This window comes from Mycobacterium sp. 1245111.1 (assembly GCF_001673405.1).
Lineage (GTDB): Bacteria > Actinomycetota > Actinomycetes > Mycobacteriales > Mycobacteriaceae > Mycobacterium.
Genome location: NZ_LZLV01000067.1, coordinates 1 through 55,830 on the forward strand (window position 1 = coordinate 1; position 55,830 = coordinate 55,830).

The following is a 55,830-nucleotide window of genomic DNA, read 5'->3' on the forward strand; positions in this document are numbered from 1 at the left end:
CCGGTACCGGTGGGAGCATTGCCCGACGGCGCACGCTGGGCTTTGGACCTCGTCGAGGTGCCCGCGCGGCTGCGCGGTGCGATGGTCGCCATGCTGTCGCGCGTCGCGGTGGTCGGCGGGTTGACGGAGGCGATGAATCTTGTTGCCGCGCAGCCACAATTGCGCGCGGTCACCCGTGACGGCGACCTGGTCGGTGCCGGCTGGATCCACGGTGGCTCCGACCGCAAACCCTCCACGCTGGAGATCACCTCCGAAATCGCCAAGGCGCGAGCCGCACTCGCCGCAGCCGAGCAGCAGAGCAACGAACTGAGTGCGGCGTTGTCCGGGGCGATGAGCGAGCAGAGCAGCCGCCAGGATTCCGCCGAGCAGGCGTTGGCGGCGCTCAACGAGTCCGACGCCGCCATCTCCGCGATCTACGAGCAGCTCGGGCGGCTGGGCCAGGACGCCCGCGCCGCCGACGAGGAGTGGCACCGCCTGACGCGCCAACGCGAGGAGCTGGAAGCCGGGCGCGCCGACACCCTCGCCGAGCTCGGTGAGCTAGAGACGCGGTTGGGCAACGTCGAACAGCCCCAGAATGTGTCCAGCGAGCCGAGCCACGGCGAAGTGCGGCAGCAGATCGCCGCGGCGGCCGAGGCGGCCCGCGGCGTCGAGGTGGAGGCCAGGCTGGCGGTACGCACCGCTGAGGAGCGCGCCAATGCCGTTCGCGGGAAAGCGGATTCGCTGCGTCGCGCGGCTGCCGCGGAGCGCGAGGCACGGGTGCGCGCCCAGCAGGCCCGGGCCGCGCGTCGGCGGGCGGCCGAGGTGGCGGCCGCGGTCGCCGATGCCGGCCGCCTGCTGGCGGCTCGGCTGGCTCTGGTGGTCGCCGCCGCATCGCAGAACCGCGATGTGCTGGCCGCCGAGCGTCAGCAACGCTCCACCGCGATGGCGGCGGTCCGCGACGAGGTGAACACGTTGGGCACCCGGATCGGGGTTCTCACGGAATCGCTGCACCGCGACGAGGTCGCCAAAGCCCAAGCGGCGCTGCGCATCGAGCAACTCGAGCAGATGGTGCTCGAGCAATTCGGCATGGCGCCCGACGTGTTGGTCGCCGAGTACGGCCCGCAGGTTTCGCTGCCCCCGACCGAACTGGAGATGGCCGAGTACGAGCAGGCCCGCGAGCGCGGCGAGCAGGTCACGGCGCCGGCGCCGCTGCCGTTCGACCGACCCACCCAAGAGCGTCGCGCCAAACGCGCCGAGCGCGAGCTGGCCGAGCTGGGCCGGGTGAACCCGTTGGCGCTCGAGGAGTTCGCGGCACTGGAGGAGCGGTTCAACTTCCTGTCGACGCAGCTCGAAGATGTCAAGGCCGCGCGTAAGGATCTGCTCGACGTAGTCGCCGATGTCGACGCCCGGATCCTTCAGGTGTTCACCGAGGCCTACGTCGACGTAGAGCGGGAATTCCAAGGGGTTTTCGCCTCGCTGTTCCCCGGCGGCGAGGGCCGGCTGCTGCTGACGAATCCCGACGACATGCTCACCACTGGTATCGAGGTGGAGGCTCGCCCACCCGGCAAGAAGGTCAAGCGGCTGTCGCTGCTGTCCGGTGGCGAGAAATCACTGACCGCGGTGGCGATGTTGGTCGCTATTTTCCGGGCCCGCCCGTCGCCGTTCTACATCATGGACGAGGTCGAGGCGGCGCTCGACGACACCAATCTGCGCAGGCTGATCGGTCTGTTCGAGTTGCTGCGGGCCAAGTCACAGCTGATCGTGATCACCCACCAGAAGCCGACCATGGAGGTCGCCGACTCGCTCTACGGCGTGACGATGCGCGACGACGGCATCACCACGGTGATCTCGCAACGAATGCGCGGTCAGCAGGTCAACGAGCTGGTCACGACTACTTAAGCGAGGAAATACGTTGCCGCACGCTGTGTGGATTGCAATCGCGGTCGTGGCCGCGCTCGTCGTCATCGCCGTCCTGGTCCTGGGGCTGGTCCGATACCGGCGACGGCAGATCAGCCTGTCGGGGCCTGAGCAGACCCCTACCCTCGACCGTTCCGGCGGGTACACCGCGTCCTCGGGAATCACGTTCAGCCGCACCGAAACGGCGGACCGGATCGACACCACCGGGCTACCCGCCGTCGGTGACGACGCGACGATTCCGCGCGATGCCCCGCGGCGCACCGTCTCGGATATTCAACTGCCCGAACCCGATACGAGCACATCGCCGGTCGAGCAGGCACCACCGGTTGAACCCGCAACCCCCGCAGAGGCACCCGCCACCGAGGAGATCGTCCCGCCGGAAGGACGCCTGGAGCGGCTACGCGGCCGGCTGGCCAGGTCGCAGAATGCCTTGGGCCGCAGCCTCTTAGGGCTCATCGGTGGCGGAGACCTGGACGAGGATTCCTGGGAGCAGGTCGAGGACACCCTGCTGATCGCCGACCTGGGTCCGACCGTGACGAGTTCGGTGGTGGCCGAACTGCGCAACCAGCTCGCCAGCAGGGACGTCCACACCGAGGCCGACGCGCGCGCGGTGTTGCGAGACGTGCTGATCGCCGAGCTGCAACCGGGTCTGGACCGTTCGGTGCGCGCACTTCCGCATGACGATCACCCCTCGGTGCTGCTGGTTGTCGGCGTCAACGGGACCGGAAAGACCACCACCGTCGGCAAACTCGCGCGGGTGCTGGTCGCCGACGGTCGACGCGTGGTGCTGGGCGCGGCCGACACGTTCCGCGCGGCGGCGGCCGATCAGTTGCAGGCCTGGGCAGCTCGCGTAGGTGCCGATGTGGTGCGCGGTGCCGAGGGTGCCGACCCGGCTGCCGTCGCCTTCGACGCCGTCGACAAGGGGATCGAGGCGGGCGCCGATGTGGTGGTGATCGACACCGCTGGCCGGCTGCATACCAAGACCGGCCTGATGGACGAACTCGGCAAGGTCAAGCGCGTGGTCACCCGCCGCGCCGCCGTCGACGAGGTGCTGCTGGTGCTCGACGCGACCATCGGGCAGAACGGGCTGGCCCAGGCGCGCGTGTTCGCCGAGGTGGTCGACATCACCGGAGCGGTGCTCACGAAACTGGACGGCACCGCCAAGGGTGGCATCGTTTTTCGCGTTCAGCAGGAGCTCGGTGTCCCGGTCAAACTGGTCGGACTGGGTGAGGGACCCGACGACCTGGCCCCGTTCGAACCCGCGGCCTTCGTCGACGCGCTGCTGGGCTGACTGGCGGCGACCCGCTGCGGGCGGCTTGCCCGCGATTGGCTAATCAGCGGCCCGGCCGGCCGCGCAGATGTAACACCGACGAAACCTGTCAGCGCCGCGTTTTGTAACAACCGCTTTGCAAGGTTCTCGTGCAGGCCACAGGCATTTGTCTGACGGGCCGTTCATGCCTGACCGGAGGTGAAAACGAGTGAGTTTCCCGACAATGGGCCAGCCGGATACCGGCGATACCGCTTGGATGCTGGCAAGTTCCGCACTGGTGCTGTTGATGACCCCGGGACTGGCGTTCTTCTACGGCGGGATGGTCCGCGCCCGCAGCGTGCTCAACATGATCATGATGAGCATCAGCGCCATGGGCGTGGTGACCGTGCTGTGGGTGCTCTACGGCTACTCGATGGCCTTCGGCAACGACAAGGATGACCTCTTCGGCGACCCGATGGAGTACTTCGGCCTGAAGGGGCTCATCGGAGGCAACTCCGCCGCCGCGGCCGCGGGCAAAGCCGCCGTTGACATTCCGTTGGCCGGCACGCTGCCGATGAACGTGTTCGTCGCATTCCAGTTGATGTTCGCGATCATCACCGTTGCCCTGATTTCGGGCGCGGTCTCCGACCGGCTGAAGTTCAGCGCCTGGCTCGTGTTCGCCGGACTTTGGGCGACCTTCGTCTACTTCCCGGTCGCGCACTGGGTTTTCGCGTTCGACGGTGTCACGGCCGAGCACGGCGGCTGGATCGCCAACAAGCTGAAAGCGATCGACTTCGCCGGTGGAACCGCGGTGCATATCAACTCCGGTACGGCCGGTTTGGTGCTGGCCATCGTGCTGGGCAAGCGCAAAGGTTGGCCCACCACGCTGTTCCGTCCGCACAACATGCCGTTCGTGATGCTCGGCGCCGGCTTGCTGTGGTTCGGCTGGTACGGGTTCAACGCGGGTTCGGCCACCAGCTCCAACGGTGTGGCGGCATCGACCTTCGTCACGACCACCGTTGCCACCGCGGCAGCGATGCTGGCCTGGCTGGCCACCGAACGTATCCGCGACGGCCACGCCACCACCCTCGGTGCGGCCTCGGGGATCGTGGCCGGTCTGGTCGCCATCACGCCGTCCTGTTCGTCGGTGAACGTGCTGGGCGCCCTGGTGATCGGCGCGGTAGGCGGGTCCCTGTGCGCTCTGGCGGTCGGCCTGAAATTCAGGCTCGGCTTCGACGACTCACTCGACGTGGTCGGTGTGCACCTGGTCGGTGGTCTGGCGGGCACGTTGCTCGTCGGCCTGGTTGCCGCGCCCGAAGCTCCCGCCGCAGTCAAGGGCTTGTTCTACGGCGGGGGTTGGGATCAGCTGTGGCGGCAAGCGGTTGGCGCGTTCAGCGTTCTCGCCTACTCCGCTATCGTCACTCTTATCCTTGCGTTGATACTCAAATACACGATGGGCCTGCGACTGAGCCCTGAGGGCGAATCGGCGGGTATCGATGAGTCTCAGCACGCGGAGAGCGCTTACGACTTCGCGACGGCGGGTGGCTCTGGCTCTGTTCTCCCGCACGCGAGTTTGCCGGAGAGCACCTTTGGCCATAATCGAGTGGGCGACAAAGTAGAGGCGGAATAGGAATGAAGCTGATCACCGCGATCGTGAAGCCATTCACGCTCGAGGACATCAAAGCCAGCCTGGAGCAGGTCGGAATCCTGGGGATGACGGTCAGCGAAGTTCAGGGATACGGACGCCAGAAAGGGCACACCGAGGTCTACCGGGGTGCTGAATACTCCGTCGACTTCGTGCCCAAGGTCCGCGTCGAGGTGCTGATCGAGGACTATGACGCCGACAAGGCCCTGGACAGCATCGTGCGGGCCGCGCGCACCGGCAAGATCGGCGACGGCAAGGTCTGGGTCAGCCCGGTGGAAACCGTGGTGCGGGTCCGCACCGGCGAGCGGGGAGCCGACGCGATCTGATCGCCACATGAAAACGCCTACGGCGTGGTCGACCCGACCAGGATGGGAATGACGCAGCGCGAGCAAGACTCACCCGACCCGCCAGCAAAGGACGTTGTGGTGGGAAAAATATCCGGTGCGGCAACGGATCTCGCTGCCGCCCGGGAGAAGCTTCTCGCCCGCGGCCCGAATGAACTCGACTCGGCCGCCCTGCGCGAAGCGTGGGGCGAGCTGCATGAATTCTGGTTGACCACAAAGGCTTCCGAGATCGGAATCATGCCCGGCAGCGGCTTCGCGATCGTCGCGACGGGTTCGCTGGGGCGTCGCGAACTGGTGCCTTACTCCGACTTGGACTTATTGCTCCTGCATGACGGAATGAACACCGACGCCGTCCGGGACGTCGCCGATTCGCTCTGGTACCCGTTGTGGGACGCCAACATTCGCCTCGACCACAGTGTGCGGACCGTCGCGCAGACGCTGAAGGTCGCCGGCGCCGACGTCTCCGCCTGCCTGGCGATGCTCGACACCCGGCACATCGCCGGCGACGAAGAGCTGTCCGGCCGCCTCATCGAGGGCATCCGCCGGCAGTGGCGCTCGGGAATCCAGTCCATCTTCGGCGAAGTCGTCGACGAAACCCACGCCCGGTGGCGACGTTTCGGGGAGATCGCCCACCGCGCCGAGCCCGATCTCAAAGCCGGCCGCGGCGGCCTGCGCGACATTCAGCTGCTCGACGCGCTGGCAATCGCCCACTTGACCGACCGCCTGGCCGTCGGGGAAACGGATGACCCGCTTGGATCGCTGACCGGCGCCCACCTGACCCTGCTCAACGTCCGCACCGAACTGCACCGCGTATCCGGTCGCGGCCACGACCAGGTGCTGGCCCAGTTCGCCGACGAGATCAGCGCAGCGCTGCACGTCGGCGACCGCTTCGACCTGTCGCGGCTGTTGTCCGACGTCGGACGCACGATCAGCTACCGCGTCGACGCGGGGCTGCGCACCGCCTCCAATGCGTTACCACGGCGCGGGATGTCGGCGATCCGCCGGCGTCCGCGCCGACCCCTGGACGAGGGTGTGGTGGAGTACGCCGGCGAGATCGTGCTCGCCCGCGATGCCCGACCGCAAAGCGATCCCGCGCTGCTGCTGCGGGTTGCCGCGGCGTCGGCCGTCACGGGTTTGCCGATCGCGGTGTCCACGCTGACCCGGCTGGCCGATACGGCGCCAGAGCTGCCGAACCCATGGCCACGCGACGCGTTGGACAACCTGCTGATGATGTTGACCGCGGGCCCGGACACCATCGCGGTAATCGAGACGCTGGACCGCACCGGATTGTGGGGCCGGCTCTTCCCGGAGTGGGGGGCGGTCCGGGACCTTCCGCCGCGCGACGTGGTGCACATCTGGACCGTCGACCGCCATCTCGCCGAAACTGTCTCGCGGGCAAGGATTTTCACCACCAGGGTGGCTCGGTCGGACTTGCTGATCCTGGCCGCCCTATTGCACGATATCGGCAAAGGTCGCGACGCCGACCACTGCGTGCTGGGCGCACAGCTGGCCACCCAGATCGGTACCCGGCTCGGGATGTGGCCGTCGGACGTGGAGTTGCTGTCCAAGCTGGTGTTCCACCACCTGCTGTTGGCCAAGGTCGCCATCCGTCAGGACCTCAACGATCCGCAGACCATCGCCACGGTCTGCGAAGCGCTGGACGGCGATCCGGTGCTGCTGGACGTGTTGCATGCGCTGACCGAGGCCGACTCGCTTGCTACCGGGCCGGGGGTGTGGAGCGACTGGAAGGCCTCCCTGATCGGTGATCTGGTGCGGCGCAGCCGGATGGCGATGAACGGCGAGGCGTTGCCACAGGCCGATCCGCTCGACCCCGAATACCTGGCGTTGGCCGCCGACCGCAAGGTTCATGTCGAGCTGCGGCCGGGCGCCGATCGGCGTTTGCATCACGCGGTCGTGATCGCCCCGGACCAACGCGGGCTCTTGTCCAAGGCCGCCGGCGTGTTGACGCTGAACTCGCTGCGGGTGCACTCCGCGTCGATCAACGTGAAGGACGGCGTCGCGATCAGCGAATTCGTGGTGTCACCGCACTTCGGCAGCCCGCCCGCCTCGGGCCTGGTGCGCCAGCAGCTGATCCGGGCGCTGGGTGGGCAGACCGACGTGTTGGGCACTCTGGAACAGCGGTCGGCCGAAACCAAGCCGAAGCCGGTGGGTGATGCGCCGACCGCGGTCCCGGTGCATCAACCGGCGGCGCCACCGCGAATCCTGTGGTTCGAGGGCGCGCCGGGCCGGCTGATCATCGAGATCCGGGCCAACGACCGGCCGGGTCTGCTCGCGTTGCTCACCGGAGCGCTGGAGCGTGCCCAGGTCGACATCGATTGGGCCAAGGTCAGCACCCGCGGGTCGATGGTGGACGACGTGTTCTGCATCGCGCTGCCGGAGCGCAGCGCCGCATCGAGGGCGACCGGCGAGCCCGGCTCGAGCACCCGGGCGGCCATCGAACATCACCTGCTGGCGGTATTGGGCGAGTCGCCGGCCGCCGCCGCCGTCTAGTTCGGCTGCTGCAGCCACCGGTCGATGCGTTCGGCGACGCCGACCCAGCCGGGCTCCTGCATCATGTTGTGCCCCATGTCGGAAAAGAACTCTGCCTCGGTTCGGTAGGCCCGCGCCGTAGCGCGCACCTCCGCGTTGGTGACCATGCCGTCGTCCGCGGCGCCCAGAACCAACATCGGCGTGTTGACCCGCGTCGTCTTCACCCGTCGGGTCAGCGGATCGATGAGCGAGGCGCGCACCGCCTCGGATTGCACACTCGCAGAGGCTGATTCGACGATGTCGTCGGGCGTCTGGGCACTGAAGAGGTGCTCGCGAACCAGCGGCGCGGTGCCGATGAAACCGGTCAGGTTGCCGACCGGCAGCGAGCGCATCGAAATCCACGGGTGGCGGGTCCAGATCCGGGTCGCCAACCCCAGCACACCCGTCGGTGGCACCGATGCCACCAGCACCGCCGCCGGAGCGTCGCGATCCTCCAGGTAACGCTGCACGACGAAGCCGCCGAGCGAATGCGCGATGAGTATCGGGTGGGCGCCGAGACTGTCGGCGGTGACTTGGACGTCGTGGACGTAGTCGGCGATCGAGCAGGCGTGAAAGCGTTTGCCGGCCGGGCTGCCGCCGTGCCCGCGCAGGCTCACCGCCACCGCGCGGTAGCCGGCGTCGGCGAAGAAGTCGACGAAGTTGCTCCAGCACGAAGCCGAATGCCAGCCACCGTGCACAAACAGCAGTGGTATCGGATGCGCGTCGTCGCAGTATCCCTTGTCGATCACCTCGAGCATGCGCTGATCATCTGCCAAACTCCGCGCGAGTGTGCGGCTGGCCGCACATTTAGCGTCGAGCGTGCGGCTGGCCGCACACTCGCGCTGCTCTCCTCTCCGGCGACAGCCGGCGCCCCCCGCTAGGCTGGGCCTCGTGTTTGAATCGCTGTCCGATCGGCTCACCGGGGCCCTGCAAGGACTCCGCGGCAAGGGCCGGCTGACCGACGCCGACATCGACGCCACCACCCGCGAGATCCGGCTGGCGCTGCTCGAAGCCGACGTTTCGCTGCCCGTCGTCCGAGCCTTCGTCAGCCGCATCAAAGACCGCGCCAAGGGCGCCGAGGTGTCCGGCGCCCTCAACCCGGCCCAACAGGTCGTCAAGATCGTCAACGAGGAACTGATCGCGATCCTCGGCGGCCAGACCCGCCAGCTGACGTTCGCCAAGACGCCGCCGACCGTGGTGATGCTGGCCGGCCTGCAGGGTTCCGGTAAGACCACGCTGGCGGGCAAGCTGGCGCTCTGGCTGCGCAACCAGGGTCACACGCCGCTGCTGGTCGCCTGCGACTTGCAACGGCCGGGCGCGGTCAACCAGCTGCAGATCGTGGGGGAGCGGGCCGGTGTCGCGGTATTCGCGCCGCACCCAGGCACCTCGGCCGACACCGATCAAGCCGCCGGACCCGGCGATCCGGTCGCCGTCGCCGCGGCCGGTCTTGCCGAGGCGCGGGCCAAGCACTTCGACGTGGTGATCGTCGACACCGCCGGACGGCTGGGTATCGACGAGGAGATGATGGCTCAGGCCGGCGCGATCCGCGCCGCAGTCGATCCCGACGAAGTGATTTTCGTGCTCGACGCGATGGTCGGTCAGGACGCGGTAGCCACCGCGCAGGCATTCGGTGAGGGCGTCGGCTTCACCGGTGTGGTGCTGACCAAGCTGGACGGCGACGCGCGCGGTGGCGCCGCGCTGTCGGTCCGCGAAATCGCCGGTGTGCCAATTCTTTTCGCGTCGGCTGGTGAGAAGCTGGAGGACTTCGACGTCTTCCACCCCGACCGGATGGCCAGCCGCATTCTGGGCATGGGCGACGTGCTGAGCCTGATCGAGCAGGCCGAGCAGGTCTTCGACGCGCAGCAGGCCGAGGCCGCCGCGGTCAAGATCGGGTCCGGCGAACTCACGCTGGAGGACTTCCTCGAACAGATGCTGGCGATCCGCAAGATGGGCCCGATCGGCAACCTGCTGGGCATGCTGCCCGGTGCGGGCCAGATGAAGGAGGCCCTGGCCGCCGTCGACGACCGGCAGCTCGACCGGCTGCAGGCGATCATTCGCGGCATGACGCCCCAGGAGCGGGCCGACCCGAAGATCATCAACGCCTCCCGCCGGCTGCGCATCGCCAACGGATCGGGTGTGACAGTGTCCGAGGTCAACCAACTCGTCGACCGTTTCTTCGAGGCCCGCAAGATGATGTCCTCGATGGTGAGCGGCATGGGCATACCGGGGCTGGGGCGCAAGTCGTCAACCCGGAAGAACGCAAAAGGCAAGGGCAAGAAGGGCAAGAAGCAGCGCGGGCCGACGCCGCCCAAGGCCCGGGGTCCGCTCGGCGCCGGCATGCCGGCCGGGTTCCCCGACCTGTCCAACATGCCGCAGGGTCTGGACGAATTGCCGCCCGGCTTGGCCGATTTCGACTTGTCCAAGCTGAAATTCCCGGGCAACAACTAGTGCCGCAGCACGTTCGAGGGATCGGGCTTCCCGACGAAGAACCCATCGAACTGTGGATCGCCGAAGGCCGGATCAGCCGCGAACCGATCAGCGGCGCCGACACGATTTTCGACGGCGGCTGGATTCTGCCGGGCCTGGTCGACGCGCACTGTCATGTCGGGCTGGGACCGGGCGGCGCCGTCGAACTCGGCGAGGCGATAACGCAAGCCGAAGCCGAACGCGACGCCGGCGCCCTACTGTTGCGCGATTGCGGTTCGCCGATCGACACCCGCAGCCTCGACGACCGCGACGACCTACCCCGCATCATTCGGGCCGGCCGTCATCTGGCCCGCCCCAAGCGGTACATCCCGGGCCTGCCGATCGACATCGAAGACGAATCCCAGCTTCCCGATGCGGTGGCCTTGCAGGCCGCACGTGGTGACGGCTGGGTCAAGCTGGTCGGCGACTGGATCGACCGTGGCATAGGCGATTTGGCGCCGCTGTGGTCTGACGAGGTGATCAAGGCTGCGATCGATGCCGCCCACGCCCACGGCGCGCGAGTGACCGCACACGTCTTCGGCGAGGACGCGCTGCCAGGTCTGATCAAGGGCGGGATCGACTGCATCGAACACGGCACCGGTCTCACCGACGACACCATCGAGTTGATGGTCGAACACGGAACGGCGTTGGTGCCCACCCTGATCAACGTCGAAAACTTTCCCGGCATCGCCGACGCCGCGGGAAAGTACCCGACCTATGCCGCGCACATGCGCGACCTGTACGCCAACGCCTACCCGCGACTGGCTGCGGCCCACGAGGCCGGCATACCTATTTACGCTGGCACCGACGCGGGCGGCATGATCGCCCACGGACGCATCGGCGACGAGGTCGAGGCGCTGACCCGCATTGGAATGAGTCCCACCGAGGCGCTCGGTGCGGCGTGCTGGGACGCCCGCGGCTGGCTCGACCGCCCAGGATTGGACGACGGCGCTTCGGCAGACCTGTTGTGCTACTACGATGATCCGCGCTACGGCCCCGAGGTGCTGCACCGCGCCGATGTGGTCATCCTGCGGGGGCAGCTGTACTGAAGGGTCCGACCGGTCAGCCCTCGATGGAGGTGGGGTCGAGGCGATCGGTCGGAACCCCGTTGATATACGTAGCCACACCGTTGCCCATGGAAAAGTCTGGCGGGCCCACCGTCATGAGGTTGAAGAAAACATCTTCTCGCCGGACCTGCAGCTTCTCCTGCAACTGATCGACGACCGCCTGGTAGAACGCGGCTTTCTGTTCCGGACTCGCGACGTCGAGGAAGATCAGCTGAATAAAGATGCAATTCTCGGATCGGTAGAGACCGAGATAGTCGCGGTCGAAAAAGAAGTTCTCCGCCTTGTGCTCGGTGATGGTCTGAAATCGATCCTCAGGCACTCCAAGACATTCGATCATCTTGTCGTACACCACGTCTGCAATGGTGTGGCGATACTCCACCGACTTGCCTTCGATGAGGTCGATCCGAGCGAGCGGCATACGGCTGTTCCCTCCAGAGCTGATGAGGATGGGTGGTTCCTGAGGTGAAATCATAGTGATGAATGACGTGTGCGGGGGGTGCCCGGGCGTCTGCGCACCGAGGTCTCTGTTAGAAACGGGACTGTGCCGATCCCCGAATTCATCGTCGAGCTTCGACGCCACGTCGGCCATGCGCTGTTGTGGTTGCCAGCCATCACCGCGGTAGTCATACGCGACCGTCAGGTGCTGCTGATCAGACGAGCCGACAACCACGCCTGGACGCCCATCACCGGAATAATCGATCCCGGAGAGAACCCGGCGGATTGCGCTACCCGAGAAGTGTTGGAAGAGAGCGGCATTCAGGCGATCCCGCGCCGACTGGCCTGGGTGCACGTGACCCGGCCGATGGTCCACGTCAACGGCGACCACGCCCAATACCTCGATCTCGTGTTCCGGATGGACTGGGTGGGCGGCGAACCGTTTCCCGCCGACGACGAAAGCGTCGACGCCCGCTGGTTCGATCTGGCCGAGTTGCCGGACATGACCGACGACATGTATCGGAGGATCCAGTATGCGAAAGACGGCAATCTCACTGCGCCAACGGTTTTCGAGACCGCCGCGTCATGACATACGCCGTCGAGCAGCTCGCTGAGTTCGTGGTCGATGCCGGTCAATCCGACATCAGCGGGCCGGCGCGGGCGACGCTGAAGCGGAACGTGCTGGACAGCATCGCCTGTGCGGTCGGTGCCCTCGACGGTGAGCTGATCCCGTCGATCCGTGCGCACGCCGAACAGTTCAGCGGCCGTCCCACAGCGACATTCGTGGGTGGTGGCCGCGCATCAGTGGACCAGGCGGCTTTCTTCAACGCCGTGCTGGTGCGTTATCCCGATCTGCTCGATACCTATCTGACGCCCGGCGGCCTGTGTCACCCGGCCGACAACTTCGGCGCGGTGTTCGCCGTCGCCGAACACGTCGACGCCAGCGGGGCGGATTTCCTGCTCGCACTCGCGGTCGCCTACGAGATCCAATGCCGTTTCAGCGCAAAGGTTCCCGTGATGGGTCGCGGGCTCAACCACGCGCTGCAACTGGCGATGTCTGCGGCCGCCGGCTCGGCCAAGCTGCTCGGACTCGACGTCGCCCGAACCGCGGACGCTATCGCCGCGTCCACCGTGGACAACGTGTCGCTGGCCGCGGTGCACACCGAACCGGTGTCGACGTGGAAGGGCATCTCACCGGCGACCACCGGGATGCGCGCGGTGTACGCAACGATGCTTGCCGGCCGCGGAATCACCGGCCCGCGAGGCTTTTTCGAGGGCCCCAATGGCCTGGAGCAACTATTCGACCAGCCGATCGACCTGCGCCCATCGGACCGATCCCTGAATGCCGTCGAGCAGACGTACCTCAAGCAGTACTGCTCACTGATCCACGGCCAGGTGGTCATCGACGCGACCCTGGCCTTGCGCGACGGGCACGCCATCGACGCCAACGACGTCGAGTCGGTGAGCCTCGAGGTGTTCCAGGGCGCATTCGACATCGCCGGCGGTGGCCGCTACGGCGACAAGGACCACCCGTCGAACAAAGAGCAGGCTGACTACAACCTCAAGTACCTGGTGGCTGTCGCGCTGCTGGACGGGCAGGTCGGCCCGGAACAGCTTGAGACAGAACGGGTTCGCCGGTCCGACGTGCAGACGCTGCTGGCTCGCGTGGACGTACACCCGGCAGCGGACCTGACCGAGGCCTACCCGGAGCGCACCGAGGCTCGCGTGCATATCGCGCTCAGGGACGGTCGGGCGTTTCATCGTGAGCAATCGGACTTCGAGGGATCACCCACCCGGCCGATGTCTTGGGATCGGGTTGTCGAGAAATTCCACTGGTTGGCCGAACCGTTCGCGGATGACGCGCTGCGCGGCGAGATCGTCGACGCCGTGCACCGCCTGGACGAAATCACGGTGGCCGAATTGGCATCGCTGCTGGCGGCAGTCAGCCCGAGCGCGCGGCACGCCCGAAGCCGGGGAAGGCTGTAAGCCGAGCTAAAGAAAGATTGCGAGTACTTACTCTCTATGTTAGTTTCGCATCACCCCAACGATGCGGAGGACAGCAGTGAGCTTCGACGTGATCATTCGCGACGGATTGTGGTTCGACGGAACCGGCACGGCGCCACAGACCCGCACGCTGGGCATCCGTGACGGCGTCGTGGCCACGGTGTCGTCCAGCCCGCTAGATGAGGCCGGCTGCCCCGAGATCATCGACGCCAAGGGCAAATGGGTGGTGCCTGGATTCGTCGACGTGCACACCCACTACGACGCCGAGGTGCTGCTCGATCCCGGGCTGCGCGAATCGGTGCGTCACGGTGTCACGACGGTGCTACTGGGCATGTGCTCACTGTCGACGGTCTACGCCGAGGCCGAGGATGCTGCCGACCTGTTCAGCCGGGTCGAGGCCGTGCCGCGCAAGTTCGTCCTGGGTGCCTTGCAAGGCAAGACGTGGTCGACGCCCGCGGAGTACGTGAAGGCCATCGACGACCTGCCGCTCGGGCCGAATGTCAGTTCGCTGCTTGGCCATTCAGACCTGCGGACCGCGGTGCTGGGCTTGGAACGCGCCACCACCCGCGATGTCGAGCCCACCGATGCCGAGCTCGACAGGATGGCCGCGCTGCTCGACGACGCACTCAAGGCCGGCATGCTCGGTATGTCGGGCATGGACGCGGCAATCGACAAGCTCGACGGCGACCGCTTCCGCTCCCGTGCACTGCCGTCGACGTTCGCCACCTGGCGTGAACGCCGCAAGCTGATCAAGGTGCTGCGCAAGCGGGGCCGGATTCTGCAGAGCGCGCCCAACGTGGCCAAGGCCGAGTCGGGCCTGCTGTTCTTCCTCTCCAGCAGCCCAATGTTCGGGCTGCGCAAGGCGGTTCGGATGAGCCTGCTGGTATCCGCGGATGCCAAGTCGATGCCGTTGGCCGTCCACGTGTTCGGCCGGGGAACCCGGTTGATGAACTTCCTGCTGCGCTCCAAGGTGCGCTTTCAGCACCTGCCGGTGCCGTTCGAGCTGTACTCCGACGGCATCGACCTGCCGGTGTTCGAGGAGTTCGGCGCGGGAACCGCGGCGCTGCATCTGCGAGACCAGTTGGAGCGCAACGAATTACTGGCAGACGAGGAGTACCGCCGCCGCTTCCGTCGGCAGTTCGACCGCGTCAAGCTCGGTCCGTCTCTGTGGCACAGGGACTTTCACGAAGCGGTTATCGTCGAGTGCCCTGACACGTCGTTGATCGGCAAGAGCTTCGGCGCGATCGCCGACGAGCGCAAGCTCCATCCGCTGGACGCATTCCTCGATGTCCTGGTGGAAAACGGTGAGCGCAATGTCCGTTGGACCACGATCGTCGCCAACCATCGGCCCAAACAACTCGACAAGCTGGCCAATGAGCCGAGCATCCACCTCGGCTTCTCCGATGCCGGCGCGCATTTGCGCAACATGGCCTTCTACAACTTCCCGGTGAAATTCCTCAAACGCATCCTCGACGCCTACCGAGACGGTCGGCCGTTCATGACCATCGAGCGCGCCGTGCACCGCCTCACCGGCGAGGTTGCCGAATGGTTCGGCCTGGACGCGGGCACCCTGCGGGAAGGCGACCGTGCCGACTTCGTCGTGATCGACCCCGCCGGACTCGACGACTCGGTGAACGCCTACCACGAGGAGAAGGTGCCGTTCTACGGCGACCTGAGCCGCATGGTGAACCGGAACGACGCCGCGGTGGTCGCCACCGGTGTGGGCGGCGCAATCGTGTTCCGCGATGGGCAATTCCGCGAAGGCTACGGCACGACCGTGAAGTCGGGCCGCTACCTGCGCGCGGGCGCGGGGCACCGGCAACTCGCCGGCTCGAACGCGTAGGTCTCGACGATGGCACGGACCCAGCAGCAGCGGCGCGAAGAGACCGTGGCGCGTCTGCTCGAGGCCAGCATCGCGACGATCATCGAGATCGGCTACGCCCGGGCCTCGGCCGCGGTGATCACCAAGCGCGCCGGGGTTTCGGTGGGCGCCCTGTTCCGGCACTTCGACACCATGGGCGACTTCATGGCCGCCACCGCATACGAAGTGCTTCGGCGCCAACTGGATTCGTTCACCAAGCGGGTCGCGGCGATACCGTCCGACCGGCCCGCCTTGGAGGCCGGGCTGACCATCCTGCGTGACATCACCAGCAGCCCCACCAATGCGGTGCTCTACGAACTGATGATCGCCGCGCGCACCGACGAAAAGCTCAACGCGACCTTGCAGCACGTGCTCGAGCAGTACACCAGCAAGATCTGCGATGCCGCGCGTGCGCTACCCGGAGCCGAGGAACTCGGCGAGGACATCTTCCCGGTGATGGTTGCGCTGCTGACCAACACCTTCGACGGAGCGGCGATGCTGCGGGCGGTGTTGCCTCAGCCCGAGATCGAGGACCGCCGCATCGCTCTGCTGTCGTCCCTGCTGAGCGGAATCGGCCTGCCGGCCTGATCGTCAGCTGTCGGTGAGCTTGCTCACCGCGTCGTCGAGCCTGCGGCACAGGCTCATCAGCTCGTTGATCCCGAGCAGGGTGAGGGGGCGATGAGTTGCCGGCCCGTCGGCGACCACGCAGAACGGCGTGGCGTCGCCGAGGGTGTCTCGCGCCTTCATCAGCACGCTGATGCCGGCCGAGCCCAGGAACTCGACCTTGGACAAGTCGACGATCAAGCCCTTCGGCTTCTTGGCCAGCGCGCCGTCGATGGCCTCGGACAGTCCCGGGGCGGTCAACATGTCCACGCTTCCGCCGACCGACACCACTGCCAACCCGTCGACCTCGGACTCGCTGGCGTAGAACTCGTCCTTGTCGGTCTGAGGCGGCGAACCGGGTGCGTGTTGGTTTTCGGCCATCATCGATCTCTCATTCCTCACGGACACCTGCGTTGACGGTTCGCAACGCAGACATCGTTGGTAATGGCTGGCGACTCAACCCACGGACGATGTCGACGCGTATCGACGGCATGCCGCGAACCGCTATTGAACTCCTGCGCAACAGACTGCCACGGCACTCGAAGAGTAGCCGAAACGACTGACGCTGTCGCCGCAGCACTACAGCGTGCCGATTCCCGATTGCGGGTTGAGCGCAAAGCCCCAGTCGAGCAGGCTACCGGCTTGATCCCAGTAGGTCGGTCCGCCTTCGCGCACCAACCCATACATCATGGCTACCACCAGACGGCGTCCTCCGCGAGCGGCGGCACCGACGAACGTCTTGCGTGCGGCGTCGGTAAACCCGGTCTTGCCGCCGATCGCGCCCGGATACCGCGTCAGCAGCTCGTCACGGTTGGCGATCGGGTGGTCACCATTCTCGCCGGGAAAAACGGCCGACGGCTCGGCGGTGATCTGGGCGAACACCGGGTTGGCCATCGCCGCGCGGAAGATCACCGCCAGATCGTGGGCCGTCGACCAGCCCGAGCCACCGGGTCCGTCCAGCCCGGAGGGTGTCGAGGCATGGGTGTTGACCGCCCCCAGTGAGGCCGCCTTGGCGTCCATCTTGGCCACGGTGGCAGCCACGCCGCCCAGCATGTGCGCCAAGGTGTTGGCCGCGTCGTTGCCCGACACCAGCAGCAGACCGTCGAGAAGTTGACGCGCGGTGTAGGTGTTGCCCGCTTTCACGCCCACGCAGCTGCATTCGACCTGGCTGTCGGCCGCATCGGCCACCACGGTCGAGTCCAGGTTCAGCTCGTCGAGCGCCACCAGCGCGAGCAGCACCTTGATGGTGCTCGCGGGCGGGTGGCGGACATGCTCGTCACGCGCGGCCAGCACCTGACCCGAGTCGAGGTCGGCCAGCAACCACGTCTGCGCTGGGCCATCGGGGATCGGCACCGAACCGACCGGCTGCACGCCGGCGTCCGCCCACGCCGTTGGACTGGATCCGACGAAGAACACGGCCACGATTGCGGCCATCAGCATCCGCATGGGGCGACAGTACCGGCCTGCCGGCCGGCCGCCCTCGCCGCACTTGGCCCGCTGCTCCCCGGCTTGCGGGGCAAGCCGCATGGCCGCCGGGCGGCAGGTGTTCAATCAAGCCATGTTGAGCCATGCCGAAATCTCGGACCGCTTGGAAATCCAGCAGCTGATCACCGATTACTCCACCGCGATCGACACGCGTCGGTTCGACGATCTCGACGCCGTATTCACCCCGGACGCCTACATCGACTACACGGCTCTCGGCGGGATCGAGGGCAGCTATCCCGAGGTGAAGGCCTGGCTGGCCGAGGTGCTGCCGAACTTTCCGATGTACGCGCACATGCTGGGCAACTTCTCGGTCCGCATCGACGGCGACACCGCCTCGTCGCGGACGATCTGCTTCAACCCGATGGTAGTGCCGGCCGCGACGACACAAAAAGGCCCAGACCAGATCATGTTTTGCGGGCTGTGGTACGACGACGAGTTCGCCCGGACCGACGACGGCTGGCGGATGACCCGTCGCGTCGAGACGAAGTGCTTCCAGAAAATCATGTAGTCCGCGTGAATTTCTGACTTAAGCCCTGGTTCTGGCACAATGGGCGGCTGTCCGTCGCGCGACCCACCGCCACTGCGGTGCTTGTCCGGCGGTCACACACGCGAGGCAAAACCGGATCCGGGCACTCCCGCCCGAATCGCTGAATTGCAGCGTGACACCTTCTAGGAGAAGTCGCTTCACCATGGCTGTAAAGATCAAGCTCACCCGGCTCGGCAAGATCCGCAATCCCCAGTACCGCATCGCAGTCGCCGACTCGCGCACGCGCCGCGAAGGCCGCGCCATCGAGGTCATCGGCCGGTACCACCCGAAGGAAGACCCGAGCCTGATCGAGGTCGACTCCGAGCGCGCCCAGTACTGGCTGTCGGTCGGCGCTCAGCCCACCGAGCCCGTTCTCAAGCTGCTGAAAATCACCGGCGACTGGCAGAAGTTCAAGGGCCTGCCCGGCGCCGAGGGCCGACTCAAGGTCGCCGAGCCCAAGCCCACCAAGCTCGAGCTGTTCAACGCGGCGCTAGCCGCCGCCGACGGCGGACCCGACACCGAGGCCGCCAAGCCGAAGCAGAAGAAGGCGCCGGCGAAGAAGGCCGCCGAGAAGCCGGCCGACGAGGCCGAAAAGGCCCCTGCCGCCGAGAAGCCCGCTGAGGAAGCCGCGCCGGCCGCCGAGGCCGAAGCCGCCGAGCCGGCTACCGAGAGCTGACCGCGCCATGAGCACCGTCGTCGTTGACGCCGTCGAACACCTGGTCCGTGGGATCGTCGACAATCCCGACGATGTTCGCGTCGACATGGTCACCAGCCGTCGCGGCCGGACCGTCGAAGTGCACGTCCACCCGGAAGACCTCGGCAAGGTGATCGGTCGCGGGGGGCGCACCGCGACCGCGCTGCGCACGTTGGTCGCCGGCATCGGTGGCCGCGGCATTCGCGTCGACGTGGTGGACACCGACCAGTAGCGGAGAGCTCGGCGTGGAGTTAACTGTCGGGCGCGTCGTCAAAGCGCACGGCGTCACGGGTGAACTCGTCGTCGACATCCGCACCGACGATCCCGAGCAGCGGTTCGCTCCGGGATCGACGTTGCGCGCCAAGGGATCTGATCGCAGCGAGCGCAGCTACACCGTCGATACGGTCCGACCGCACGGCGGCCGCCTTCTGGTGCGACTGTCCGGCGTGGCCGACCGCGACACCGCCGATGCACTGCGCGGCAGTGTGTTCGTCATCGACTCGGCGGACTTGCCGCCCATCGACGAGGACGACACCTACTACGACCACCAACTCGAGGGTCTGCAGGTGCAGACGACGGCAGGCGTCGAATTAGGCACTGTCACCGAGGTTTTGCACACCGCGGCCGGTGAACTGCTCGCGGTCAAGCGCGAACATGCCCCCGAGTTACTGGTGCCGTTCGTCAGCGCCATCGTCACGTCGGTGTCGCTGGAGAACGGTGTCGTCGAGATCGACCCGCCGGATGGTCTCCTGGACCTGGAGAACTGAGGGCGCCGAGATGAGAATCGACGTCGTCACGATCTTCCCGTCGTATCTGGATCCGCTGCGGCAGTCGTTGCCGGGCAAGGCGATTCAGTCGGGTCTCGTCCAGTTCGACGTGCACGACCTGCGCCGGTGGACCCACGACGTGCACCACTCGGTCGACGACTCGCCGTACGGCGGTGGGCCGGGGATGGTGATGAAGGCGCCGGTCTGGGGTGAGGCGCTCGACGAGATCTGTTCACACGAAACGCTTCTCGTTGTCCCGACGCCAGCCGGCCGGTTGTTCACCCAGGCGACCGCACAGCGGTGGGTCAGGGAACCGCATCTGGTGTTCGCGTGCGGCCGCTACGAGGGAATCGACCAGCGGGTCGCCGAGGACGCCGCCACCCGGATGCGGGTCGAAGAGGTGTCCATCGGGGACTACGTGCTGCCGGGCGGCGAGTCTGCGGCGCTGGTCATGATCGAGGCCGTGCTACGGCTGCTGCCGAACGTGCTCGGCAATCCGCTCTCCCACCAAGATGATTCACACTCCGACGGGATGCTCGAGGGACCGTCGTACACCCGGCCGCCGACCTGGCGGGGCCTCGACGTCCCCGAGGTGCTGCTGTCCGGCGACCACGCCCGCGTCGACGCGTGGCGGCGCCAGGCCGGCGAGCAGCGGACCCGCGAGCGCCGACCCGACCTGTGGCGGGATCGGACCTAAGCTAGACCCCGATCCGCCCGGACGGGAACATCGTCTTGACGGCCTGGGTGATGGTGTCCCGCGCGGTGGCGTCGTCGGAGGCCTGCAGCGACTCGATCACCATGACGTAGCGCCGGTCGGCTCCGATGATGCCGGTGGACAAGTGCATCCAGCTGCCGCCGTCCATGCAGCACATCCAGCCCTGCTTGACGGCGACGGGTTCGCTGGAGAGCCCATCGGGAATGCCAAATCGCTGCGGATAGCCGTCGGCTCCGGTGGCCGTCGACCCGGTGAGGTCGTCGACGATGATCTGGGCGCGGTCGCCCGCCAGGCCGCCGGCCCCGTTGAGCAGCATGTCGTAGTAGTGCACTAGGTCGGTGGCCGAGCTCCTCGTGTTCCACCACTGTCCGTCGCTGGGCGGGGTGGTCGACGTCAACCCGTAGCGGGTTGCGACGGTATTGATGATCGTTTCGCCGCCGCGCGCACCCCAGAACGTCTCCGCGGCGCCGTCGTCCGAGGAGCGCAGCATGCTGTCCAGGGCTTGGCGATCGGTCGATGAGAGCGCGTCGCCGGACGCTTGTGACAGCAGGTCGTCGGCGATGAACAGTTTGGCCACCGAGGCGATCGCGACCAGCTGGTTGCTGCCGCCCGCCAGCTGCTGACCGGTCGCCCGGTCGAGGACGGCCACCGAGATCGTGGCGCCCTTGGTGGCCGCGTCATCGGTGGCCTGTGCGATGCGCGTTGCGAGCCCGTCGAAGGAGGCCGCCGGCGGCGACGCAGGGGCAGGCGCGGCGCCGTCCGGCGAGCCGTACACCCGTGCGCAACCGACGCCGGACAGCGTGAGGATTGCCGCAATGCCGATGACCAGCAGCGGACCGCGAGTTCGCATGCGCATGTGTACCATCCGCGCACGTCGGGGATGGGTAGGGGATAGCGGCGATTCGCCGTGATTTCGCTGCGTGGACCCGATCTGGCACAATTGACCAGTTGTCTCCAGCGGTTGTCGGCCGGCCGGCTCGCTTCCGCCCACTGTGAGACTCCCAGATGTCCGAATCCATCGGCCAAGTTGCCTGCTCACGCGCCTGCGGTGGTGAGCAGCAGCGCTGGTCGCGACCGCAAGGAAGTGTCTGTCGAAATGAACACGCTGGACTTCGTCGACAAGACGTCGCTGCGCGATGACCTCCCGGCCTTCAGCCCCGGCGACACGATCAACGTGCACGTAAAGGTCATCGAGGGCGCCAAAGAGCGCATCCAGGTGTTCAAGGGCGTGGTGCTGCGCCGCCAAGGCGGCGGGGTCCGCGAGACCTTCACCGTCCGCAAGGAGAGCTACGGCGTCGGCGTCGAGCGGACGTTCCCGGTGCACTCGCCCAACATCGACCACATCGACGTCGTGACCCGAGGTGACGTCCGTCGCGCCAAGCTCTACTACCTGCGCGAGCTGCGCGGCAAGAAAGCCAAGATCAAGGAAAAGCGCTGAACTTCGGCGCTGTCGGCGTTTCCGCGGCGGCCCTGCAGGACCGCGCAGTGACGCTGGCTACGCTGAAGCGGTGACTGACACGACCGACTCGCCTGAGGGTCAACCCGATTCCGGTCCGGCCGATCCAGAAGTCGCGAAAAGCTCTCCGTCCATTCCGCAGCCGGGTGTACCGCAGGAAGACGAGCACGTAGACAAAAAGCGTGCGGCGCTGCGTGAAACCGTCGTTCTCGCGGTGATCGCACTGGTGCTCTACTACGTCATGTTGACGTTCGTGGCCCGTCCCTACCTGATTCCGTCGGAATCGATGGAACCCACCCTGCACGGCTGCTCGGGGTGCGTCGGTGACCGGATCATGGTCGACAAGGTCACGTACAACTTCGGCGCGCCCCATCCCGGTGACGTCATCGTGTTCAAGGGACCGCCGCCGTGGAATGTCGGCTACAAGTCCATTCGTTCGCATAACGCGGTGATCCGCTCGCTGCAGAACGCGCTGTCGTTCATCGGTTTTGTGCCGCCGGACGAGAATGACTTGGTCAAGCGCGTCATCGCGACCGGTGGTCAGACAGTTCAGTGCCGCAACAACACCGGGTTGACCGTGGATGGCAAGCGATTGAGCGAGCCGTACCTGGACCCGGCCACGCTGAACGCCGACCCCGCCGTCTACCCGTGCCTGGGTCCGGAATTCGGGCCCGTCCACGTGCCGCAGGGACGGCTATGGGTGATGGGGGACAACCGCACTCACTCGGCCGACTCCCGGGCCCACTGCACCAGCACTCCCGGCGATGCGATGAACGGACTGCTGTGCACCGGCGACCCGATGGCCGGCACGGTGCCGGTCGACAATGTCATCGGCAAGGCGCGGTTCATTGTCTGGCCGCCCTCGCGTTGGGGTGCTGTGCGATCGGTGAATCCGCAGCAGAATCATTAGGGATGGCTACCACCTGGCCGCCTCGGACGGTGATCCGTAAATCGTCGGGTCTGCGCACCCTGGAGTCCGCGCTGTATCGCAGCGGTCTCGGGCCGGTGGCCGGCGTAGACGAGGTCGGGCGTGGGGCGTGTGCCGGGCCGCTGGTGGTCGCGGCGTGTGTGCTCGGGCCAAACCGACTGGAAAGCCTTGCTGCCCTTGATGATTCGAAGAAGCTGACGGAAACTTCGCGGGAGAAGCTGTTTCCGTTGATCCGCCGGTACGCGCTGGCCTATCACGTGGTGTTCATCCCGTCGACCGAGGTCGACCGGCGCGGAGTGCACGTGGCCAACATCGAGGGGATGCGTCGGGCGGTGGCAGGGCTGTCGGTGCGACCCGGCTATGTGCTCAGCGACGGTTTCCGGGTGCCGGGACTGGCCGTGCCCTCGTTGCCGGTGATCGGCGGCGACGCGGCGGCGGCGTGCATCGCGGCGGCCAGCGTGCTGGCCAAGGTCAGCCGGGATCGACTGATGGTGGCGATGGAGGCCGACCATCCGGGGTACGGGTTCGCGGTCCACAAGGGCTACAGCACGGTGGCGCACTCTGCGGCGCTCAACGAGCTCGGGCCCTGCCCGCAGCACCGGTACTCGTTCATCAACGTGCGACGCGTGGCGTCCGGATCTGGGACCCGCACGGTGGTGGAATGCCCGCCAGACGCCGAAGACCAGCCGGGTCAGCGGATCGACGACGAGTGGGGAAAGATGGATCCGGTCAATCAACCACGGGACGAAGAAGGACGGTTGAGCTGATGAGTGCCGAAGATCTCGAAAAGTATGAAACCGAGATGGAGCTCTCGCTGTACCGCGAATACAAGGACATCGTGGGCCAGTTCAGCTACGTGGTGGAAACCGAGCGCCGGTTCTATCTGGCAAACAGCGTCGAGATGGTTCCCCGCAACGCCGACGGCGAGGTCTACTTCGAGCTGAGGTTGTCCGACGCGTGGGTATGGGACATGTACCGGCCGGCCCGATTCGTCAAACAGGTCCGGGTCGTCACGTTCAAAGACGTCAACATCGAAGAGGTCGAAAAGCCCGAGCTGCGGCTGCCCGAATAAGGCGCCGCGCTAGGCCCGGTCGCCGTTGCCGAAAGCCGGCTTGCCCCGGGTTTCAATCACACTGCGCGCCACGTCGGCCAGTTTGATGTTCAAATCCTGCGAGTAGCGCCGCAGAACGTTGAACGCCTCCTGCTCGTCCACTCCGTGCAGCATCATCAGCATTCCCACGGCCTTGCCGATCTCGCGGTTGGACAGCAGCCCGCGCCGCAGGGTCGAGACATCCTCGCCCTGGGCGACCGCGTTGATCGCCACGCTGGCGAACGACGCCAGCGTGACGGCCTGGCCCGCCGACTCGGTGTCGAAGACGCCTGCCTTGTCGCTGAACAAGTTCAGTGCCCCGGTTTTGCGCTTGTCCACCAGGATGCGGAAACCCATCGCCCCGCGCACGGGCGTTTCGGCGACCATCCGGGCGGCCAGCTTGGGCCATTGTTTGGGCGTGGTGAGGTCGGTTTCGATCTGCGGCGTTTCTTCCTCGATCGCGTCGACGCACGGCCCATCCCCAGCCGCGCGTTCCATGTCATCGATGCGCTGCGCGATGCTGTCGCTGGCGCCGACGGTGACGTACCGGCCGTCTCGGCGCACCAGCAAGCTCGCGTGATCGCACCCGGTGACAACGAGCGTCGCGGCGACACAGATCGCCGCGTAAATCTGGCTAGCTTCCGAGCCCTGGTAGATGATCTCGGCCAGCGCGGAGAAAACTGTGGCAGGGTCCGCTGCCGTCGGCCCTACACCGGAATCGTTCTTCGCGTCGTCCGTCACGTCCACATCATTTCAAGGCAGTTGCGCTGCTTGTCAGCGTATCGATGTTTCTGTCGGTTTCGCCAACCGCCGCCTGCCGATACGCTGCCGTCAAGATGCCGTAAGGATAACGGCGGAGCCCCGTATTGAGTCCGGCGTCCAGGGCTGTCATCGGTTAGGAATAGCTGGTGACAGGTCCGGGCGCCGACAAGATTGCGCCGTCGTTCGTTGACGTGTGGAAGCGGGCTGTGCTCGGCAAGCCGATGATCAACGACGACCTGCGTCATGAAAAGCTGTCGAATCCTGTTGCGTTGGGCGCACTTTCGCCAGATGCGATCTCATCAACCGCCTATGGGCCCGAGCAGATCATGGTGGAGTTGCTGCCGGCCGCGGGAATGGCGGCGTTCGTCTTGCTGCTGCCGATCACCGGTGTGATCCTGCTGATCCTGGCCCTGGTAGCCGCGTCGTACCGCCAGGTCGTGATGGCCTACACGCGGGCCGGCGGCTCGTACGTGGTGGCGAGGGAGAACTTCGGACCACGGATCGCGCAAATCGCGGCGGCGGCGCTGCTGATCGACTACGTGGTCACGGTCGCCATCCAGTGTGCGGCCGGGACGGTCGCGGTTGCCTCCGCGATTCCGACGCTGGGTCCCTTCAGCCTCGAAATCACCGTGGGGTCGGTGCTCATCTTCTGTTTCGCCAACCTTCGTGGTCTGCGCGAGGCCGGCCGACTGTTCGCGGTGCCGACGTACTGGTTCATCGCGATGCTGACACTGATGGTCGTGGTCGGGGTCGTCCGCGAGCTTTTCGGGAGTCTGCCGACATACGATCCCGCCCACGTGGACGGGGCGGTGCCGGTGCATCAGGGCAACGGACTGGTGATGGGCGCGACGATCCTGGTCATCTTGCGCGCCTTCGCCAACGGTGGCTCGTCGCTGACCGGGGTGGAGGCAATCTCCAACACCGTCAACCTGTTTCGGAACCCGGAAGGTCGCAATGCGCGCCGGGTGCTGACGTGCATGGCCTGGATCCTCGGGTTGCTGCTCGCGGGTGTGGCGTGGCTGGCCTACGCGACTCACGCGACGCCGTACTCCGCGGGATACCCCTCGATGCTTTCCGAGATCGGCCGGGCGGTGTTCGGCAACGGGGTGGTCGGCCACCTCCTGTATTTCATGCTGCAGGCGGCCAGCGCGGCCATCCTCTACAACGGCGCCAACACCAGCTTCAACGGCTTTCCCGCGCTCGCGAACTTCGTCGCCGAGGACAGCTTCTTGCCACGCCCGCTGATGAAACGTGGTCACCGGTTGGTCTTCTCGAACGCCATTCTGCTGCTGACGGTCCTCGCGGTTGCCTTGCTGCTTGCCACCGGAGGTTCGGTCAACGCGCTCGTGCCGCTGTTCGCGATGGGCGTCTTCAGCGCGTTCTCGATGGCCGGCTACGGAATGACCAAACATCATCTGGCACAACGTGATAGGGGTTGGCGCTACAAGGCGGTGATCAACTTTTCGGCCGGGCTCTTGTCGACGATCGTGGTGTTGATCTTCGCGATCGCGAAGTTCACCGAGGGTGCCTGGCTGATCGTGGTGGTCTTTCCCACCCTGGTCTTCATTCTCATCCAACTCAACAAGCAGTACCGGGCGGAAGCGTCGGTGCTGGAGTTGACCCGCTTCGAGCGTCCCGACTTCTCCAGGCATCCGCGGCATCGGGTGCTGTTGTTCGTCGATTCCATCGACCCCGCCCAGGTCGAGGCCCTGCGCTACGCGAAGGGACTGCACTCCGACCTGCTGACCGCCGTGCATTTCGTGATGGACGACGCCAGGGCCGCCCGGTTGCAGGTTCGCTGGTCACGGTTCAGCCAGAACGTCGAGCTGCGGATGGTCGACTGCGCGGATCGAAACCTCAATCGTGCCGCACAGGAACTGGTCGAGCAGGCCAAGCGCGATTACCCGGACACTATGGTGACGGTCTTGCTGCCACGCCGAATGTATTCGCCGCTGGCCGACCGGCTGCTGCATGACCGCACCGCGGACAAGATGGCCCGGGTGATCAGCCGGATCCCCGGCGCGAGCGCTCAGATCGTGGCCTATGACATCGGTTCGCGGGTCGCACAGGTAATTCGCGCGGGCGACGTGAAAAACCCCGGCCATTCGCCCGACACCAGCGGAAAGTCCCAGGCCACCACCCCGGTGAACTGACGTTAAGGCTGTCAGTCCAGATGCGCTGACCTGGTAATTGGCTGAGAATAACCCCTGGTGGGGGCCCCTCGAGTCGGCCAAACCCTAGTAGAGCCGCTAACGTTCTGCAGCGTAAGTTTTGCGTAAGTATTGCGAACGTAGAGGGCGGGGAAGAGCATCACCGTGGTAGAGCTGGCTGACGAGCACAAGGCCCCGTCGACGTTCGTCGATGCGTGGAAGCGGTTTTTTCTGGGCAAGCCGCTGATCAACGAAGACCTCGAGCACGAAGCCCTCTCGAATCCTATTGCGCTGGGCGCACTTTCGCCGGACGCGGTCTCATCGACGGCTTACGGTCCTGAGCAGATCCTGATCGAGCTCCTGCCCGCCGCCGGGCTCGCGGCGTTCACGCTGATCCTGCCGCTTGGCGGCGTCATCCTGTTGATCCTGGCGCTGGTTACCGCGTCGTACCGCCAGGTCGTGATGGTCTACACCCAGCGCGGCGGGTCCTATGTGGTGGCACGCGCGAACTTCGGGCCGAAGATCGCGCAACTGTCCTCGGCCGCTCTGCTGATCGATTATGTGGTCACGGTGGCCATCCAGTGTTCGGCGGGCACGGTAGCGGTGGTCTCCGCTATTCCCAGTCTCGGGCCGTACCACCTGGAGATCACCGTCGGCGCGTTGCTGTTGCTCTCGTTCGGCAACCTGCGCGGCATGAAAGAGGCGGGCCGGCTCTTCGCGGTCCCGGTGTACGCCTTCGCCGCGATGATGACGACACTCATCGTCACCGGTGTGGTCCGCGAACTCCTCGGAACCCTGAAGACTTATGACCCAGAGCACATTGCCGGGTCCGTGGAGATTCACCACGGCAACGGCATCGTCATGGGCGCCACGATCTTGGTGCTGCTGCGCTCGTTCGCCAACGGTGGCACATCGCTCACCGGCGTCGAGGCAATCGCCGACGCGGTCAACGTCTTCCGCCAGCCGCAGGGCCCGAATGCCCGCAAGGCGCTGACCATGATGGCTTGTCTGCTCGGATTCCTGTTGTTCGGTGTCATCTGGTTGGCCCACGTCACGCATGCGGTTCCTTACGCCGCCGGATACCCGTCGATGTTGTCCGAGATCGCGCATGCGGTCTTCGGCAGCGGCGCAATCGGCAACGTCCTGTTCGTGCTGTTGCAGGCGGCCAGCGCACTGATCCTGTTCTTCGGCGCCAACACCAGCTTCAACGGCTTTCCGGCGTTGACGAGTTTCGTCGCGGAGGACAGCTTCCTGCCACGACCGATGATGAAGCGCGGGCACAAGTTGGTGTTCTCCAACGCCATCATCGTGCTCACCGTGGCCTCCACGACCTTGGTGCTCATCACCAACGGTTCGGTCGACGCCGTGGTCCCGCTGTACGCGATGGGCGTCTTCATGGGCTTCTCGATCTGCGGCTACGGCATGACGAAATACCACCTCGGCCATCGTGACCCCGGCTGGCGCCGCAAGTTGGCGATCAACCTGTCGGCGGCGATCTTGTCGACGATCATCGTGCTGATTTTCGCGATCGCGAAGTTCACCGAAGGCGCCTGGCTGGTGTGCGTCGTGTTCCCGATCCTGGTGATCGCGCTGATGCGGCTCAACCGCGAATACCGCAGTGAGAACGCGGTTCTGGAGATGCAGTTGACCGAACGTCAGGACGTGGTCAAGCATCCGCACCACACCGTCGTGGTCCTGGTCGACCACTTCGACTTCGCCACGATCGAGGCACTGCACTACGCCAGCGGCTTGAACCCCGACAAACTGAAGGCTGTGCACTTCATCATCGACGGCCGCCACGCGCAGCGACTGCAAGAACGCTGGCAGCATTTCGAGGATGACATTCCGTTGCAGATGCTCGAGTGCCCGGATCGCTACCTGAGCCGCGCGGCGCAGGAATTGGTGATGCGGGAGATCGAGGACGACCCCAGCACCAAAGTGACCGTGTTGCTGCCTCGGCGTACCTACGCGCCGCTGGTGGGCCGACTGCTGCACGACCGCACTGCGGACAAGATGGCCGGAGCCATCAGCCGGGTCAACGGTGCGACCGCTCAGATTGTTGCTTACGACGTGACTTCCCGGATCGCGCAGGCGACGGCCGCGGCGCGGTCGGAGAAAGAGGCCCTGCGCAAAACGGCGGAAGAGTTGCCGGCGTCGAAGTGACCGCCCAACCCCATTGCCTGGGGGAAAGCACGAACAAGTCGATGAGAGATCGTGTCTGCCCGAATCACGACCCGCTGATGCGGGCCTCCTCGAGGTCGAAATCGCGCTCGATGCTGCGCAGCAACGTCGCATTGATACGGCCGTCGCGCCTCATCTTCAGCAGCACTGACCGCTCGACGCCGATCAGCGTGAGCCGCAACGCGCGATACCGCTCCATTTCCTTCCCTTCATCGGATTCGCCGTCGCCGCTCGGCGGGCTGAGCTCCAGTCGCCGGACCTTGGCTTCGTAGAGCGAGCGCGCGGATTTCGTTGCCTCGTCGCCGCTTTGAGCGCCGCAATGGTCGTCGAGCCAGTCCAGCGCGGCATAGGCCGCCTTGAGCCGGGCGGTGTTCTCCGCGCTGCCGAAATCCTCAGCCTGCAGACCCAGCCACCGCAGCAGCCGCGGCAGGCTGGTGCCCTGAATGAGCAAGCTTGCAACGATCACGGACGCGGCTACCACGATCACCAAATCTCGGTCGGGAAACGGCCGCCCGTCTGCAAGGCGCAAGGGAATGGCCAAGGCGGCGGCCAGCGACAGACCGCCTCGCATCCCAGCCCACGCGACGACAACGCGCTCCCGCCATGCTGGATCGTCTGTCGTGCGGCGGAACACCCGGGAGGTAACCGGACCCGACAACATCCATACCAGCCGTGACGCCAGCACGACCACGATGACCGCTGCAATAACTGCGACCACCCGCGTCGCGGGTATGCCAGGCACCCAGTGCAGCGATCTAACGAGCTGCATGCCGACCAACGTGAACAGCACGGCATTGAGGAGGAACACCAGCGCGTCGAGAAATGCGAACGCCTGCAATCGCACGCCCGGGCTGTAGATCGCGCTCAGGTGCGATCCGATGTACACGCCTGCGGTCACAGTGGCCAAGACGCCCGACAGGTGGGCGCCTTCGGCCAGCACGTACGTGAGGTACGGCGTCACCAGCGAGACGGTGATCTCTAGCATCGAGTGGTCGATCCGTCGCCGCACCTGAACCGCGAGCCAGCCGACGGCCAGTCCCAGCGCAGCGCCGCCGGCCGGAGCCGCAAGTAGCGTCACCGCAAGGGGGCCCGGGTGGACAACGCCGAGCGTCGCGAAGCCGATCGCGCCCGTGTAGAGCACCAACGCGGTGCCGTCATTGGTCAGGCCCTCGCCCTCGACGATTGTCGCGAGCCGCTCCGGCACATCAAGCCGCTTGAAGACGGAGGTCGCGGCGACTGCGTCCGTTGGCGCCACCACCGCGCCTGCCACGAGGGCGACCGCGAGCGGGACACCTGCGATTCCCATCATGACGCCCGCGACGACGGCCGTCGTCACCAACACCAGCCCCACCGACAGCAGACCGATAGGTCGCGCACTGGCCCGAAGGTCGTCTGGCGCAATGAAATACGCCGCGTAATAGAGCAAAGGCGGCAAGAACACGTAGAAGACGATCTCCGGTGCAAGATGCGGCACTTCGATCCCCGGCAACCAGGCGAGGATTGCGCCGACCGCCACCAGCAGAACTGGATAGGGCACGCCGACACGATCGGCCAGCCACACCGCGGCGATGACGGCCAACGGACCACACACCAGCAGCACGCCGAAGCCCGCTGGATTCACAACCGCACCTCCCTGAAGTCACCCTAAAGGTGTCAGCCCAGGAAACGGCGCTTCTGCTCGGTCACCTCATCGGTGGTCATCAGACCCGCGTCGGCCAGCTTGGTCAGCAGCGACTGCGCCCGCGTCGCAAGTTCCTGTAATTCGGTCGCAATCGCCGCGACCGCCTCAGTGGGCGGCTGCGGTGACGGTTTGGGGTTGTCCCGGGATGGCATCCGCACCCGCTCGTTGCCGCGACCGACCGACGCGGTGCTGCCGACCGCTCCGCCCGCCGCGCCGGCCAGACCCATGCTGCTGAAGACATTGCCGGCCCCGGCGACCTCCGGCGCCGCCACAGGGGTGGTGATGGGCAGCGTGTAGGCGGCCGGACGCAGTTCGGGCGCGGCGACCGTCCACGACGACGGCACCGACAGCCGGCCGACTTTCTGCGCTTGGCCGAGTCTGGACGGCCCCTCCGAGTCCGGGACCGCATCCGACGGCGCGCCGATGCCGCCGACGCCGTTGATGATCCACTGCGGCAGCATCGTTGCGCCGTAGCCGTTGCCCGTGAATGGCCCCTTGCCGTTGTCGTAATCGCGGTCGGCGTTGATCAGCATGCCTCGTAGGGTGGTGCCGAACGACGTCAACGACGTCGAGATGCCGACCGTGCCCACGGCAACGGCGGCGGCAGTCAGCGGAACAGTAAACAGCGGCAGCAGCAATGTCGGATCCGCCGCTGCCGGGGCGGCCGCAGCCGAAAGGCCTTGCAGCGCCCCGGGTATCGCGGCGAGCAGCCGCGTGCCATTGGACACGACCGACTGCGCGACCTGCTGTACTTCGCCGCTCGGGTTGGTCGTTGGCGGAGGCTCGGCGAACGGCGTCAGTGTCGACGCCGCGGCCGCCGAAGCAGCGTAGCCGTACATCGCCGTCGCGTCCTGGGCCCACATCTCGGCGTAGTGGGCCTCGGTGGCCGCGATCGCCGCGCTGTTCTGCCCGAGCACGTTGGTGGCAATCAGCGTCGCCAGCAGGCTGCGGTTGGCTGCGATCACCGCGGGCGGCACCGTCATCGCAAACGCGGCCTCGTAGGCCGCTGCCGCCGACCGGGCCTGGGCGGCAGTCTGTTCTGCTTGCGCGGCCGAGGCCGTCATCCAGTCCACATACGGCGTGGTCGCCGCGGTCATCTCCGCCGACGAGGCGCCCAACCACGGCCCGCCGGTCAATTCGGCGATCGAGGCCCGGTAGGACGCCGCGGTGGACTGGAGTTCGGCGGCCAGCGCGTCCCAGGCCGATGCCGCCGCCACCATCGACCCCGCCCCGGGGCCGGCATACATCCGCGCGGAGTTGATCTCCGGCGGGAGCGTCGCGAAATCCATTGTGCTGTACTGTCTTAACGTGCGGCCGCAGCGTTGGCGGCCTCGGTGGTCGCATACGCCAGCGCATTGGCGGCGAGGGTGCTGACGAGTTGCCGATGAATCGATTCGGCCTGGGTGCTGACCGCCTGATACATCTCAGCGTGAATGGCGAATTGGGCGGCGACCAGCGCCGAAACCTCGTCGGCGGCGGGCGGGGTCACCCCGGTGGTCGGCGCGGCGGCGGCGGAGTTTTGTGCACCCATGGCGGCGCCGATGCCCGCCAGGTCGGCGGCGGTTGCGCTCAGGGCCTCGGGTTGCGTGGTGACGTATAGCATCGAACTTCCTCTCTAGGGGTACTGAGACCGAGTGAGGGCGTGCGAATAACACACGCCCACAGCTGAATTGGTTGAAGAGGCCGCAAAACAGTGAAAACTCAGGGTTACCACCCCGCCTTCTCACCCGGACGGGTAGAAGCCATCAGCCGTTGCGGCAGTTGAAGGCGGGCTTCATCGCCTGAACGGGATGTTAACGACGGTCGAACCGCAGATCAACGCGGCGCGCGAAGGTTGTGCATCGCGGTGCAACTGTGGATAACCGGCAGGTGTTCGGCGATGGTCGGAGATTCTCGACGGTCCGCTGCTTCAAGGTGGCGGCATGACGACGTTGACGCGAGCCGAAATAGGCGCGCTGGGTGAGCGATTGGCAGCCGACCACCTGATCGGGCTCGGCCTGCGGATCGTGGCCCGCAATTGGCGTTGCCGCTATGGCGAACTCGATCTGATCGCCGTTGACCCGGCGGCCGACACGGTGGTGTTCGTCGAGGTCAAGACCCGCACCGGCGATGGATTCGGCGGGCTCGCGCAGGCGGTGACCGCACAGAAAGCGCGCCGATTGCGACGCCTTGCCGGCATCTGGCTGGCCGCCCAGAACCAACGGTGGGCGGCCGTGCGCATCGACGTGATCGGGGTGCGGATCGGCCGGCGGCGCACCCCGGAACTCAGCCACCTGCGGGGCGTGGGCTGATGGCACTCGGACGCGCGTTCTCGGTCGCCGTGTTGGGCCTGGACGGCCGGATCGTGGAGATCGAAGCCGACATCACGTCCGGCTTGCCCGGTGTGCATCTGGTGGGCCTGCCCGACGCCGCGCTACAGGAGTCGCGTGATCGCGTCCGTGCCGCGATCACGAATTGCAACAACGACTGGCCGATGTCGCGCCTGACGCTGGCGCTGTCACCGGCGACGCTGCCGAAGATGGGATCGGTCTACGACCTCGCGCTGGCGGCCGCGGTCTTGTCGGCGCAGCGGAAAAAGCCGTGGCGCCAACTGGAATCGGTGATAGTGCTGGGTGAATTGGCGTTGGACGGCCGGGTGCGGCCGGTGCGTGGTGTGCTGCCGGCGGTGCTGGCGGCCAAGGGCGCGGGTTGGGGAGTCGCGGTGGTCCCGCTGGACAACCTTCCCGAGGCCAGCCTGGTCGACGGCATCGAGGTCTGGGGGGTCCGCACGCTCTCGCAGCTGCTGGGCTGGCTCGGTGGTTCGGCGCGCCTGGAGGAGCGCATCACCGGACCTGCGACGGAGCCGGAGCCGCCCGCGGACCTGGCCGACGTGGTCGGGCAGGCACAGGCGCGTTTCGCAGTCGAGGTCGCCGCTGCCGGATCCCATCACATGATGTTGACCGGCCCGCCGGGGGTGGGCAAAACCATGCTGGCGCAACGCCTTCCGGGGCTCCTTCCGCCGCTGTCGCACGGTGAGTCGTTGGAGGTCACCGCGATTCACTCGGTGGCCGGTCTGCTGTCGGACGCCACGCCACTGATCACCCGGCCGCCGTTCGTTGCGCCGCATCACAGTTCCAGTGTCGCCGCGCTCGTGGGCGGCGGGTCGGGCATGGCCCGGCCCGGTGCCGTGAGTCGTGCGCACCGCGGCGTGCTGTTCCTCGACGAGTGCGCCGAGATCGGCGTCAGCTCACTGGAGGCATTGCGAACCCCGTTGGAAGAGGGCGAGATTCGACTCGCCCGCCGCGACGGGGTGGCGTGCTACCCGGCCCGCTTTCAGCTCGTGCTGGCGGCCAACCCGTGTCCGTGCGCGCCGGCCGACCCCCAAGACTGCATCTGCGCGGCCGCGGTCAAACGCCGATATCTCGGGCGTTTGTCCGGCCCCCTGCTGGACCGTGTCGATCTGCGGGTTGAGATGCACCCGGTGCGGATGAGTGTGTTCGCCAGTTCCGAACCGGAGTCGACCGGAGAGGTCCGCCGCCGCGTGACGGTGGCCCGCGATGCGGCCGCGCAGCGCTGGCGAGCGCACGGGTTTCGGACGAACGCCGAGGTCAACGGCACGCTGCTGCGGCGCCGGTTCCGCCCGGGCAACGCCGCCATGGAGCCGCTGCGGACCGCGCTGGATCGCGGCGTGCTGAGTATCCGCGGGCTGGACCGGACGTTGAGGGTCGCCTGGACACTGAGCGACTTGGCCGGCCGTACGTCGCCCGGGCGCGACGAGGTGGCCACTGCGCTGAGCTTCCGGCAGCCGGGATCCTCGCGATGACCGACGTGACGCAGCGGGCGTGGGCATACCTGTCGCGGGTCGTCGAGCCGCCCTGCACCGAGCTCGCGGCGTTGGTTGCCCGCGTTGGTCCGGTCGAGGCGGCCGAGCGCGTACGGCGAGGCCAGGTTGATGAGAATGTGGCTCGCCGGACCGAAGCAAGGCGTGAAATAGACTGTGCGGTCCAGGATCTCGAACTTCTAAACCGACGTGGTGGCCGGCTGGTTACCTCCGACGACGATGAATGGCCCGCGCTGGTCTTCACCGCGTTCGGCGGTGCCGCGGCTGCGGCGAAACCGCAGGGTGCTGCGCCCCTGGTGCTGTGGGCGCTCGGCCCGGCCAGACTCGACGACGTCACGCAGCGGGCCGCGGCCATAGTCGGAACCCGTGCGGCAACGAGTTACGGCGAGCATGTGGCCGCGGACCTGGCGGTCGGGTTGGTCGAGCGCGATGTCGCGGTCATCTCCGGCGGCGCCTACGGAATCGACGGCGCGGCCCATCGCGCGGTGCTGTCCGTCGACGGCCTCACCGCGGCAGTGCTTGCGGGCGGGCTCGATATTCCCTATCCCGCAGGGCATTCCGCGTTGCTGCATCGAATCGCCACCGACGGACTGCTTGTCACGGAATATCCGCCGGGGGTGCGTCCGGCCAGGCACCGGTTCCTGACCCGCAACAGGTTGGTGGCCGCGTTCGCCGGGGCGGCGGTCGTGGTGGAGGCGGGTCTGCGCAGCGGAGCGGCCAACACCGCCGCGTGGGCGCGGGCCCTCGGTCGCGTCGTCGGTGCGGTGCCCGGCCCGGTGACCTCCTCGGCGTCGAGCGGCTGCCACGCACTGCTGCGGGCGGGCGCCGAAGTGATCACCCGCGCGGAGGACGTCGTTGAATTGGTCGGCCGGATCGGCGAGTTGGCCTCTGAACAAACCCATCCTGTGAGCCCGCTGGACGGGTTGAGCGACGAGGAGCGACGGGTGTACGAGGCGCTTCCGGGTCGGGGGAGCGCCACGGTCGACGAGATCGCGATTGCCGCGGCGGTGGACCCGGCTCGGATTCTGGCGTCGCTGGCGATGCTGGAACTCGCTGGTCTGGCCGAGCGTGTCGACGGTTGCTGGCGGATCGTCCGGAATCGTAGACAACCTGAGCAACGGGGTGCGCCTCTATAGTCGACAGGGTCAGACCCGAAGGAGGGGAACCAGGTGCCCGGACGACCAGTGCACACGTTCGAAGTGGTGCGCACCGAACAAGTGATGTCGCACATGATTCGAGTTGTGCTGGGCGGCAACGGCTTCGACACGTTTACGCCCAGCGAATTCACCGACTCCTACGTAAAGCTGGTGTTCGTCGCAGAAGACGTCGACGTGGCCGCGCTGCCACACCCGTTGACGCTGGACTCCTTCGCCGACCTCCCGGCCGCCAAGAAGCCGGTGGTGCGGACGATCACCGTCCGATGGGCCGACCCGGTCGCCCGCGAGATTGCCGTCGACATCGCGGTGCACGGCGAGCACGGCACCGCCGGGCCCTGGGCCGCAACGGCCCAACCCGGCCAGCCGATGTACGTGATGGGCCCCAGCGGCGCCTACGCCCCCGACCCGGCAGCGGACTGGCACCTGATGGCGGGCGACGAAACCGCACTGCCAGCGATCAGCGTCGCGTTAGAAGCATTGCCTACCAACGCAATTGGCCAGGTATTCATCGAAGTCGCCGACCCGGAGGACGAAGTACCGCTGACCGCCCCTGACGGCGTGCAGATCAATTGGATTCTCCGCGGGGGGCGCGCCGATCTGGTCGGGGAGGACCGGGCCGGCGACCATGCGCCGCTGGTCGAAGCCGTCAAGACCGCGTTCTGGATGCCCGGTCAGGTGCACGCCTTCGTCCACGGCGAGGCCCAGGCCGTCATGCATAACCTGCGGCCCTACATCCGCAAAGAGCGTGGCGTCGATGCGAAATGGGCGTCCATCTCCGGCTATTGGCGGCGTGGTCGCACCGAGGAGACGTTCCGGCAGTGGAAGAAGGAGCTCGCCGCAGCCGAGGCCGGCGCCGAGTAGGGCCTCGTCAGCCCGACCGCCGGCTGGCATGCTCGTCGCATGGCATTCGGCGACTATCAGAACGAGATCTACCTCCAGGGCTTGGGCGGGGTCGTTCCCAAGCTGCCGATGATCTTCGCGGAGTGGGAGGCGAAGGCGGAAAAGGCGCTGCCGCCGTCAATCTGGTCCTACGTCGCGGGCGGGGCGGGCGACGAGCGGACGCAGCGGGCCAACGCCGAGGTTTTTCGGCAGTGGGGCCTGATGCCGCGGATGTTCGTCGGCGCCGCAGAACGTGATCTTTCCGTGGACCTGTTCGGCCTGAAACTTCCGAGCCCGCTGTTCATGGCGCCGATCGGGGTAATCGCGCTGTGCGCCCAGGACGGCCACGGCGACCTGGCCACCGCGCGGGCCGCGGCCCGCACCGGCGTACCGATGGTGATGTCGACGCTCACCGAAGATCCACTCGAGGACGTCGCCGCCGAATTCGGCGATACGCCCGGGTTTTTCCAGCTCTACACCCCGACCGACCGCGACCTGGCCGCCAGCCTCGTGCACCGCGCCGAAGCCGCAGGCTTCAAAGGGATCGTCGTCACGCTGGATACCTGGGTCACCGGCTGGCGGCCACGTGACCTGAGCACATCGAACTTTCCGCAGCTCCGCGGCAAGTGCCTGGCCAACTACACCAGCGACCCGGTGTTCCGGGCGAGCCTGGCGCAGATCCCCGAAGAGAACCCGCAGGGCGCGGTGCTGCGCTGGATACAGGTCTTCGGCAATCCGCTGACGTGGGACGACCTGCCGTGGCTGCGTTCGCTGACGACGCTGCCCCTGATCGTCAAGGGCATCTGCCATCCCGAGGACGCGCGTCGCGCCAAAGACGGTGGCGTCGACGGCATCTACTGCTCCAACCACGGCGGCCGCCAGGCCAACGGGGGAATCCCGGCATTGGACTGCCTGCCGGGCGTGGTGGAGGCCGCCGACGGGTTGCCAGTGCTGTTCGACTCCGGTGTTCGCAGCGGCGCCGACGTCGTGAAAGCGCTGGCGCTGGGCGCGACCGCGGTCGGGATCGGTCGGCCCTACGCCTACGGCCTGGCGCTCGACGGGGTCGACGGCATCGTGCACGTGCTGCGGTCGCTGCTGGCCGAAGCCGACCTGACGATGGCCGTCGACGGCTACCCGACGCTGAAAGATCTCACTCCGGACACCCTGCGGCGCGTCATCTGACTCATGCCGCGCGCCTCTGCGACCGTGAGGTAGTGGAGGCGATCCTCGACGAGTTCGACAGCTACCTGGACCTGCAGTGTCTGCGTTCGGCGCACACCCGCCGCGCGTACCTCGGCGACCTGCGGTCGCTGTTCGCGTTTCTCGACGAGCAGGGCAGGGGACTGGCGGACTTGAGCCTGCCGATTCTGCGGGCGTGGCTGGCCGCGGGCGCAGGCGCCGGTGCGGCCCGCGCCACGCTGGCGCGCCGCACATCGGCGGTCAAGACCTTCACCGCGTGGGCGGTGCGCCGCGGACTGCTGGCCGGTGATCCCGCGACTCGGCTGCAGGTGCCCAAGGCGCGACGGGCCCTACCGGCGGTGTTGCGGCAGGACCAGGCGCTCGCCGCCATGTCGGCGGCCAAATCCGGTTCACAGCAAGGGGATCCGCTGGCCTTGCGCGACCGACTGATCGTCGAGTTGTTGTACGCCACCGGGATCCGGGTCAGTGAGCTGTGCGGCCTCGATGTCGACGACGTCGACCACTCGCATCGGATACTGCGGGTGCTCGGCAAGGGCAACAAGCAGCGCAGCGTCCCGTACGGGGAGCCGGCCGCCGGCGCACTGCGGGCATGGCTGGACGACGGGCGGCCGGAGCTGGCCAACGCGGAATCGGGCCCGGCGTTGCTGCTGGGGGCGCGGGGGCGGCGGCTCGACGTGCGGCAGGCGCGCACCGTCGTCCACCAGACCGTGGCCGCGGTCGACGGCGCACCCGACATGGGCCCGCACGGTCTACGGCACAGCGCCGCAACGCATCTCCTCGAAGGAGGCGCCGACCTGCGCGTCGTCCAGGAACTGCTGGGCCACTCCAGCCTGGCCACCACGCAGCTCTACACCCACGTGACCGTCGCCCGCCTGCGCGCGGTCCACGACCAGGCTCACCCGCGCGCCTGAGTCACACAGGCCTCAGCGGCCTCTCCGGGCGGCGGCATCCGACGTGCCCACCTCGCAGCGACAACGGCGGTGAACACTCAAGTTGTCGCTCGAAGGTGGGCACAAAGCCCGCCCCGACCTGGCGGGCTGCGGCTAGCCGTGCAGCGGCTTGAGCCGAATCGGCGTCGACGCCAACAAACCCAGCGGATCGACGTAGTCGGCGTGCGAGGCCGGCCCCCACATCGCGCCCCAGTGCAGGCATACGGCAACCGGGCAGCCCGAATGCCCGGTCAGCAGCTCGCCGACCACTGCACCGGTCGTCACGTGCTGCCCGACCCTGACCGCCGCGCGCACCGGCTCGTAGCTGGTGTGCAAACCTCCTGGGTGGGCCAGCGACACCAGCGGGCGTCCGGCCAGCGTCCCGGCGTACACCACGGTCGCGTCACCGGCGGCGTATACCGGCTGCCCGGCCGTGCCGGCCAGGTCGACGCCGCGGTGGCCGCGGTTCCAGTTCGGCGACGGGGCGTCGAAACCCCTCACCACGGCCGGCGGTGGGCGCAGCGGCCAGTGCAGCCGGACGTCGTCGGCGCGGGCCGGCAGCGCGCAGATCAGCGTCACGGCACACGCAAAAGCCCATCGCACCTGGTCAGTTCATCGCGGTGCCGGCGAACGGGCCAGCCAGCGCTGTGGACAAAGCACCTGGCCGGACCGTGTAAACTGCTCTGCGCAGCCCGTATTACGAGCTGACTTCGCGCGTCTGCATCGCGTCTCCCGTTCCACTAGGAGTTCGCACCGCGTGTCGGGCGGTCCCGTCTCACAGCTTTACCGGCGGGTTCGGCATCGCAGCAGGCGCCAGGGCCCGACTTCACCCGTCGTTGGGCACACAACCGACAAAAAGGACATGGGCCACTATGGCTGTCGTAACCATGAAGCAGCTGCTCGACAGCGGCACCCACTTCGGGCATCAGACCCGTCGCTGGAACCCCAAGATGAAGCGGTTCATCTTCACTGACCGCAACGGCATCTACATCATCGACCTGCAGCAGACGCTGACCTTCATCGACAAGGCGTACGAGTTCGTCAAAGAGACCGTCGCCCACGGTGGAACGGTCTTGTTCGTCGGCACCAAGAAGCAGGCCCAGGAATCCATCGCCGACGAGGCGACCCGCGTCGGCATGCCCTATGTCAACCAGCGCTGGCTGGGCGGCATGCTGACCAACTTCTCCACCGTGCACAAGCGTCTGCAGCGCCTCAAGGAGCTCGAGGCGATGGAGCAGACCGGCGGCTTCGAAGGCCGGACCAAGAAGGAAATCCTCGGTCTGACCCGCGAGAAGAACAAGCTGGAGCGCAGCCTCGGCGGTATTCGCGACATGGCGAAGGTTCCGTCGGCGGTCTGGGTTGTCGACACCAACAAGGAGCACATCGCCGTCGGCGAGGCCCGCAAGCTGGGCATCCCGGTCATCGCGATCCTCGACACCAACTGCGACCCGGACCTGGTCGACTACCCGATCCCGGGCAACGACGACGCGATCCGCTCGGCGGCGCTGCTGACCAAGGTGATCGCGGCGGCGGTCGCCGAGGGCCTGCAGGCTCGGGCCGGCGTGGGCCGCGGCGACGGCAAGCCCGATGCCGACGGTGCCGAGCCGCTGGCCGAATGGGAGCAGGAACTGCTCGCTTCGGCAACCGCTACCGCCGCGCCGGCCGAGCAGGCCGCCGCGTCAGAACCAATCACGGAAGGCTGAGATGCCCAACTTCACCGCTGCTGACGTCAAGCGTCTTCGGGAGCTGACCGGCGCCGGAATGCTCGACTGCAAGAATGCGCTGTCCGAGAGCGAAGGCGACTTCGACAAGGCTGTCGAGGCGCTGCGGATCAAGGGCGCCAAGGACGTCGGCAAGAGGGCCGAGCGGGCGACCGCCGAGGGCCTGGTGGCGGCCAAGGACGGCGCGCTGATCGAGCTGAACAGCGAGACCGACTTCGTCGCCAAGAACGCCGAGTTCCAGAAGGTCGCCGAGGAGATCGTGACGGCCGCCGCGGCGGCCAAGGCGACCGACGTCGACGCCCTCAAGGCGGCCAAGGTCGGCGACAGGACGGTCGAGCAGGTCATCGCCGAGCTCTCGGCCAAGATCGGCGAGAAGCTCGAACTGCGCCGGGTCGCCTACTTCGACGGCACGGTCGAGACCTACCTGCACAAGCGGGCGGCGGACCTGCCGCCGGGCGTCGGCGTGCTGGTCGAGTATCAAGCCGGCGAGCACGCCGGTTCAGCTAGCGAAGCCGCGCACGCCGCCGCGCTGCAGATCGCTGCGCTCAAGGCGCGCTACCTGTCCCGCGACGACGTGCCCGAGGACGTGGTGGCCAGCGAGCGCCGCATCGCCGAGGAGACGGCGAAGGAAGAGGGCAAGCCGGAGCAGGCGTTGCCCAAGATCGTCGAGGGCCGGCTGAACGGCTTCTTCAAGGACGTCGTGCTGCTCGAGCAGCCGTCGGTCTCCGACAGCAAGAAGACCGTCAAGGCGCTGCTCGACGAGGCCGGCGTCACCGTGACGCGGTTTGTCCGTTTCGAGGTCGGCCAGCAGTAGCATCAGCCGGATGCGAGTACACGCATTCGGTGACGACGCGCTCGGTCACCTCGACGCCGTTGGCCTGATCGACGCCCTGAACTCCGGCCGGGTAAGCCGGGCTGAGGTCGTCCACGCGGCCATCGCCCGCACCGAGGCCGTCAACCCAACGCTGAACGGCTTGGCGTACGAGGCCTTCGACCGGGCCCGCGCCCAGGCCGAGGCGCCGCCGGAGGACGGGTTCTTCAGTGGCGTGCCGACGTTTGTCAAAGACAACGTCGACGTCGCGGGGCTGCCGACGATGCGCGGCACCGACGCGTGGCCGCCGCGCCCGGCCGGCGCCGACGGCGAGTTCACCCAGGTGTTCCTGGGCACCGGGCTGACGTCGTTGGGTAAGACCCGGATGTCGGAGTACGGCTTCAGCGCCTCGGCCGAGCATCCACGGCTCGGGCCGGTGCGCAACCCGTGGAACACCGATCACACCGCCGGCGCGTCGTCGTCGGGTTCCGGCGCCTTCGTCGCCGCGGGCGTGGTGCCGATCGCCCATGCCAACGACGGCGGCGGCTCGATTCGAATCCCCGCGTCCTGCAACGGACTTGTCGGCCTGAAGCCGTCGCGCGGCCGGTTGCCGCTGGACAAAGAGGTGCGGCAGATGCCGATCCGCATCGTCGCCAACGGAATGGTCAGCCGATCGGTGCGGGATACCGCGGCGTTCTACCGTGAGGCCGAGCGCCTTTGGCCCGCAAAGAAACTCCCGCCGATCGGCGACGTCCAACACCCCGGGAAACAGCGGCTGCGGATAGCCGTCATCACCCACTCCCTGCTGCGCGAGTCCAGCCCCGAAGTCAAGGAGCTGACCCTGAAATCCGCGGGGCTGCTCGAAGAACTGGGCCACCGGGTCGACTATCTCGAAAAGCCGCCGGTACCAAACAGTTTCGTGTCCGATTTCGTGCTGTACTGGGGCTTGCTGGCGATGGGGCAGATCCAGCAGAACAAGCGAACCTTCGATGGTTTTGACGTGACCCGGCTGGACAATCTGTCGCGGGGGCTGGACCGGCACGCGCGACGCAATCTGCACAAGGTCCCACTGGCGCTGATCCGGCTGTCCCGCACTCGGCGGTACACGATGCGTTTGGCCGGAAGCTACGACGTAGTGCTGACGCCGACGCTGGCCGACGAACCGCCGCAGATCGGCTTTCTCGACCCGATGGCCGACTACCAGCAGATCATCGACCGCCTGCAAGATTGGGTCGCCTTCACTCCTTTGCACAACATCACGGGGGAGCCGGCCATCTCGTTGCCGCTGGCGTTGTCCGCCAACGGATTACCGATTGGGCTGATGTTCTCCGCGACGCTCGGCCACGAAGCCCGCTTGTTGGAACTGGCGTACGAACTCGAAGACGCCCGACCGTGGGCGCGCATCGACCAGCAGGCTTAGTCGGGTCCCAGCGTCGCCAGCATCCGTTTGAACTCGCGCTGCTGAGGCGCCGACAGCTTGGCCAACACCCGGGCGTCGGCGTCCCGTACCGCCGCCTCGGCGCGCTTCAACAGGGTGCGACCGTCCGCGGTGAGGGACGCGGGCAGCGCCCGCCCGGAGGCGACCGAGGCGGGCCGGGTCACTATGTTGGCATTCTCCAGCCTGTGCAGCACCGTGTTCATCGCTTGCGGTGAGACGTTACCGAGCCGCGCGAGTTCCGCGCTGGACAGCCCTGGGCTCATGGAAAGCATTCGCATGCAGACGAATTCGGGCAGGCTCAGGCTCAGCGGGCTGAGCGCGGCCGCAACCTCCGGCCGCAGTGTTGCCATCACTTGAAACAGCAAGTACCCAAGTGGCGCGTCTTCGGTCGTCCCCATATCAACGATGTTGACACATATCAGCCTGATTGATATACCTGGGGTATGACTGAGACACAGAAATTCGATTTCGATTTCGATCCGGCCTACCGCGGCGAGGCCGCCCAGTTCGGCGCGGGAGCGCGGCCGCCGTGGAGCCTGGGGGAGCCACAGCCTGAGATCGCCGCGCTCATCGACCAGGGCAAGATCAAGGGCGACGTACTCGACGCCGGCTGCGGCGAGGCGGCGTTCGGGCTACGCATGGCGGCGTTGGGCCACAACGTGGTTGGGCTGGATGCCTCGCCCACCGCGATCAAGCTGGCCAAGGAGCACGCCGCCGCGCAGGGACTGACCAACGTCTTTTTCGACGTCGCCGACATCTCGTCTTTTACCGGCTACGACGGTCGCTTCGACACCATCGTGGACAGCACTCTGTTTCACTCGATGCCCGTCGAGCTGCGCGAGGGCTACCAACGCTCGATCGTGCGGGCCGCAGCGCCGGGGGCCTCGTATTACGTGTTGGTGTTCGCCAAGACCGGCGACGGCGGTCCCGCCAACCCGGTCACCGAAGCCGAGTTGCGTGAGGTCGTCTCGAAGTACTGGGTCATCGACGAGATCCGGCCGGCCAGGATTCACGGCAATTTCCCCCAGGCCATCGGCCCGGAGTTCCCGTTCAAGGGTGTCCGCGACGAGGCCAACGGGCGCAAATCGGTGCCGGCCTGGCTGCTCTCCGCCCACCTGGGTTAAGCCGCGGGCGGCGGACGCCGTTACGTCCCGAGAAGTTGACAGAACTCCTCGATGTGCGCGAGCACATCGAGGAGTTCGTCGTATACCGCCGCGGCGCCGGCGTGTTCCAGCGCCTCGCGCCCGATACCGCCACTGAGCACCGCCGCGGCCGGTACGCCGGCTCGTCGGGCCGCCTTCATGTCCCACACGGCGTCGCCGAGAAAGATCGCGTCGGCGGGGTCGGCATCGATGCGTTGCAGCGCGGTGGTGACGATGTCGGGATCGGGCTTTGCCCGCTCGGTGTCGGCCGCCGACGTCACCGCTGAAATCAGCTCCTCGGCATCGAGCGTGTCACGCAATACTGCTAGTTCCTCCGGGCCGGCCGACGTCGCGAGCACCGCCCGCCAGCCCCGCTCCGCGATCGCCTCGAGCAGCTCATGCGTGCCGGGAAGGCGACGCACCAGCGCCGCAGAGTCGACGAAATAGCTGGTGTGCAGTTTCTTCACCTGTGTGCCGTGTGTGTGCGCCCGGTCGTCACCGAGCAGCGTGCGGACGAGTTCGTCTCCTGACCGGCCGATCAGGCCGAGGATTCGCCAGCACGGAACCTCGATGCCGACGTCCAAGAATGCGCGGTGCCACGCGGCGACGTGATGGAAGTTGGAGTCGACCAACGTGCCGTCGACATCGAACAGGACTGCGGGCTGGACCATTGACGTAGACCTTTCCGTTGATTCGCGGCACGTGGTGGGTACCCCGCCCTTGGCACGAATAACGCCGCCAGTCCCACAGCCAACCGGGATCTGCGGATCACCCAGCGGATGCGTGGGTAGTCGCTGGCGGGAAGTCTCGAAGGGGTGGGTGTCAGTGGTGGACGTGCGGCAAGTTGCCGGCGATGCGGTGGGGCGTGCACACGACGAGGCCGCGGCCTATCGGGGCGATGAGCCGCGTCCGTTGAGCGGCTACGTGACCATCCTGGGTGTCTTCAGCAGCCTGCTCGCGCTGGCCGGGGTTCCCGCGCTGACCACTGGGCGTAAACTCCCCGAACGGTGGCAGGTGCAGGACTTGGTGACGGTTGCCGTTGGCGCCCAAAAGCTTTCGCGCGCGCTCAGCAAGGACGCGGTGACCAGTCCGATCCGGGCTCCGTTCGCCCATTACGCGGGCACCTCCGGTCCGGCCGAAGTGCACGAGGAGGCACGCCGCTCGACCCCGTTCCGGCACAGCTTGGGAGAGCTGTTGACGTGTCCGTTCTGCCTGGACATGTGGATCGTGACGGTATTCGTCATCGGATTGATCTACGCGCCGAGGTTCACCCGTTTGATTGCAGGGGGTTTCACGGCGTTGGCCGGAGCCGACTTTCTGCAACTTGCCTACGCGAAAGCGCAGCAGGCGGCCGAGGCGTAACGCCCGCGCGCCGGAGAGGTAGCTATGCCGAAAACGACAAAGGGTGGTAAGCCCAAGACCGACGAATTGCCCAGCACTGTGCGGCGGTCGAATGCCAAGGCGCAGCGCACGTTCGCCAAGGCGCACGATGCCGGCGCCGATCAGTACGGCAGTGAATCGCGCGCCCACCGCGTCGCGTATTCGGCGCTCAAGCGCAGCTTCGAAAAAGTCGGTGACCGATGGCTGCCCAAGAAAAAGAAGGGCCCCTCCGATGCGCGGGCCGAGCGGGGAGGCTTGCACAACCCGATTCCATCGGAGGAGGGTGTCGACGCCAACGCCAGCAAGAAGCATCTGCTCGACGTGGCCCGCCGCCTCGACATTCCCGGCCGCTCGACGATGGACAAGGCGCAGCTGGTCGACGCGATCAAAAAGCACAACCGCCAAGCTCGGGGTAAATAAGCGCCCCAACGAATTCGGTCTCTCCACTGCAGAAGGGAGCGCGGAATGGCGCCGAAGGACTCAGATGCGAAGCAGGAACAGCTCGAGGAGCACCGGGTCGACACCGCCACCGGCTACCTGACCACCCAGCAGGGCGTTCGCGTCGACCACACCGACGACTCACTGACGGTTGGCCAACGCGGCCCGACGCTGCTGGAGGACTTCCACGCCCGGGAAAAGATCAACCACTTCGACCACGAGCGAATCCCGGAACGGGTGGTGCACGCCCGCGGCGCGGGCGCGTACGGATACTTCGAACCGTACGACGATGCGCTGGCCACGTATACCGCGGCGAAATTTCTGACGACACCCGGGCAGCGGACGCCGGTGTTCGTCCGGTTCTCCACGGTGGCCGGCTCGCGCGGATCGGCGGACACCGTACGCGACGTACGGGGCTTCGCCACCAAGTTCTACACCGAACAAGGCAACTACGACCTTGTCGGCAACAACTTCCCGGTGTTCTTCATTCAGGACGGCATCAAATTCCCCGACTTCGTGCACGCGGTTAAACCGGAGCCGCACAACGAGATTCCGCAAGCGCAGTCGGCGCACGACACGTTGTGGGACTTCGTCTCGCTGCAGCCCGAGACACTGCATACGATTCTGTGGCTGATGTCGGATCGGGCATTGCCCCGCAGTTATCGAATGATGCAAGGCTTCGGCGTGCATACGTTCCGCTTCGTGAACGCCAAAGGCGAAGGGACATTCGTCAAGTTTCACTGGAAACCGCGACTCGGCGTGCACTCGCTGATCTGGGACGAATGCCAGAAGGTTGCCGGCAAAGATCCCGACTTCAACCGGCGTGACCTGTGGGACGCCATCGAGGCCGGTCAATACCCGGAATGGGAACTCGGCGTTCAGCTGGTGCCGGAAAGCGACGAATTCAACTTTGCGTTCGATCTGCTCGATGCGACGAAAATCATTCCCGAAGAACAAGTTCCGGTGCAACCGGTGGGCAAGATGGTGCTCAACCGCAACCCGGACAACTTCTTCGCTGAAACCGAGCAGGTCGCTTTCTGCACCGCCAACGTGGTCCCCGGCATCGACTTCACCAACGACCCGTTGCTGCAGGCCCGTAACTTCTCCTACCTCGACACCCAGCTGATCCGGTTGGGTGGTCCGAATTTCGCTCACCTACCGGTGAATCGGCCGGTCGCCGATGTTCGCAACAACCAACGGGACGGCTACGGCCAGACCAGAATTCCGGTGGGCAAGACCAGCTACTACAAGAACTCACTGGGCGGGGGATGCCCAGCGCTGGCCGACGAGAACGTGTTCCGGCACTACACCGAAAAGGTGGAGGCCCATAAGATCCGGCAACGGGCCAGCAGTTTTCAGGATTACTACAGCCAGGCGCGGATGTTCTGGAAGAGCATGTCAGCGGTCGAGGCCAAGCACATTGTCGCGGCCTTCGCCTTCGAGCTCGGTCACGTCGAGACCGTCGAAATCCGTTCGCGTGTCATCGATCAGCTGAACCTGGTCGATCACGATCTCGCAACCCGGGTCGCTGGAGAGCTCGGCCTGCCGGTGCCGGCCGAGCAAAAGGTCGATGACAAGATGCCCGCGTCCCCGGCCCTGTCGCAACTCCGCACCGTCACCGACAGCATCGAAACCCGCAAGGTTGCCGTGCTGGCCGCCGACGGCGTGGACGTGCGCGGGGTCGAACGCCTCGTCGAGGCGCTGCGCAAGCGGGGTGCGATCGCCGAGGTGCTAGCTCCGACCGCCGGCGGCACGTTGGCCGGGGGATCGGGCGGCGAGATCCCGGTGGACCGATCCTTTACCAGCGTGGCGTCGGTGCTTTACGACGCCGTCGTGGTGCCATGCGGACCGAAAGCCATGGAGACGCTCGGCAACGACGGGTACGCGGTGCACTTCGTCACCGAGGCCTACAAACACCTCAAAGCGGTAGCGGCGTTCGGGGCGGGCATTGACCTACTTCGCAAGGCCGGCGTCAACGAATCGCTGGCCGACGGCGAGGAGGTCGTGACGTCGGCGGGCGTGGTGTCTTCCACCGCCGCCGAAGACTCGCTCCCGGACCAATTCTTCGACGACTTTGCCTCCGAGCTCGCCAAGCATCGTGCCTGGGATCGGGAGACCGATTCCGTCCCGGCCTGATCGCCAGCATCCGAATTGTTGAATACTTCACGCCGGGCGGGGTAATTGAGCGGGTATGACTTCTAGCGATCACCGACCCGCAGAGGTGCGCGAGCAAGCGCAATTGCATGCCGAGCAGGCGCGCACCGCAATGGAAGATCGGCGCGCGGCGCAGGACGGCGGGCTGAGTGGATGGGTTGCCGAGCGCGCTGGGGAGTGGGATCTTGCCGGTCCGGACGACGAAGCGCTGCACCGTCAGAAATTCTTCTGGAACCTGCTGGTGGACTATTGGTTTCGGATGGAAATCGACGGATGGGAAAATATCGGTGAACCGCCCGCCCTGCTGATCGGCATCCACTCGGGTGCTCCGTTCGTCTGGGACGCCTGGACTGTCGGCCTGCAGTGGTGGCGTCGGTTCGGCTCGGAGCGGATATTGCACGGCACCGCCCACGATGCGCTGATGGCGATCCCGGGGTTCGGTCGGTACTTCCGGTCGATGGGGGTATTGCCCGCGGCCGCCGATGCCGTATCCACCGCACTGGCCGAAGGACACGACGTAGCGCTGTGGCCGGGCGGGGAAGTCGATTCCCTTCGGCCGTGGCGTGAACGCGACCGGGCTAACTTGGCCGGGCGCAAGGGCTTTGTGAAGATGGCCATCCGCGCCGGCGTTCCGATCGTGCCGATCGCGACGGTCGGCGGCGCCGACGCCATGCCGGTTCTGATTCGCGGCGACCAGCTTTCGCGTGCGCTACGGCTGGATAAGCTGTTGCGGCTCAAGGTGTTTCCGATAGCGATTTCGCTGCCCTGGGGAATCGCCCCCGCCGCGCTGCCACAACTGCCGTTGCCGGCCAAGATCCGCACGCGCTTCATGCCCCCGGTCGAGCTGGACACCGATCCGGATCGAGCCGAGGACGACGACTACGTCGACCGTAAGTATCACGAGGTGCAGGACAGTATTCAGCACGGGATGGACGCGCTGTCGCGCAAGCGAGCGCTACCGCTGTTCGGCTGACTGATCGCACGCGACATGCAAAAGGGGCCCGGTCCGGAATGGATCGGGCCCCTTCGCCTGGTGCCTAGTTCTGGTGGGACTGTTGACGCTTCTCGGCCGTTTCGGCTCCCGCGCGAGCCGCCTCAGCCTCGGCTTCCTTTTTCGCGGCGTCGCGCTGGGCCTGCGCCTTGTCCTGTTGGGCTTCGCCCTCTTCCTCGAGGTCCTTGTTACCGACCACACTGCCGATGGCCTCTTTGGTCAGGCCCTTGGCACCCTCGACAACGCCCTTGATTGCTTCTTCAGGTCCGCTCTTGTTGTCGTCAGACATGGATCCTCCTCGTTGCTGTCATGTCCACCGGCCGGCTGGACCGGTTGCGGGCGAAACCCCCGTCGCGCCGCGTGTCCTTCATTCCCCCGGGGCCGCGCGGCCAAACCTTGTGTGACGGAGCCTCCGGCGTTTGGGTTTCAGAGGTCCGGGTATGCGAGCCGCAATGTCTGCGTCGTTGTGGCTCGCGAATAGGAACGGTCAACGCCAATCATCGGATCTCGGAGATCCGACGGCCGATGTGGTGGTCGTCGGGGCGGGCATCACTGGGCTCGTGACAGCGGTGCTCCTGGCCCGGTCGGGAAAGAACGTCTTGGTGCTCGAGGCCCGCACGGCAGGAGCGGTGACCACCGGCAACACCACCGGCAAGATCAGCCTGCTGCAGGGCGTCAACCTGTCGAAAATCCTTGCCCGCCATGGTCGCGACATCGCCCGTGACTACGTGCGCGGTAATCGCGAGGGCCAACAGTGGCTGCTGCGGTACTGCGAAACGCACGAGATTGCCGTCCAGCACGAGGACGCGTACACATACGCCCAATCCGCGAAGGAAGTGCCCGCCGCGCGTGCCGAGCTGCGCGCCACCCAACTCGCGGGATTGGACACCGAATGGGACGACGACGCCGGGGTGCCATTTCCCTATCACGGCGGTGTGCGGCTGGCCGATCAAGCGCAATTCGATCCAATGCCGTTGCTGGACAGTCTGGTTGACGAGCTCGGCGACCACGGGGGCCGGCTGGTAGAGCACTGCCGCGTGCGCTCGGTGTCGCAGCACCGCGACCGCGTGAAGCTGACCGTGCACACCGCGGAGGGCGAGTTGGACGTCGACGCCGGCCAGTGTGTGTTGGCCACCGGCATCCCGATCCTGGATCGCGGCGGATTCTTCGCGAGGTTGAAACCGAGCAGGTCCTACTCGTTCGCCTTCGACGTTCCCGGTTCGATCACCCGACCGATGTTCATCTCTGCCGGCTCGCCGACGCGCTCGGTGCGGTATGCCCCGTTCGACGGCGGCGAGAAGCTGATCGTCGACGGTGCCGGTCATACGGTGGGCCGCAAGAGTCCCACCGCCGAACTCGACGAACTGTCCTCGTGGGCGCAGAAGCACTACCCGGGAGCGGTCGTCACGCACCGATGGTCGGCGCAGGACTACACGCCGATTGATCGGCTGCCCTATGTGGGGTCGATTCTGCCTGGCAATGAAAAAATCTACGTCGCAACGGGTTTCAACAAGTGGGGACTGAGTGCCGGCGTGGCCGCCGCGTTGGTGCTCAGCGGCCGGATCCTCGACGGGCAGATCGATTGGGCGCGGGCATTTGCCGCATGGAGCCCGCACGAGGTGACCGGCATTACCACCGCGCTGCAGGCCAATCTCGAAGTCGGCTTCCACATGACCAAGGGCTGGCTCACCCCGATCGCCCGGTCTCGGTCGTCGGTGCCAGAGGACGGCGGCGTCGTCAGCGGCCTGCCGTGGCACCTGCAGGCTCGCAGCTCGGTCGACGGGGTGCAGCGCGAGGTGTCGCCGGTCTGTCCGCACCTCGGCGGCATCGTGAATTGGAACGACGCCGACAAGGCCTGGGAATGTCCACTCCATGGGTCGCGCTTCGCGCCGGACGGCACGCTCCTGGAAGGACCGGCCACGCGCGGTCTCACTCCCTCGTCTTCCTGACCCTCAACCGCGTCGGGCGCCGACCGCGACAAAGCCGTCGACTCCCGGGACGCACGCTCAGGCGATGAGGCAGGATGGACCCGGCTGTTTTGGGGACAGCCGTGTGGGGACAGCTGGAGGGCGTCCTCCAGCGCGAGGAGTCAGATGACCGAGCAGGGTACCAACGGCGCCGAGTCGTCGAACCGGCCCAAGTACACCCGAGTGCTGCTCAAGCTCGGCGGCGAGATGTTCGGCGGGGGATCGGTGGGTCTGGATCCCGACGTCGTCGCGCTGGTCGCCCGCCAGATCGCCGAAGTCGTCCGAACCGGCGTTCAGGTCGCCGTGGTGATCGGCGGCGGCAACTTCTTCCGCGGCGCGCAATTGCAGCAGCGCGGCATGGAGCGCACCCGCTCGGACTACATGGGCATGCTCGGAACCGTCATGAACAGCCTTGCGCTGCAAGACTTTCTGCAAAAAGAAGGCATCGACACCCGCGTCCAGACGGCGATCACGATGGGCCAGGTCGCTGAGCCCTACATCCCGCTGCGAGCCCAGCGGCACCTGGAGAAGGGACGCGTCGTCATCTTCGGCGCCGGTATGGGCCTGCCGTACTTCTCGACGGACACCACCGCCGCACAGCGCGCCCTGGAGATCGGCGCCGAGGTGGTACTGATGGCCAAGGCCGTCGACGGCGTATTCGCCGAGGACCCGCGGGTGAACCCGGCAGCGGAACTGTTCACCGCGATCACCCACCGGGAAGTCATCGAGCGCGGCTTGCAGGTGGCCGATGCCACCGCGTTCAGCTTGTGCATGGACAATCGCATGCCGATTCTGGTTTTCAACCTGCTGACCGACGGCAATATCGCTCGGGCCGTTGCAGGTGAGAAAATCGGAACTCTGGTTACCACGTGAAGGGAGCGGCGAAATGATTGACGAGACTCTCTTCGACGCCGAAGAGAAGATGGAAAAGGCTGTAGGGGTGAGTCGAGACGACCTGTCGACGATCCGGACCGGGCGGGCCAACCCCAGCATGTTCAACCGCATCGTCATCGACTATTACGGTGCTGCCACCCCGATCACCCAGCTGGCCAGCATCAACGTCCCCGAGGCGCGGCTGGTCGTGATCAAGCCCTACGAAGCCGGCCAGCTCGGAAACATCGAAGCCGCCATCCGCAACTCGGACCTCGGGGTAAACCCCACCAACGACGGCACGCTGATCCGGGTCGCGGTACCGCAGCTGACCGAGGAACGCCGTCGCGAGCTGGTCAAGCAGGCCAAAGCCAAGGGCGAGGACGCCAAGGTGTCGGTGCGCAACATCCGCCGCAAGGCGATGGAAGAACTGAACCGCATCCGTAAGGACGGCGAAGCCGGTGAGGACGAGGTGTCACGCGCGGAGAAGGACCTGGACAAGGCCACTCATCAGTACGTGACGCAGATCGACGACCTGGTCAAGCACAAGGAAGGCGAGTTGCTGGAGGTCTAGCGGCCGCTCAGCAGACGACGTCCGTGGCAGAGACCGATACCGGCGCAGACATCCCGGCCGGGGATGCGGTGGCGCAGCCCCCGAAGAAGTCGCGGGCCGGCCGCAACCTGCCGGCGGCGATCGCGGTAGGCGCGATGCTGGCGTTCGCCATCGTCGCAATCCTGATTTGGGACCGCTACCTCTGGGTTCTGCTGCTCGCCGTCGCAATGCCGATCGCTACGCACGAGGTGGTGCGCCGGCTGCGCGAGGCCGGTTACCTGATCCCGGTCATTCCGCTGCTGGTCGGCGGCGAAGCCATGGTCTGGTTGGCGTGGTACCAGCATGCGTACGGTCTGGTGGTGGCCTTTGGCGCCACCGCGGTGGTCTGCATGTTCTGGCGATTGGCACTCGGCTCGACCACCGCGCCGCACGGGTCGACCGATTCGCCGTCGGGCAACTACCTCCGCGACGTCGCGGCGACCGTCTTCCTCGCCGCCTGGGTGCCGCTGTTCGGTTCGTTCAGCGTGCTGCTGGCATTTCCGTCGGACGGCTCCGGTCGGGTGTTTTGCCTGATGATCGGCGTCGTCGCCTCGGATGTCGGCGGCTATGCCGTGGGTGTGTTGTTCGGCAAGCACCCGATGGTCCCGACGATCAGCCCGAAGAAGTCATGGGAAGGCCTGACCGGATCGCTGTTCTTCGGGATCACCGCGGCCACGCTGACCGCGACCCTGCTGGCCCACCGGCCGGTGTGGGTCGGCCTGCTGCTCGGTTTGATGATCGTGGCCACTGCGACGCTCGGCGACCTGGTGGAATCGCAGATCAAGCGCGACCTGGGCATCAAGGACATGGGCCGGATCCTGCCCGGCCACGGGGGCCTGATGGACCGGCTGGATGGAGCGCTGCCGTCGGCGGTCGCCACCTGGACCGTGCTGACCCTGCTGCACTGAGGGCTGCCGTGAAGCAAGAGTTGGTTTTCGAAGCGCCTCGGCGCGCGCTGCCGCCGCGCCATTTGGCTGACCTCGACGACGCCGCCTGCGCCGAGGCCGTCGCCGCACTCGGTTTGCCGGCGTTTCGCGCCAAGCAGTTGGCGAATCAGTACTACGGCCGGCTGATCGCCGATCCGCAGCAGATGACCGACCTGCCGGCCGCCGTTCGCGGGCAAGTGGCCGAGGCGCTGTTTCCGACGTTGCTCACCGCGGCCCGCGAAATCGGTTGCGACGCCGGCGAAACCCGCAAGACGCTGTGGCGGGCGGCCGACGGGACCACCTTCGAGTCGGTGCTGATGCGCTACCCGAAGCGCAACACGGTGTGCATCTCCTCGCAGGCCGGCTGCGGCATGGCCTGCCCGTTCTGCGCGACCGGCCAGGGTGGGCTGACCCGCAACCTGTCGACCGCCGAGATCGTCGAGCAGGTGCGTTCGGCGGCGGCGACGCTGCGCGACGAGTGGGGTCCTGCCAGTCGGCTGTCCAACATCGTGTTCATGGGCATGGGGGAGCCGCTGGCCAACTACACCCGGGTGCTGGCAGCGGTGCGTCGCATCATCGGTCCGGCTGAGAAAGGCGCCGGCTTCGGCATCTCGGCTCGCGCGGTGACGGTATCGACGGTCGGACTGGCGCCGGCCATCCGGAAACTCGCCGACGAGCGACTCGGCGTGACGCTGGCACTCTCGCTGCACGCCCCGGACGACGAGCTACGCGACACCCTGGTACCGGTCAACAACCGCTGGAAGGTCAGTGAGGCGCTGGATGCCGCGCACTACTACGCCGAGCAGACCGGTCGACGGGTGTCGGTGGAGTACGCGCTGATTCGTGACGTCAACGACCAGCCGTGGCGCGCGGATCTGCTGGGCAAGCGACTGCACCGGGCGTTGGGGCCGCTGGTCCACGTGAATCTGATTCCGCTGAACCCGACGCCGGGCAGCGAATGGGATGCCAGCCCTAAACCCGTCGAGCGGGAATTCGTTCGGCGAGTCCGCGCGGCCGGGGTGGCCTGCACGGTCCGTGACACCCGCGGCCGTGAGATCGCCGCCGCGTGCGGTCAGCTCGCTGCCGACGGCTAACTGCCGCTGGTGAACCGGACCAGCGCCATCCACGTCAACACTTGTATGAGAGTCCAGTTCTTGCTCAACAGGTTGGTGCTCGGCGTGGCGGTGGTCGCTGTGATTTTCGGGCTGAGCGGTGCGCCGCGGGCGTTGGCGGCCGACGAGCGTTTGCAGTTCAGCGGGACCACGCTGTCCGGTGCGCCCTTCAACGGTGGAGCCTTGCAGGGTAAGCGCTCTGTGCTGTGGTTCTGGACGCCGTGGTGCCCGTTCTGCAATGCAGAGGCTCCGGGGCTGAGCCAGGTGGCCGCCGCAAACCCGCGCGTCACCTTTGTGGGCGTCGCTGCGCACTCGGACACCGGGGCGATGCAGAACTTCGTGTCGAAGTACCGCCTGAACTTCACCATGGTCAACGACGCCGACGGATCGATCTGGGCCCGCTACAACGTGCCGTGGCAGCCGGCGTGGGTGTTCTACAACTCCGACGGGACGTCCGCATTCGTGAACAACCCGACTGCGGCGATGTCGCAACAGGAGTTGTCCGATCGGGTGACGGCGCTGAAGTAGGCGATGGACCGGGGGCTGATCGGTTTGGCGTTCGCCGCCGGATTGGTCGCGGCGCTGAATCCGTGCGGTTTTGCCATGCTGCCCGCCTACCTGGTTCTCGTGGTGCGGGGGGAAGGCAGCACGCCGACGGCATTGGCTGCGATCACCCGGGCGTTGGCGGCAACCGCCGGAATGGGCCTGGGGTTTCTGACGGTGTTCGGGCTGTTCGGGGCGCTCACCATATCGGCGGGTGCCACCGTGCAGCACTATCTGCCCTATCTCGTCGTGGGGATCGGCATTGTGCTTGTCGCCCTAGGCATTTGGCTTTTCTCGGGCCGAGAGCTGACGCTGTTGACCCGCGGCCTTCCGGGTGGTCGATGGGCTCCGACGGCTCGGCTGGGGTCGATGTATGGCTACGGCGTGAGCTACGCGATCGCCTCGCTGTCTTGCACCGTCGGCCCCTTCCTGGCGGTCACCGCTGCCGGTCTGCGCCGCGGCTCGCCGATCGGGAGCGCGTCGATCTACCTCGCTTATATCGCGGGGCTCACCCTGGTCGTCGGCGTACTGGCCGTCGCCGCCGCGCTGGCGACGACGGCGGTGGTGAATCGGCTGCGGCGAATCTTGCCGTACGTCAACCGCATCAGCGGCGCGCTGCTGGTCCTCGTTGGGCTGTATGTCGGCTACTACGCCCTCTACGAGCTGCGGCTGCATACCGCGCACGCCCTGCCGTCCGATGCGTTGCTCGGAACAGCCGGCCGCCTCCAAGGCGGGCTCGCAGGCTGGGTGCACCAACATGGCGCATTGCCGTGGGTCCTGGTCTTCGCGGTGGTGGTGACGTGTGCGCTGGCCGGCACCTGGTATCGACGTGCGCGGCGTGGCGGCCACGCACCAGATTGACGCTGCCTACTTGAGCCAGCCGCGGCGGCGGCCCCACATGTCGCGCACCAGGACGAAGACGCCGAGCAGCGCGAAGCCGATAACCCACAGGTCCTCGACATGGCCGACGTGGTTACCGCGCAAGAACGCCACCAGCAACCCGATCATCAGGAGGCCGTAGACGTGCCAGTTGCGGTGGCTGACCTTGCTCCAACCCCAGGCAGCCGACGGCACCTCGGCGACGTCGACACCGTTGACGTGACCGCCTGTGCGCTCCACCTCGGTACCGGCCACGGCTAACTCCTCGGGTTGGGGTTGGGATGCACGCACATTCTGGCACACGGACCGCGGCCGGAGATTCGTCGGTCGCGCCGGTGGCGCGGCAC

General features: G+C 66.7%; 56 protein-coding genes, 1 pseudogene and 1 riboswitch. Of the genes and pseudogenes, 43 read left to right on the plus strand and 14 right to left on the minus strand.

The annotated features are described in order from the left end of the window. The 5 genes from A5658_RS11325 to A5658_RS11345 all read left to right on the plus strand — a co-directional run. On the plus strand, nucleotides 1-1,878 hold a 1,878-nt coding region (locus tag A5658_RS11325; protein WP_156751398.1), incomplete at its 5' end, for an AAA family ATPase. A 13-nt stretch (nucleotides 1,879-1,891) separates the two neighbouring features. After that, nucleotides 1,892-3,187: a signal recognition particle-docking protein FtsY gene (gene ftsY / locus A5658_RS11330; protein WP_067334239.1), complete on the plus strand. Its 1,296-nt coding sequence runs from the start codon at nucleotides 1,892-1,894 to the stop codon at nucleotides 3,185-3,187. 202 nt (nucleotides 3,188-3,389) lie between these two features. Further along, entirely contained in the window at nucleotides 3,390-4,775 is a 1,386-nt protein-coding gene (locus A5658_RS11335; RefSeq protein WP_067334243.1) for an ammonium transporter, read from the plus strand. 2 nt (nucleotides 4,776-4,777) lie between these two features. Continuing rightward, on the plus strand, nucleotides 4,778-5,116 hold the full coding sequence (locus A5658_RS11340) for a P-II family nitrogen regulator (protein ID WP_067334246.1): 339 nt from the start codon (nucleotides 4,778-4,780) through the stop codon (nucleotides 5,114-5,116). Between the two features lie 48 nt (nucleotides 5,117-5,164). Beyond that, the gene (locus A5658_RS11345) at nucleotides 5,165-7,645 is read left to right on the plus strand and encodes a [protein-PII] uridylyltransferase (RefSeq protein ID WP_082993096.1); all 2,481 of its coding nucleotides are present in this window, start codon (nucleotides 5,165-5,167) and stop codon (nucleotides 7,643-7,645) included. On the opposite strand, the gene A5658_RS11350 is transcribed toward A5658_RS11345, so the two are convergent. After that, on the minus strand, nucleotides 7,642-8,421 hold the full coding sequence (locus tag A5658_RS11350) for an alpha/beta hydrolase (RefSeq protein WP_067334253.1): 780 nt from the start codon (nucleotides 8,419-8,421) through the stop codon (nucleotides 7,642-7,644). The genes A5658_RS11345 and A5658_RS11350 overlap by 4 nt on opposite strands. Before the next feature lie 133 nt (nucleotides 8,422-8,554). Here A5658_RS11350 and ffh point away from each other — a divergent pair, with 133 nt between their 5' ends. Then, entirely contained in the window at nucleotides 8,555-10,111 is a 1,557-nt protein-coding gene (gene ffh / locus A5658_RS11355) for a signal recognition particle protein (RefSeq protein ID WP_067334255.1), read from the plus strand. Continuing rightward, a complete protein-coding gene (locus tag A5658_RS11360; RefSeq protein WP_231997282.1) occupies nucleotides 10,093-11,178 on the plus strand; it encodes an amidohydrolase family protein in 1,086 nt (361 codons plus the stop codon). Before ffh ends, A5658_RS11360 begins: the two co-directional genes overlap by 19 nt. Nucleotides 11,179-11,191: 13 nt before the next feature. On the opposite strand, the gene A5658_RS11365 is transcribed toward A5658_RS11360, so the two are convergent. After that, the gene (locus A5658_RS11365) at nucleotides 11,192-11,614 is read right to left on the minus strand and encodes a tautomerase family protein (RefSeq protein ID WP_067334261.1); all 423 of its coding nucleotides are present in this window, start codon (nucleotides 11,612-11,614) and stop codon (nucleotides 11,192-11,194) included. Nucleotides 11,615-11,737: 123 nt separating this feature from the next. Here A5658_RS11365 and A5658_RS11370 point away from each other — a divergent pair, with 123 nt between their 5' ends. The 4 genes from A5658_RS11370 (at nucleotide 11,738) to A5658_RS11385 (ending at nucleotide 16,084) form a co-directional block, all read left to right on the plus strand. Then, the gene (locus A5658_RS11370; protein WP_067334264.1) at nucleotides 11,738-12,220 is read left to right on the plus strand and encodes an NUDIX domain-containing protein; all 483 of its coding nucleotides are present in this window, start codon (nucleotides 11,738-11,740) and stop codon (nucleotides 12,218-12,220) included. Then, entirely contained in the window at nucleotides 12,217-13,617 is a 1,401-nt protein-coding gene (locus A5658_RS11375) for an MmgE/PrpD family protein (protein ID WP_067334268.1), read from the plus strand. Before A5658_RS11370 ends, A5658_RS11375 begins: the two co-directional genes overlap by 4 nt. A 76-nt stretch (nucleotides 13,618-13,693) precedes the next feature. Beyond that, nucleotides 13,694-15,478 (plus strand): amidohydrolase family protein, encoded by a 1,785-nt coding sequence (locus tag A5658_RS11380; protein ID WP_369830509.1) that lies wholly within the window; start codon nucleotides 13,694-13,696, stop codon nucleotides 15,476-15,478. A 9-nt stretch (nucleotides 15,479-15,487) separates the two neighbouring features. Further along, nucleotides 15,488-16,084, plus strand: a complete 597-nt coding sequence (locus A5658_RS11385) for a TetR/AcrR family transcriptional regulator (RefSeq protein WP_067334274.1) — start codon at nucleotides 15,488-15,490, stop codon at nucleotides 16,082-16,084. A gap of 3 nt (nucleotides 16,085-16,087) precedes the next feature. Here A5658_RS11385 and A5658_RS11390 read toward each other — a convergent pair whose 3' ends face one another. Together A5658_RS11390 and A5658_RS11395 are read right to left on the minus strand one after the other, a co-directional pair. Then, nucleotides 16,088-16,483, minus strand: coding sequence for an STAS domain-containing protein (locus tag A5658_RS11390; protein ID WP_255361328.1), 396 nt, complete (start codon nucleotides 16,481-16,483; stop codon nucleotides 16,088-16,090). Nucleotides 16,484-16,678: 195 nt separating this feature from the next. Then, a complete protein-coding gene (locus A5658_RS11395; RefSeq protein WP_067334279.1) occupies nucleotides 16,679-17,545 on the minus strand; it encodes a D-alanyl-D-alanine carboxypeptidase family protein in 867 nt (288 codons plus the stop codon). Nucleotides 17,546-17,657: 112 nt separating this feature from the next. On the opposite strand from A5658_RS11395, the gene A5658_RS11400 reads away from it, so the two are divergent. The 5 genes from A5658_RS11400 (at nucleotide 17,658) to trmD (ending at nucleotide 20,268) form a co-directional block, all read left to right on the plus strand. Beyond that, nucleotides 17,658-18,092 carry a nuclear transport factor 2 family protein gene (locus A5658_RS11400; RefSeq protein ID WP_067334437.1) on the plus strand — a complete coding sequence of 145 codons (435 nt, stop codon included), beginning with the start codon at nucleotides 17,658-17,660 and terminating at the stop codon, nucleotides 18,090-18,092. 181 nt (nucleotides 18,093-18,273) lie between these two features. Beyond that, entirely contained in the window at nucleotides 18,274-18,786 is a 513-nt protein-coding gene (gene rpsP / locus A5658_RS11405; protein ID WP_067334282.1) for a 30S ribosomal protein S16, read from the plus strand. A 7-nt stretch (nucleotides 18,787-18,793) separates the two neighbouring features. Beyond that, nucleotides 18,794-19,036, plus strand: a complete 243-nt coding sequence (locus A5658_RS11410) for an RNA-binding protein (RefSeq protein WP_067334285.1) — start codon at nucleotides 18,794-18,796, stop codon at nucleotides 19,034-19,036. 13 nt (nucleotides 19,037-19,049) lie between these two features. Further along, on the plus strand, nucleotides 19,050-19,571 hold the full coding sequence (gene rimM, locus A5658_RS11415) for a ribosome maturation factor RimM (RefSeq protein WP_067334288.1): 522 nt from the start codon (nucleotides 19,050-19,052) through the stop codon (nucleotides 19,569-19,571). 10 nt (nucleotides 19,572-19,581) lie between these two features. Then, complete coding sequence (trmD, locus tag A5658_RS11420; protein WP_067334440.1) at nucleotides 19,582-20,268, plus strand: tRNA (guanosine(37)-N1)-methyltransferase TrmD; 687 nt, start codon at nucleotides 19,582-19,584, stop codon at nucleotides 20,266-20,268. 1 nt (nucleotide 20,269) lies between these two features. Here trmD and A5658_RS11425 read toward each other — a convergent pair whose 3' ends face one another. Then, nucleotides 20,270-21,136: a hypothetical protein gene (locus A5658_RS11425; protein WP_067334443.1), complete on the minus strand. Its 867-nt coding sequence runs from the start codon at nucleotides 21,134-21,136 to the stop codon at nucleotides 20,270-20,272. Nucleotides 21,137-21,382: 246 nt separating this feature from the next. Between A5658_RS11425 and rplS the strand changes: the two genes are divergently transcribed. From rplS to A5658_RS11445, 4 genes are all read left to right on the plus strand, one after another. Beyond that, a complete protein-coding gene (gene rplS, locus A5658_RS11430) occupies nucleotides 21,383-21,724 on the plus strand; it encodes a 50S ribosomal protein L19 (protein WP_067334446.1) in 342 nt (113 codons plus the stop codon). Between the two features lie 70 nt (nucleotides 21,725-21,794). Next, on the plus strand, nucleotides 21,795-22,652 hold the full coding sequence (lepB, locus tag A5658_RS11435) for a signal peptidase I (RefSeq protein ID WP_067334291.1): 858 nt from the start codon (nucleotides 21,795-21,797) through the stop codon (nucleotides 22,650-22,652). 2 nt (nucleotides 22,653-22,654) lie between these two features. Beyond that, complete coding sequence (locus A5658_RS11440; protein WP_067334294.1) at nucleotides 22,655-23,437, plus strand: ribonuclease HII; 783 nt, start codon at nucleotides 22,655-22,657, stop codon at nucleotides 23,435-23,437. Continuing rightward, complete coding sequence (locus tag A5658_RS11445) at nucleotides 23,437-23,742, plus strand: DUF2469 domain-containing protein (RefSeq protein ID WP_007171389.1); 306 nt, start codon at nucleotides 23,437-23,439, stop codon at nucleotides 23,740-23,742. Before A5658_RS11440 ends, A5658_RS11445 begins: the two co-directional genes overlap by 1 nt. Nucleotides 23,743-23,751: 9 nt before the next feature. Here the strand turns inward: A5658_RS11445 and A5658_RS11450 are convergent, their stop codons facing one another. Then, nucleotides 23,752-24,501, minus strand: a complete 750-nt coding sequence (locus tag A5658_RS11450) for a GAF and ANTAR domain-containing protein (RefSeq protein ID WP_067334450.1) — start codon at nucleotides 24,499-24,501, stop codon at nucleotides 23,752-23,754. Between the two features lie 167 nt (nucleotides 24,502-24,668). Here A5658_RS11450 and A5658_RS11455 point away from each other — a divergent pair. Beyond that, nucleotides 24,669-26,591 (plus strand): annotated as a pseudogene (locus A5658_RS11455) (APC family permease); the annotation flags it as partial. A gap of 240 nt (nucleotides 26,592-26,831) precedes the next feature. Further along, entirely contained in the window at nucleotides 26,832-28,835 is a 2,004-nt protein-coding gene (locus tag A5658_RS11460; protein ID WP_369830510.1) for an APC family permease, read from the plus strand. A 64-nt stretch (nucleotides 28,836-28,899) separates the two neighbouring features. Here A5658_RS11460 and A5658_RS11465 read toward each other — a convergent pair whose 3' ends face one another. The 3 genes from A5658_RS11465 to A5658_RS11475 are packed head-to-tail and all read right to left on the minus strand — an operon-like array spanning nucleotide 28,900 to nucleotide 32,137. Next, nucleotides 28,900-30,474: a Na+/H+ antiporter gene (locus tag A5658_RS11465; protein WP_067334302.1), complete on the minus strand. Its 1,575-nt coding sequence runs from the start codon at nucleotides 30,472-30,474 to the stop codon at nucleotides 28,900-28,902. 32 nt (nucleotides 30,475-30,506) lie between these two features. Beyond that, nucleotides 30,507-31,823 carry a PPE family protein gene (locus tag A5658_RS11470; protein ID WP_067334305.1) on the minus strand — a complete coding sequence of 439 codons (1,317 nt, stop codon included), beginning with the start codon at nucleotides 31,821-31,823 and terminating at the stop codon, nucleotides 30,507-30,509. Between the two features lie 14 nt (nucleotides 31,824-31,837). Next, complete coding sequence (locus tag A5658_RS11475) at nucleotides 31,838-32,137, minus strand: PE family protein (RefSeq protein WP_067334308.1); 300 nt, start codon at nucleotides 32,135-32,137, stop codon at nucleotides 31,838-31,840. A gap of 126 nt (nucleotides 32,138-32,263) precedes the next feature. Next, nucleotides 32,264-32,325, minus strand: a riboswitch (Fluoride riboswitch). A gap of 131 nt (nucleotides 32,326-32,456) precedes the next feature. On the opposite strand from A5658_RS11475, the gene A5658_RS11480 reads away from it, so the two are divergent. Genes A5658_RS11480 through A5658_RS11505 form a run of 6 tightly spaced genes read left to right on the plus strand, consistent with a single transcriptional unit; the run spans nucleotide 32,457 to nucleotide 38,501 of the window. Continuing rightward, nucleotides 32,457-32,825 carry a YraN family protein gene (locus A5658_RS11480; RefSeq protein ID WP_067334310.1) on the plus strand — a complete coding sequence of 123 codons (369 nt, stop codon included), beginning with the start codon at nucleotides 32,457-32,459 and terminating at the stop codon, nucleotides 32,823-32,825. Further along, nucleotides 32,825-34,336 carry a YifB family Mg chelatase-like AAA ATPase gene (locus A5658_RS11485; RefSeq protein ID WP_067334312.1) on the plus strand — a complete coding sequence of 504 codons (1,512 nt, stop codon included), beginning with the start codon at nucleotides 32,825-32,827 and terminating at the stop codon, nucleotides 34,334-34,336. Before A5658_RS11480 ends, A5658_RS11485 begins: the two co-directional genes overlap by 1 nt. Continuing rightward, entirely contained in the window at nucleotides 34,333-35,490 is a 1,158-nt protein-coding gene (gene dprA, locus A5658_RS11490; protein ID WP_067334317.1) for a DNA-processing protein DprA, read from the plus strand. Before A5658_RS11485 ends, dprA begins: the two co-directional genes overlap by 4 nt. Nucleotides 35,491-35,523: 33 nt before the next feature. Further along, entirely contained in the window at nucleotides 35,524-36,372 is an 849-nt protein-coding gene (locus A5658_RS11495) for a siderophore-interacting protein (RefSeq protein ID WP_067334320.1), read from the plus strand. Between the two features lie 39 nt (nucleotides 36,373-36,411). Continuing rightward, nucleotides 36,412-37,572 carry a lactate 2-monooxygenase gene (locus A5658_RS11500; RefSeq protein ID WP_067334323.1) on the plus strand — a complete coding sequence of 387 codons (1,161 nt, stop codon included), beginning with the start codon at nucleotides 36,412-36,414 and terminating at the stop codon, nucleotides 37,570-37,572. 32 nt (nucleotides 37,573-37,604) lie between these two features. Then, nucleotides 37,605-38,501 (plus strand): tyrosine recombinase XerC, encoded by an 897-nt coding sequence (locus A5658_RS11505; RefSeq protein ID WP_067334326.1) that lies wholly within the window; start codon nucleotides 37,605-37,607, stop codon nucleotides 38,499-38,501. A gap of 132 nt (nucleotides 38,502-38,633) precedes the next feature. Here A5658_RS11505 and A5658_RS11510 read toward each other — a convergent pair whose 3' ends face one another. Then, a complete protein-coding gene (locus A5658_RS11510; protein ID WP_067334331.1) occupies nucleotides 38,634-39,122 on the minus strand; it encodes a M23 family metallopeptidase in 489 nt (162 codons plus the stop codon). Between the two features lie 269 nt (nucleotides 39,123-39,391). On the opposite strand from A5658_RS11510, the gene rpsB reads away from it, so the two are divergent. The 3 genes from rpsB to A5658_RS11525 are packed head-to-tail and all read left to right on the plus strand — an operon-like array spanning nucleotide 39,392 to nucleotide 42,471. Continuing rightward, nucleotides 39,392-40,222 carry a 30S ribosomal protein S2 gene (gene rpsB / locus A5658_RS11515; protein ID WP_067334334.1) on the plus strand — a complete coding sequence of 277 codons (831 nt, stop codon included), beginning with the start codon at nucleotides 39,392-39,394 and terminating at the stop codon, nucleotides 40,220-40,222. 1 nt (nucleotide 40,223) lies between these two features. Continuing rightward, nucleotides 40,224-41,054: a translation elongation factor Ts gene (gene tsf, locus A5658_RS11520; RefSeq protein ID WP_067334337.1), complete on the plus strand. Its 831-nt coding sequence runs from the start codon at nucleotides 40,224-40,226 to the stop codon at nucleotides 41,052-41,054. Between the two features lie 10 nt (nucleotides 41,055-41,064). Then, nucleotides 41,065-42,471, plus strand: coding sequence for an amidase (locus tag A5658_RS11525; RefSeq protein WP_067334340.1), 1,407 nt, complete (start codon nucleotides 41,065-41,067; stop codon nucleotides 42,469-42,471). Here A5658_RS11525 and A5658_RS11530 read toward each other — a convergent pair. After that, complete coding sequence (locus A5658_RS11530; protein ID WP_067334343.1) at nucleotides 42,468-42,887, minus strand: MarR family winged helix-turn-helix transcriptional regulator; 420 nt, start codon at nucleotides 42,885-42,887, stop codon at nucleotides 42,468-42,470. The genes A5658_RS11525 and A5658_RS11530 overlap by 4 nt on opposite strands. Before the next feature lie 45 nt (nucleotides 42,888-42,932). Here A5658_RS11530 and A5658_RS11535 point away from each other — a divergent pair, with 45 nt between their 5' ends. Next, nucleotides 42,933-43,613, plus strand: a complete 681-nt coding sequence (locus tag A5658_RS11535; RefSeq protein ID WP_067334345.1) for a class I SAM-dependent methyltransferase — start codon at nucleotides 42,933-42,935, stop codon at nucleotides 43,611-43,613. A gap of 20 nt (nucleotides 43,614-43,633) precedes the next feature. Here A5658_RS11535 and A5658_RS11540 read toward each other — a convergent pair whose 3' ends face one another. Further along, a complete protein-coding gene (locus tag A5658_RS11540; RefSeq protein ID WP_067334357.1) occupies nucleotides 43,634-44,302 on the minus strand; it encodes an HAD family hydrolase in 669 nt (222 codons plus the stop codon). A gap of 154 nt (nucleotides 44,303-44,456) precedes the next feature. Here A5658_RS11540 and A5658_RS11545 point away from each other — a divergent pair, with 154 nt between their 5' ends. Genes A5658_RS11545 through A5658_RS11560 form a run of 4 tightly spaced genes read left to right on the plus strand, consistent with a single transcriptional unit; the run spans nucleotide 44,457 to nucleotide 48,576 of the window. Next, a complete protein-coding gene (locus A5658_RS11545) occupies nucleotides 44,457-44,993 on the plus strand; it encodes a DUF1360 domain-containing protein (protein WP_067334359.1) in 537 nt (178 codons plus the stop codon). Between the two features lie 24 nt (nucleotides 44,994-45,017). Then, nucleotides 45,018-45,431 carry a ChaB family protein gene (locus tag A5658_RS11550; RefSeq protein WP_067334361.1) on the plus strand — a complete coding sequence of 138 codons (414 nt, stop codon included), beginning with the start codon at nucleotides 45,018-45,020 and terminating at the stop codon, nucleotides 45,429-45,431. A gap of 45 nt (nucleotides 45,432-45,476) precedes the next feature. Beyond that, complete coding sequence (locus A5658_RS11555) at nucleotides 45,477-47,585, plus strand: catalase (RefSeq protein WP_067334364.1); 2,109 nt, start codon at nucleotides 45,477-45,479, stop codon at nucleotides 47,583-47,585. A 55-nt stretch (nucleotides 47,586-47,640) separates the two neighbouring features. Continuing rightward, complete coding sequence (locus A5658_RS11560) at nucleotides 47,641-48,576, plus strand: lysophospholipid acyltransferase family protein (RefSeq protein ID WP_067334367.1); 936 nt, start codon at nucleotides 47,641-47,643, stop codon at nucleotides 48,574-48,576. A 64-nt stretch (nucleotides 48,577-48,640) separates the two neighbouring features. Here A5658_RS11560 and A5658_RS11565 read toward each other — a convergent pair whose 3' ends face one another. Further along, nucleotides 48,641-48,883: a CsbD family protein gene (locus tag A5658_RS11565; protein ID WP_067334370.1), complete on the minus strand. Its 243-nt coding sequence runs from the start codon at nucleotides 48,881-48,883 to the stop codon at nucleotides 48,641-48,643. Nucleotides 48,884-49,046: 163 nt separating this feature from the next. On the opposite strand from A5658_RS11565, the gene A5658_RS11570 reads away from it, so the two are divergent. The 7 genes from A5658_RS11570 to A5658_RS11600 all read left to right on the plus strand — a co-directional run bounded on the left by A5658_RS11570 (nucleotide 49,047) and on the right by A5658_RS11600 (nucleotide 55,465). Further along, nucleotides 49,047-50,543 carry an FAD-dependent oxidoreductase gene (locus A5658_RS11570; RefSeq protein ID WP_067334373.1) on the plus strand — a complete coding sequence of 499 codons (1,497 nt, stop codon included), beginning with the start codon at nucleotides 49,047-49,049 and terminating at the stop codon, nucleotides 50,541-50,543. A 144-nt stretch (nucleotides 50,544-50,687) separates the two neighbouring features. Next, nucleotides 50,688-51,434, plus strand: coding sequence for a UMP kinase (gene pyrH, locus A5658_RS11575; protein WP_067334376.1), 747 nt, complete (start codon nucleotides 50,688-50,690; stop codon nucleotides 51,432-51,434). 13 nt (nucleotides 51,435-51,447) lie between these two features. Continuing rightward, nucleotides 51,448-52,005, plus strand: coding sequence for a ribosome recycling factor (frr, locus tag A5658_RS11580; RefSeq protein ID WP_067334379.1), 558 nt, complete (start codon nucleotides 51,448-51,450; stop codon nucleotides 52,003-52,005). A gap of 23 nt (nucleotides 52,006-52,028) precedes the next feature. After that, the gene (locus tag A5658_RS11585; RefSeq protein WP_067334383.1) at nucleotides 52,029-52,931 is read left to right on the plus strand and encodes a phosphatidate cytidylyltransferase; all 903 of its coding nucleotides are present in this window, start codon (nucleotides 52,029-52,031) and stop codon (nucleotides 52,929-52,931) included. Between the two features lie 8 nt (nucleotides 52,932-52,939). Further along, nucleotides 52,940-54,043 (plus strand): 23S rRNA (adenine(2503)-C(2))-methyltransferase RlmN, encoded by a 1,104-nt coding sequence (gene rlmN / locus A5658_RS11590; protein WP_067334386.1) that lies wholly within the window; start codon nucleotides 52,940-52,942, stop codon nucleotides 54,041-54,043. A 45-nt stretch (nucleotides 54,044-54,088) separates the two neighbouring features. After that, entirely contained in the window at nucleotides 54,089-54,589 is a 501-nt protein-coding gene (locus A5658_RS11595; RefSeq protein ID WP_067334453.1) for a redoxin domain-containing protein, read from the plus strand. Nucleotides 54,590-54,592: 3 nt separating this feature from the next. Further along, entirely contained in the window at nucleotides 54,593-55,465 is an 873-nt protein-coding gene (locus tag A5658_RS11600) for a cytochrome c biogenesis CcdA family protein (protein WP_067334389.1), read from the plus strand. A gap of 6 nt (nucleotides 55,466-55,471) precedes the next feature. Here the strand turns inward: A5658_RS11600 and A5658_RS11605 are convergent, their stop codons facing one another. Next, the gene (locus A5658_RS11605; RefSeq protein ID WP_067334397.1) at nucleotides 55,472-55,738 is read right to left on the minus strand and encodes a DUF2631 domain-containing protein; all 267 of its coding nucleotides are present in this window, start codon (nucleotides 55,736-55,738) and stop codon (nucleotides 55,472-55,474) included. Nucleotides 55,739-55,830 lie beyond the last annotated feature (92 nt).

What these genes read in the sequence shown, in the direction of transcription:
- A5658_RS11440 (WP_067334294.1), top strand. Translation starts at nt 22,655, where the DNA reads ATGGCTACCACCTGGCCGCCTCGGACGGTGATCCGTAAATCGTCGGGT.
- A5658_RS11335 (WP_067334243.1), top strand. Translation starts at nt 3,390, where the DNA reads ATGGGCCAGCCGGATACCGGCGATACCGCTTGGATGCTGGCAAGTTCC.
- A5658_RS11485 (WP_067334312.1), top strand. Translation starts at nt 32,825, where the DNA reads ATGGCACTCGGACGCGCGTTCTCGGTCGCCGTGTTGGGCCTGGACGGC.
- A5658_RS11390 (WP_255361328.1), bottom strand. Translation starts at nt 16,483, where the DNA reads ATGATGGCCGAAAACCAACACGCACCCGGTTCGCCGCCTCAGACCGAC.
- A5658_RS11375 (WP_067334268.1), top strand. Translation starts at nt 12,217, where the DNA reads ATGACATACGCCGTCGAGCAGCTCGCTGAGTTCGTGGTCGATGCCGGT.
- A5658_RS11555 (WP_067334364.1), top strand. Translation starts at nt 45,477, where the DNA reads ATGGCGCCGAAGGACTCAGATGCGAAGCAGGAACAGCTCGAGGAGCAC.
- A5658_RS11365 (WP_067334261.1), bottom strand. Translation starts at nt 11,614, where the DNA reads ATGCCGCTCGCTCGGATCGACCTCATCGAAGGCAAGTCGGTGGAGTAT.
- A5658_RS11345 (WP_082993096.1), top strand. Translation starts at nt 5,165, where the DNA reads ATGACGCAGCGCGAGCAAGACTCACCCGACCCGCCAGCAAAGGACGTT.
- frr (WP_067334379.1), top strand. Translation starts at nt 51,448, where the DNA reads ATGATTGACGAGACTCTCTTCGACGCCGAAGAGAAGATGGAAAAGGCT.
- A5658_RS11410 (WP_067334285.1), top strand. Translation starts at nt 18,794, where the DNA reads ATGAGCACCGTCGTCGTTGACGCCGTCGAACACCTGGTCCGTGGGATC.
- A5658_RS11560 (WP_067334367.1), top strand. Translation starts at nt 47,641, where the DNA reads ATGACTTCTAGCGATCACCGACCCGCAGAGGTGCGCGAGCAAGCGCAA.
- trmD (WP_067334440.1), top strand. Translation starts at nt 19,582, where the DNA reads ATGAGAATCGACGTCGTCACGATCTTCCCGTCGTATCTGGATCCGCTG.
- A5658_RS11600 (WP_067334389.1), top strand. Translation starts at nt 54,593, where the DNA reads ATGGACCGGGGGCTGATCGGTTTGGCGTTCGCCGCCGGATTGGTCGCG.
- A5658_RS11535 (WP_067334345.1), top strand. Translation starts at nt 42,933, where the DNA reads ATGACTGAGACACAGAAATTCGATTTCGATTTCGATCCGGCCTACCGC.
- rpsP (WP_067334282.1), top strand. Translation starts at nt 18,274, where the DNA reads ATGGCTGTAAAGATCAAGCTCACCCGGCTCGGCAAGATCCGCAATCCC.
- A5658_RS11480 (WP_067334310.1), top strand. Translation starts at nt 32,457, where the DNA reads ATGACGACGTTGACGCGAGCCGAAATAGGCGCGCTGGGTGAGCGATTG.
- A5658_RS11570 (WP_067334373.1), top strand. Translation starts at nt 49,047, where the DNA reads ATGTCTGCGTCGTTGTGGCTCGCGAATAGGAACGGTCAACGCCAATCA.
- pyrH (WP_067334376.1), top strand. Translation starts at nt 50,688, where the DNA reads ATGACCGAGCAGGGTACCAACGGCGCCGAGTCGTCGAACCGGCCCAAG.
- A5658_RS11350 (WP_067334253.1), bottom strand. Translation starts at nt 8,421, where the DNA reads ATGCTCGAGGTGATCGACAAGGGATACTGCGACGACGCGCATCCGATA.
- A5658_RS11475 (WP_067334308.1), bottom strand. Translation starts at nt 32,137, where the DNA reads ATGCTATACGTCACCACGCAACCCGAGGCCCTGAGCGCAACCGCCGCC.
- dprA (WP_067334317.1), top strand. Translation starts at nt 34,333, where the DNA reads ATGACCGACGTGACGCAGCGGGCGTGGGCATACCTGTCGCGGGTCGTC.
- A5658_RS11525 (WP_067334340.1), top strand. Translation starts at nt 41,065, where the DNA reads ATGCGAGTACACGCATTCGGTGACGACGCGCTCGGTCACCTCGACGCC.
- A5658_RS11530 (WP_067334343.1), bottom strand. Translation starts at nt 42,887, where the DNA reads ATGGGGACGACCGAAGACGCGCCACTTGGGTACTTGCTGTTTCAAGTG.
- A5658_RS11425 (WP_067334443.1), bottom strand. Translation starts at nt 21,136, where the DNA reads ATGCGAACTCGCGGTCCGCTGCTGGTCATCGGCATTGCGGCAATCCTC.
- A5658_RS11470 (WP_067334305.1), bottom strand. Translation starts at nt 31,823, where the DNA reads ATGGATTTCGCGACGCTCCCGCCGGAGATCAACTCCGCGCGGATGTAT.
- A5658_RS11540 (WP_067334357.1), bottom strand. Translation starts at nt 44,302, where the DNA reads ATGGTCCAGCCCGCAGTCCTGTTCGATGTCGACGGCACGTTGGTCGAC.
- A5658_RS11395 (WP_067334279.1), bottom strand. Translation starts at nt 17,545, where the DNA reads ATGCGGATGCTGATGGCCGCAATCGTGGCCGTGTTCTTCGTCGGATCC.
- A5658_RS11565 (WP_067334370.1), bottom strand. Translation starts at nt 48,883, where the DNA reads ATGTCTGACGACAACAAGAGCGGACCTGAAGAAGCAATCAAGGGCGTT.
- rplS (WP_067334446.1), top strand. Translation starts at nt 21,383, where the DNA reads ATGAACACGCTGGACTTCGTCGACAAGACGTCGCTGCGCGATGACCTC.
- A5658_RS11385 (WP_067334274.1), top strand. Translation starts at nt 15,488, where the DNA reads ATGGCACGGACCCAGCAGCAGCGGCGCGAAGAGACCGTGGCGCGTCTG.
- rpsB (WP_067334334.1), top strand. Translation starts at nt 39,392, where the DNA reads ATGGCTGTCGTAACCATGAAGCAGCTGCTCGACAGCGGCACCCACTTC.
- A5658_RS11500 (WP_067334323.1), top strand. Translation starts at nt 36,412, where the DNA reads ATGGCATTCGGCGACTATCAGAACGAGATCTACCTCCAGGGCTTGGGC.
- A5658_RS11445 (WP_007171389.1), top strand. Translation starts at nt 23,437, where the DNA reads ATGAGTGCCGAAGATCTCGAAAAGTATGAAACCGAGATGGAGCTCTCG.
- tsf (WP_067334337.1), top strand. Translation starts at nt 40,224, where the DNA reads ATGCCCAACTTCACCGCTGCTGACGTCAAGCGTCTTCGGGAGCTGACC.
- A5658_RS11400 (WP_067334437.1), top strand. Translation starts at nt 17,658, where the DNA reads ATGTTGAGCCATGCCGAAATCTCGGACCGCTTGGAAATCCAGCAGCTG.
- A5658_RS11595 (WP_067334453.1), top strand. Translation starts at nt 54,089, where the DNA reads ATGAGAGTCCAGTTCTTGCTCAACAGGTTGGTGCTCGGCGTGGCGGTG.
- A5658_RS11340 (WP_067334246.1), top strand. Translation starts at nt 4,778, where the DNA reads ATGAAGCTGATCACCGCGATCGTGAAGCCATTCACGCTCGAGGACATC.
- A5658_RS11550 (WP_067334361.1), top strand. Translation starts at nt 45,018, where the DNA reads ATGCCGAAAACGACAAAGGGTGGTAAGCCCAAGACCGACGAATTGCCC.